Annotated in this window: 49 protein-coding genes (1 of these 49 cut by a window edge); 32 read left to right on the top strand and 17 right to left on the bottom strand. The window is 56.7% G+C overall.

The genetic code is table 11. The features are described 5' to 3' along the window. The first annotated feature begins 471 nt into the window (after positions 1-471). From AAFH99_RS12000 to AAFH99_RS11990, 3 genes are all read left to right on the top strand, one after another. Positions 472-1,272, top strand: coding sequence for an ATP-grasp domain-containing protein (locus tag AAFH99_RS12000; protein ID WP_406827855.1), 801 nt, complete (start codon positions 472-474; stop codon positions 1,270-1,272). A 97-nt stretch (positions 1,273-1,369) separates the two neighbouring features. Further along, entirely contained in the window at positions 1,370-1,615 is a 246-nt protein-coding gene (locus AAFH99_RS11995) for a DUF6482 family protein (protein ID WP_406827854.1), read from the top strand. A gap of 101 nt (positions 1,616-1,716) precedes the next feature. Further along, on the top strand, positions 1,717-3,459 hold the full coding sequence (locus tag AAFH99_RS11990; RefSeq protein ID WP_406827853.1) for a hypothetical protein: 1,743 nt from the start codon (positions 1,717-1,719) through the stop codon (positions 3,457-3,459). Between the two features lie 73 nt (positions 3,460-3,532). On the opposite strand, the gene AAFH99_RS11985 is transcribed toward AAFH99_RS11990, so the two are convergent. Continuing rightward, entirely contained in the window at positions 3,533-4,606 is a 1,074-nt protein-coding gene (locus AAFH99_RS11985; RefSeq protein ID WP_406827852.1) for an alpha/beta fold hydrolase, read from the bottom strand. A gap of 347 nt (positions 4,607-4,953) precedes the next feature. On the opposite strand from AAFH99_RS11985, the gene AAFH99_RS11980 reads away from it, so the two are divergent. Beyond that, on the top strand, positions 4,954-6,849 hold the full coding sequence (locus tag AAFH99_RS11980; RefSeq protein WP_406827851.1) for a hypothetical protein: 1,896 nt from the start codon (positions 4,954-4,956) through the stop codon (positions 6,847-6,849). Here the strand turns inward: AAFH99_RS11980 and AAFH99_RS11975 are convergent. From AAFH99_RS11975 to AAFH99_RS11960, 4 genes are all read right to left on the bottom strand, one after another. After that, complete coding sequence (locus AAFH99_RS11975) at positions 6,766-7,029, bottom strand: hypothetical protein (RefSeq protein WP_406827850.1); 264 nt, start codon at positions 7,027-7,029, stop codon at positions 6,766-6,768. The genes AAFH99_RS11980 and AAFH99_RS11975 overlap by 84 nt on opposite strands. 189 nt (positions 7,030-7,218) lie before the next feature. Beyond that, positions 7,219-8,937 carry a hypothetical protein gene (locus AAFH99_RS11970; protein WP_406827849.1) on the bottom strand — a complete coding sequence of 573 codons (1,719 nt, stop codon included), beginning with the start codon at positions 8,935-8,937 and terminating at the stop codon, positions 7,219-7,221. A 26-nt stretch (positions 8,938-8,963) separates the two neighbouring features. Beyond that, on the bottom strand, positions 8,964-10,697 hold the full coding sequence (locus AAFH99_RS11965) for a hypothetical protein (protein WP_406827848.1): 1,734 nt from the start codon (positions 10,695-10,697) through the stop codon (positions 8,964-8,966). A 75-nt stretch (positions 10,698-10,772) separates the two neighbouring features. Further along, positions 10,773-11,051 carry a hypothetical protein gene (locus tag AAFH99_RS11960; protein ID WP_043315932.1) on the bottom strand — a complete coding sequence of 93 codons (279 nt, stop codon included), beginning with the start codon at positions 11,049-11,051 and terminating at the stop codon, positions 10,773-10,775. Between the two features lie 269 nt (positions 11,052-11,320). Here AAFH99_RS11960 and AAFH99_RS11955 point away from each other — a divergent pair, with 269 nt between their 5' ends. The 4 genes from AAFH99_RS11955 to AAFH99_RS11940 all read left to right on the top strand — a co-directional run bounded on the left by AAFH99_RS11955 (position 11,321) and on the right by AAFH99_RS11940 (position 16,593). Next, entirely contained in the window at positions 11,321-12,031 is a 711-nt protein-coding gene (locus tag AAFH99_RS11955; protein ID WP_406827847.1) for a hypothetical protein, read from the top strand. A gap of 24 nt (positions 12,032-12,055) precedes the next feature. Then, positions 12,056-14,224, top strand: a complete 2,169-nt coding sequence (locus tag AAFH99_RS11950) for a TonB family protein (RefSeq protein ID WP_406827846.1) — start codon at positions 12,056-12,058, stop codon at positions 14,222-14,224. An 86-nt stretch (positions 14,225-14,310) separates the two neighbouring features. Next, positions 14,311-15,819 (top strand): Hsp70 family protein, encoded by a 1,509-nt coding sequence (locus tag AAFH99_RS11945; RefSeq protein ID WP_156035085.1) that lies wholly within the window; start codon positions 14,311-14,313, stop codon positions 15,817-15,819. Between the two features lie 18 nt (positions 15,820-15,837). Beyond that, on the top strand, positions 15,838-16,593 hold the full coding sequence (locus AAFH99_RS11940; RefSeq protein ID WP_406827845.1) for a PP2C family protein-serine/threonine phosphatase: 756 nt from the start codon (positions 15,838-15,840) through the stop codon (positions 16,591-16,593). A 52-nt stretch (positions 16,594-16,645) separates the two neighbouring features. Here the strand turns inward: AAFH99_RS11940 and AAFH99_RS11935 are convergent, their stop codons facing one another. Together AAFH99_RS11935 and AAFH99_RS11930 are read right to left on the bottom strand one after the other, a co-directional pair. Then, positions 16,646-18,499, bottom strand: coding sequence for a M14 family metallopeptidase (locus tag AAFH99_RS11935; RefSeq protein ID WP_406827844.1), 1,854 nt, complete (start codon positions 18,497-18,499; stop codon positions 16,646-16,648). 51 nt (positions 18,500-18,550) lie between these two features. Next, positions 18,551-19,276, bottom strand: a complete 726-nt coding sequence (locus AAFH99_RS11930; RefSeq protein ID WP_406827843.1) for a pseudouridine synthase — start codon at positions 19,274-19,276, stop codon at positions 18,551-18,553. A 374-nt stretch (positions 19,277-19,650) separates the two neighbouring features. On the opposite strand from AAFH99_RS11930, the gene AAFH99_RS11925 reads away from it, so the two are divergent. Next, positions 19,651-20,859 (top strand): RtcB family protein, encoded by a 1,209-nt coding sequence (locus AAFH99_RS11925; protein WP_406827842.1) that lies wholly within the window; start codon positions 19,651-19,653, stop codon positions 20,857-20,859. A 23-nt stretch (positions 20,860-20,882) separates the two neighbouring features. Then, on the top strand, positions 20,883-21,089 hold the full coding sequence (locus tag AAFH99_RS11920) for a hypothetical protein (protein WP_043315937.1): 207 nt from the start codon (positions 20,883-20,885) through the stop codon (positions 21,087-21,089). Positions 21,090-21,118: 29 nt separating this feature from the next. Here AAFH99_RS11920 and AAFH99_RS11915 read toward each other — a convergent pair whose 3' ends face one another. Then, positions 21,119-21,508 (bottom strand): YchJ family protein, encoded by a 390-nt coding sequence (locus tag AAFH99_RS11915; protein ID WP_043315939.1) that lies wholly within the window; start codon positions 21,506-21,508, stop codon positions 21,119-21,121. Between the two features lie 196 nt (positions 21,509-21,704). On the opposite strand from AAFH99_RS11915, the gene AAFH99_RS11910 reads away from it, so the two are divergent. Next, positions 21,705-22,034, top strand: a complete 330-nt coding sequence (locus tag AAFH99_RS11910; protein WP_043315941.1) for a hypothetical protein — start codon at positions 21,705-21,707, stop codon at positions 22,032-22,034. 22 nt (positions 22,035-22,056) lie between these two features. On the opposite strand, the gene AAFH99_RS11905 is transcribed toward AAFH99_RS11910, so the two are convergent. After that, positions 22,057-23,691 (bottom strand): PAS domain S-box protein, encoded by a 1,635-nt coding sequence (locus AAFH99_RS11905; RefSeq protein WP_406827841.1) that lies wholly within the window; start codon positions 23,689-23,691, stop codon positions 22,057-22,059. A gap of 265 nt (positions 23,692-23,956) precedes the next feature. Here AAFH99_RS11905 and AAFH99_RS11900 point away from each other — a divergent pair, with 265 nt between their 5' ends. Genes AAFH99_RS11900 through AAFH99_RS11890 form a run of 3 tightly spaced genes read left to right on the top strand, consistent with a single transcriptional unit; the run spans position 23,957 to position 27,026 of the window. Then, positions 23,957-25,339 (top strand): amidohydrolase family protein, encoded by a 1,383-nt coding sequence (locus AAFH99_RS11900; RefSeq protein ID WP_406827840.1) that lies wholly within the window; start codon positions 23,957-23,959, stop codon positions 25,337-25,339. Further along, a complete protein-coding gene (locus AAFH99_RS11895; RefSeq protein ID WP_406827839.1) occupies positions 25,339-26,634 on the top strand; it encodes an amidohydrolase family protein in 1,296 nt (431 codons plus the stop codon). The genes AAFH99_RS11900 and AAFH99_RS11895 overlap by 1 nt, the downstream gene beginning before the upstream one ends. Continuing rightward, a complete protein-coding gene (locus AAFH99_RS11890; protein ID WP_231491416.1) occupies positions 26,634-27,026 on the top strand; it encodes an MAPEG family protein in 393 nt (130 codons plus the stop codon). Before AAFH99_RS11895 ends, AAFH99_RS11890 begins: the two co-directional genes overlap by 1 nt. 97 nt (positions 27,027-27,123) lie before the next feature. Here the strand turns inward: AAFH99_RS11890 and AAFH99_RS11885 are convergent, their stop codons facing one another. Together AAFH99_RS11885 and AAFH99_RS11880 are read right to left on the bottom strand one after the other, a co-directional pair. Continuing rightward, positions 27,124-27,420, bottom strand: a complete 297-nt coding sequence (locus AAFH99_RS11885; protein ID WP_406827838.1) for a YebG family protein — start codon at positions 27,418-27,420, stop codon at positions 27,124-27,126. Positions 27,421-27,574: 154 nt separating this feature from the next. Continuing rightward, a complete protein-coding gene (locus AAFH99_RS11880) occupies positions 27,575-28,204 on the bottom strand; it encodes a DUF924 family protein (protein ID WP_406827837.1) in 630 nt (209 codons plus the stop codon). 244 nt (positions 28,205-28,448) lie between these two features. On the opposite strand from AAFH99_RS11880, the gene AAFH99_RS11875 reads away from it, so the two are divergent. The 3 genes from AAFH99_RS11875 (at position 28,449) to AAFH99_RS11865 (ending at position 30,340) form a co-directional block, all read left to right on the top strand. Next, positions 28,449-29,345 carry a DUF6249 domain-containing protein gene (locus AAFH99_RS11875; RefSeq protein WP_406827836.1) on the top strand — a complete coding sequence of 299 codons (897 nt, stop codon included), beginning with the start codon at positions 28,449-28,451 and terminating at the stop codon, positions 29,343-29,345. A gap of 13 nt (positions 29,346-29,358) precedes the next feature. Beyond that, on the top strand, positions 29,359-29,913 hold the full coding sequence (locus AAFH99_RS11870) for a sigma-70 family RNA polymerase sigma factor (RefSeq protein WP_043315951.1): 555 nt from the start codon (positions 29,359-29,361) through the stop codon (positions 29,911-29,913). 67 nt (positions 29,914-29,980) lie between these two features. Next, the gene (locus AAFH99_RS11865; protein ID WP_231491449.1) at positions 29,981-30,340 is read left to right on the top strand and encodes a hypothetical protein; all 360 of its coding nucleotides are present in this window, start codon (positions 29,981-29,983) and stop codon (positions 30,338-30,340) included. Positions 30,341-30,389: 49 nt separating this feature from the next. Here the strand turns inward: AAFH99_RS11865 and AAFH99_RS11860 are convergent, their stop codons facing one another. Then, positions 30,390-30,953, bottom strand: coding sequence for an LEA type 2 family protein (locus AAFH99_RS11860; protein ID WP_406827835.1), 564 nt, complete (start codon positions 30,951-30,953; stop codon positions 30,390-30,392). Positions 30,954-31,033: 80 nt separating this feature from the next. Between AAFH99_RS11860 and AAFH99_RS11855 the strand changes: the two genes are divergently transcribed. Both AAFH99_RS11855 and AAFH99_RS11850 read left to right on the top strand, forming a co-directional pair. Beyond that, positions 31,034-31,960, top strand: a complete 927-nt coding sequence (locus AAFH99_RS11855; RefSeq protein ID WP_043315958.1) for a 2OG-Fe(II) oxygenase — start codon at positions 31,034-31,036, stop codon at positions 31,958-31,960. Positions 31,961-31,972: 12 nt separating this feature from the next. Continuing rightward, positions 31,973-32,965 (top strand): mechanosensitive ion channel family protein, encoded by a 993-nt coding sequence (locus tag AAFH99_RS11850; protein WP_406827834.1) that lies wholly within the window; start codon positions 31,973-31,975, stop codon positions 32,963-32,965. Between the two features lies 1 nt (position 32,966). Here AAFH99_RS11850 and maiA read toward each other — a convergent pair whose 3' ends face one another. Continuing rightward, on the bottom strand, positions 32,967-33,614 hold the full coding sequence (gene maiA, locus AAFH99_RS11845) for a maleylacetoacetate isomerase (protein ID WP_043315960.1): 648 nt from the start codon (positions 33,612-33,614) through the stop codon (positions 32,967-32,969). Positions 33,615-33,942: 328 nt separating this feature from the next. On the opposite strand from maiA, the gene AAFH99_RS11840 reads away from it, so the two are divergent. From AAFH99_RS11840 to AAFH99_RS11820, 5 genes are all read left to right on the top strand, one after another. Continuing rightward, the gene (locus AAFH99_RS11840; RefSeq protein ID WP_051686858.1) at positions 33,943-34,476 is read left to right on the top strand and encodes a MarR family winged helix-turn-helix transcriptional regulator; all 534 of its coding nucleotides are present in this window, start codon (positions 33,943-33,945) and stop codon (positions 34,474-34,476) included. A gap of 95 nt (positions 34,477-34,571) precedes the next feature. Next, complete coding sequence (locus AAFH99_RS11835) at positions 34,572-35,768, top strand: aromatic amino acid transaminase (protein ID WP_406827833.1); 1,197 nt, start codon at positions 34,572-34,574, stop codon at positions 35,766-35,768. Positions 35,769-35,869: 101 nt separating this feature from the next. Next, the gene (locus tag AAFH99_RS11830) at positions 35,870-37,231 is read left to right on the top strand and encodes a class II 3-deoxy-7-phosphoheptulonate synthase (RefSeq protein ID WP_043317878.1); all 1,362 of its coding nucleotides are present in this window, start codon (positions 35,870-35,872) and stop codon (positions 37,229-37,231) included. Positions 37,232-37,263: 32 nt separating this feature from the next. Beyond that, positions 37,264-37,944, top strand: coding sequence for a glutathione S-transferase family protein (locus AAFH99_RS11825; RefSeq protein ID WP_406827832.1), 681 nt, complete (start codon positions 37,264-37,266; stop codon positions 37,942-37,944). A gap of 375 nt (positions 37,945-38,319) precedes the next feature. Next, positions 38,320-40,554: a M3 family metallopeptidase gene (locus tag AAFH99_RS11820; protein ID WP_406827831.1), complete on the top strand. Its 2,235-nt coding sequence runs from the start codon at positions 38,320-38,322 to the stop codon at positions 40,552-40,554. A 75-nt stretch (positions 40,555-40,629) separates the two neighbouring features. On the opposite strand, the gene AAFH99_RS11815 is transcribed toward AAFH99_RS11820, so the two are convergent. After that, entirely contained in the window at positions 40,630-41,112 is a 483-nt protein-coding gene (locus AAFH99_RS11815) for an Lrp/AsnC family transcriptional regulator (protein ID WP_010130896.1), read from the bottom strand. Positions 41,113-41,337: 225 nt separating this feature from the next. Between AAFH99_RS11815 and AAFH99_RS11810 the strand changes: the two genes are divergently transcribed. After that, positions 41,338-44,862 carry an indolepyruvate ferredoxin oxidoreductase family protein gene (locus AAFH99_RS11810; protein ID WP_406827830.1) on the top strand — a complete coding sequence of 1,175 codons (3,525 nt, stop codon included), beginning with the start codon at positions 41,338-41,340 and terminating at the stop codon, positions 44,860-44,862. 66 nt (positions 44,863-44,928) lie between these two features. Here the strand turns inward: AAFH99_RS11810 and AAFH99_RS11805 are convergent, their stop codons facing one another. After that, positions 44,929-45,624 (bottom strand): ChrR family anti-sigma-E factor, encoded by a 696-nt coding sequence (locus tag AAFH99_RS11805; protein ID WP_406827829.1) that lies wholly within the window; start codon positions 45,622-45,624, stop codon positions 44,929-44,931. Positions 45,625-45,642: 18 nt separating this feature from the next. Continuing rightward, positions 45,643-46,224: a sigma-70 family RNA polymerase sigma factor gene (locus tag AAFH99_RS11800; RefSeq protein WP_406827828.1), complete on the bottom strand. Its 582-nt coding sequence runs from the start codon at positions 46,222-46,224 to the stop codon at positions 45,643-45,645. A 240-nt stretch (positions 46,225-46,464) separates the two neighbouring features. Here AAFH99_RS11800 and AAFH99_RS11795 point away from each other — a divergent pair, with 240 nt between their 5' ends. The 7 genes from AAFH99_RS11795 (at position 46,465) to AAFH99_RS11765 (ending at position 53,746) form a co-directional block, all read left to right on the top strand. Beyond that, a complete protein-coding gene (locus tag AAFH99_RS11795) occupies positions 46,465-46,914 on the top strand; it encodes a nuclear transport factor 2 family protein (protein WP_406827827.1) in 450 nt (149 codons plus the stop codon). Then, entirely contained in the window at positions 46,907-47,695 is a 789-nt protein-coding gene (locus tag AAFH99_RS11790) for an SDR family oxidoreductase (protein WP_051686860.1), read from the top strand. Before AAFH99_RS11795 ends, AAFH99_RS11790 begins: the two co-directional genes overlap by 8 nt. Next, on the top strand, positions 47,695-48,975 hold the full coding sequence (locus AAFH99_RS11785) for an NAD(P)/FAD-dependent oxidoreductase (RefSeq protein WP_406827826.1): 1,281 nt from the start codon (positions 47,695-47,697) through the stop codon (positions 48,973-48,975). Before AAFH99_RS11790 ends, AAFH99_RS11785 begins: the two co-directional genes overlap by 1 nt. Continuing rightward, positions 48,975-49,712: a DUF1365 domain-containing protein gene (locus AAFH99_RS11780; RefSeq protein WP_043315975.1), complete on the top strand. Its 738-nt coding sequence runs from the start codon at positions 48,975-48,977 to the stop codon at positions 49,710-49,712. Before AAFH99_RS11785 ends, AAFH99_RS11780 begins: the two co-directional genes overlap by 1 nt. 53 nt (positions 49,713-49,765) lie before the next feature. Continuing rightward, positions 49,766-51,082, top strand: coding sequence for a class I SAM-dependent methyltransferase (locus tag AAFH99_RS11775; protein WP_406827825.1), 1,317 nt, complete (start codon positions 49,766-49,768; stop codon positions 51,080-51,082). Positions 51,083-51,319: 237 nt separating this feature from the next. Next, entirely contained in the window at positions 51,320-51,715 is a 396-nt protein-coding gene (locus AAFH99_RS11770) for a hypothetical protein (protein WP_043315976.1), read from the top strand. 180 nt (positions 51,716-51,895) lie between these two features. Next, a complete protein-coding gene (locus AAFH99_RS11765) occupies positions 51,896-53,746 on the top strand; it encodes a fibronectin type III domain-containing protein (RefSeq protein ID WP_406827824.1) in 1,851 nt (616 codons plus the stop codon). A 95-nt stretch (positions 53,747-53,841) separates the two neighbouring features. On the opposite strand, the gene putA is transcribed toward AAFH99_RS11765, so the two are convergent. After that, positions 53,842-55,761, bottom strand: partial view of a bifunctional proline dehydrogenase/L-glutamate gamma-semialdehyde dehydrogenase PutA gene (putA, locus tag AAFH99_RS11760; protein WP_406827823.1) — the 3' portion only. Its footprint extends 1,227 nt past the window's final position; 1,920 of the gene's 3,147 nt are visible here — the last part of the coding sequence; its start codon lies off the right edge, out of view; its stop codon occupies positions 53,842-53,844.

Here is a 55,761-nt window from a genome sequence, read left to right as displayed (position 1 = left end):
AATGCTGAACCCGGACAAGGCGGTAAATTGTTAAAGAGCTGATACCTTAAACGCGACAACTACGTTGACAGATACCGGCCAGCGGCCAAGGCTATTGCCGCCCAGGGTGTTCCAGAGTTTCAGAATCGGGCTTTTGGAGGGTACGTAGGTCATGGGCTATTTCGGGTCTTGCTGACTTAAAACGTGTAGCATTGTTGCACTGTTACCCGTCGCAACTTAAGTATCAATCTCTCCAGGGGGCTTGCCCATTTCGATTACTGGCGCGCTGCCGGTGTGACCCAAACCTGCAAAGTGGGTTTTATAACTTACTTTATAGGTTTGAAGGGCACCTCGGATCTCACTAGAGCCGCACCTTGTCTTTGGTTGATAGGTGGCTGGCGCGGGAATTCACCTACGGTCCCTTCGCATTCCCCACAACACCAAATCTCTGCCTACACTTGTTCTTCGATAAAAAGAATCACAGGATTGCAGATGGCCGTTTTCGTCGAAAAGGGCCTGGACGGTTGTTTCGATGTAGAGTCCAAGCTCATCATGGAATACTGCACTGCCAACCGGATACCTACCCAGGTGTTCGAGCCGTTCGACATTTGCAGTGGCAAGCTCTCCCTTAAGTACGCGCAGCTGGTCGTAGGCTGTGTTGGTGCGGTCAAGGATGCGTTGAAAACCCTTGGTGCGGCGCCGCCATCTCTTGATCCCTATCCCGCCTCCCTAAGACCCTATCTCCGCCGGGCCGTATGGCCAACTACCGCAGGAAATCTGCTCAACCGCGTTCAGCGTGGGGAAATGGCGTTTGCCAAATCGATGGCCTGGGGGCTGGTGCCGGGCAACGTCTATTCCCCGGATTGCGACAACAATGCACTGCACTATGCGCCGCCTGCGCTGGATGTGTACGCCTCCGAGGTGGTGGAGTGGCTGTGTGAATTCCGCCTGTATGTGGTGGACGGAGTCATTGTGGGGGGCGGCCAGTACGCCGGTCCACCGGGGCCTTCCATCGATATGCGCGTGGTGCACAGGGCGCTGAAAGCGTTTCAGGCCGACTCTGCCGCGCCGCGGGCCTTTGCCATGGATTGGGGGGTGATGGCGAGAGGGCATACCGCGCTGGTTCAGGTGAAAGATGCCTGGTCGCTCCGGGCCTTTGGTGATATCCGCGCCGCCAGTTACTACCGGGTATTGAAGGCGCGCTGGAATGAGCTGGTGGGGGCAGCGCGGGTGGAAGCGGGCGGCAAACGGGCCGCTGCGGCGGTGTTTGCCGGCCGTTCCGTATCGGTATGAAAGTGGCTTGGTGCCCGGTAAATTTCCGTTTGCGGCCAAGGCACCTTAAGCTGAAGGTGCGCTCCGTGTATTTTGGCTGAGCGCGGTAGGAGGCAATATGGACCTACAGATACTCTCGCTGGAAGGACAATTTTACATCGTAAAGACGGTAGATGAATCTGGTTCCCACCTTCTTACCGATCGCCACAACGCACCACAAAAGTTTCACTGCCTCGAAGAGATTCGGGACCACTTTGCCTGGAAAAGCCTGGACGATGTGTGGCTGGAGCAGCAGACGCCCTATGAAGAGATGTGCGGCCTGACCGATGATACCGCACCCCTTCAGATCAAGTTGAACTGGTAGCTCAGCAAATCCACTACCGGTGTCAGCCGCCGAAAATTGTGTCGTCTATCAACCCTGATGTAGTCTTTGAACCAAACCTAACGGACTCAAAGACACAGTAAATGCCTTCGTCAAATACCTCTGCTCGCCTTTCTCGCCGGCATGCCTGCCTCGGCGTTCTGATTCTCAATATCGTGACAGTCCTTGTGGCCGGGTGTAGTACGCCGGCGCGTCAGGTGGTTTCTGAGACATACCACAGTGAGAAGCCGCGTATCGATCAATGGGCGGCAGACTGGCACAAGGATTCTGACGCCGAGTTCCGTACGGACAGGTCGGTGCTGGTGGCCACCTATGCGACAACCGAGTTTACCAATGTGAAGCGCTTGCGCAGCACTGATGAACTGGTGTCCGCAAAAACACCGATGATTGTGGCATGGCTGGAAATGAAAAAGGGACCGCAGGCGATTCCGTTGTACCGGTATGTGGTAATCCCTCTGAAATATGTAAGCGCAGAGACACTTATCCAGCAGGGCGCCTATATCACTGAGCAGAAAGACCTTGGGCTGCCCGCACAAACGCCCGCAGATTCTTATAAGGGTGCCATGGTTACGGACTGGCAATACTGCTATGCCTGCTTCGCCCAGCGCGAGATCGAAGAACTTGAAATGCGAGACCTGAACTTTCTCACATCCAATGTAAAACGCCGGATGGAAGACCGCTCGTTGGGTGGCTTGTACTTTCTGAACACGCCGGCTGCGGCGCGCACGCGCTCTGCCGGTACGGCGAAGTTGACCGTGGAAGTAGGGGAGCGTGCCCGGGAGCAACAGCAGGCATTTACCGATTATTACCTGAAAAACAGGGCCGCCCTGGCGGATGCCCGTGAGGGAGATGCGCGCTATCGCCGCTTCTGGCGCGAAGAGGTCGAACCGCTCCTGTTCGATGCTTTTGCCGTGTCCCAGGGTTGTCCGAAAGATTTCCAGTCGTCCCGGCAACGCTATAAGCGATTGGCACCGATGTATGTGGAACAGCGTATCCGCCTGAATCGGGAATATGTGGAATGCCGGAGCGATGCACTGGCGCGGTACGACCTGAATACTTACCAGTCTCAATTTGCGCAGTTGCAGCAGCGTGAAAGCGCGCTGTGGGCCCAGTCCAGCGGTTCCCTTCGCCGCAAGATGATACCGCCGCAAGAGGTGGTGCCGCAGGCGGTGAAATGGATCGATGAGGCTGCGGAGGGAATCGAAAGTGCCTACCGCGACCTGGCGAATATTGAAAAGGCAGAAGCGCGGGCGGCGGCTTCGAAGCAGCGCGCGGAAGCCTTTAGTCAGGCTACCTGGCAGTCGACATTCAGTGCCATCAGCAACCGCAACGCGCAGGTGTTACAGCAGTCTCGCCAGGTCAGTGCCATGGTCGACCGTGCACAAACTGCGCCCCGTCCGGCGTTTGGTAAACCGAACGCGGAGCGAAAACCTGCGGAATCGGATTCGGAAGCGGGAAACAAAGTGCAGTATAGGCCCGACACGGCGAGCCCTGCACCCGTCGCCGCTGCCAAGGAAGCAGAGCCCATGGGTGCCGAAGCAAATAGTGAAAATGCCTATGTGGGTGCGGGGCGCGATTATCCGTTCAGCGGAAGTTCCAGCAGCTACTATCAGCGATCCATGGCGATCGACCTGGCGGAAACCAATTTGCGCAATCAGGCGGCCGAGTTCTGCGGGAGCAGCTACAAAGCGGAGATTCGCTGGAGCCCGGATGCAGAGTGTAAGCAGAGCGCCGCGGCCGAGAGTTTTCTCTGTACACGGGACGCCCTGGTGAACTGTTACGAAAACCGGTGCGAGCAGGAATTTTGCGGAACGCGATCGCCCTAGTATTCGATCGCTTCCTTTTATTGTTTAAAGTCCGGGCACACCGGGTTTTACCGCCCGGACTTTTAAACCGCGCTTACTGCTTGCCGGGGGCTTTCAGAAATTCGGTCAGTGCCGCCATATAGCGGTCAAAGTCTTCAAACTGCGGTACGTGACCGATGCCGTCCAGCTCCACCAATTGCGCATTGGGGATGGCTTCTGCGGTTACTTTACCGAGTCTGTCGTAACGGCCGAGATCGGCGCGGATGGACTCCGGCGCGCGATTGCGGCCAATGGCGGTGCGATCGCGGGTGCCGATAATCAGCAGGGTGGGGGCCTTCAGGTCGCCAAATTCGTACAGCACCGGCTGGGTGAACACCATATCGGAAGTGCGTGCATCAATTTCCGCAATCTTGTCTGCGTCCGGGCCGATGGTCCAGCCGGCCTGAATGGCCAGGAGCGGGTCGTAGGCCGCTTTCCATTTACCGTCAAAGTAGGCGGCGGTCATGTAGCTTTTTACCTTCTCCGGGGTCTGCTGTTTTTCCTGGGCAATGGCCTGCTCGACGGGCTGATAGGGGGTGAACCGCTTCCAGTCTTCCAGGCCGATGGGGTTGATCAGCACCAGCTTTTCGACGGTTTCCGGGTACATCAGGGCAAAGCGGGTAGCGAGCATCCCGCCCATGGAATGGCCGGCGACGGTGGCGCGGGAAACGTCGAGCTTGTCCAACAGTGCTTTGGTGCTGTCCGCCAGCGCCTGAAAGGTGAACTGGAAGCCCTCCGGCTTACTGGATTTGCCAAAGCCAATCTGATCCGGCGCGATAACCCGATAGCCCTGTCTGCTGAGGGCATCGATGGTGCTCTGCCAGTAGGCGCCGGAGAAATTCTTGCCGTGCAGTAACACAACGGTTTTGCCATTGGCGTCCGCTGCCGGCGGTACGTCCATATAGACCATTTCCAGTGGCTGCTGCTGGTCGCGGAACGCAAAGGTCTCGACCGGGTAGGGGTAGTCCATATCGCTCAAGCGGGCATCCTGGGGTTTTACCGCAGGGGCGCTTTCTGCGGCCAGGGAAGCCGGCGGCCAGATCAGGCCGAGCGTGGCCATGACTAGGGGTATAAGAAGTCGGGGCAACAGGGGCAGTCGGATCCACGGTTGGCGGGTGGCATTCAGCATAAGTCTTCGTACTCCTTGAGGTATTGCGAATGTTCGGCTGGGTGAGCCGTGGTTCTGTCTCTCTGCACGATCGCGCCGCTGTTAATTTGTTCTGTTTATAAAACGACCTGGACAGCAGCGCCGATGATCATAGCACTGATAGATGACTGACCGTATTTACCGCGATGGATTCCCGGTGGCTGTCGGGTCTACCACAGGGCATGGCTCCAAGGGGCTATTTCTGTGCGAGGAATCACAAATTTCATCGAGTTCTGTTTAAAATGGCTACTGGTCCTTCTCCATATATGATTCTTCGTGAATAAATCGTGCCGCTTCATCGACGGCCACAATAAGTTCGAGACGTAGCAATGGCCCGCACCCAGCAAATCGAAAACCACTTCCGCCAGACCGTATCCGATGCCCGCAATCTTGCCGCCACCCTGGAACAGGGCCAGGCGGAAATGCCGCTGGCCGAGCACTTCGGTAGCCTGATTCAATCTCTGGATCGTCGGCCGTTTTCCGTCACGCTGCTGTGCCTGGACAAGCCCAGTCGGGAGCGGGTGCTGAAGTGGCTGTACGGCCACCAGTTTGCGGTTTTCTCACTGCAGATTTCCGGGCAGATCGGCCTGTTGGAAGTGCAGCTGAAGGACAAGGGCTACGCGGTTGAAAACAGCAGTGGCTCGCGTCAGGAGTTCGATACCTGGGAGGAGCTGGTACAGGTGGTGGGCGATCCGTCCGGCATGACGGACAGCAGTGGCCAGGAACTTACACTGGTGACGGAGCGGGTAAACGACCTGAAGAACCTCAACCTGCTGTTGCCGGACAGCACAAAATTTGTGCAGGAGTCGCCCGCATTACTGACACGCATTCTGCGCGAGACCAATATTCTGATGGTGGCAGGGCATCCGCACTACGCTTTGTCGGAAATCGAGCGCGGTGTGATCAATGATCTGATGGCGGAGATGGAAGGCTTCTGGCCGTTGCTGCCCGTGGATGAGCTTGCGGAAGAGGTGAGTATTCCGGAGAACGGCTGGTGGCAGCAGGTGGCACGGCCCAAGATCAACCTGCCACCCAAGCTGATTACCACCCATGTTGAGGCCGAACTGCCCGGGTTCCTTACCAGCCCGGAAAATGCGCTGCGCCAGACCTTGCAACTGCTACTGCTCGGTCGCAAGGCGGAGACTGCGGTCGAGGCGGTCAACGAGCGGCTGTCTCAGGAGCTGCGTCAGCTGGAGAGCCGCAAAAAGCGCGAAGCGCGCAAAACCCAGACCAGCGCTGCATTGGGCAATGACATGGGTTTCGCCAGTCAGCTGCGCAACCACCTCGGGGATGGGGTGAGTGACATCAATAAATCCCTGCAGGAAAAGGCCCGTCGCAACGACACTGGCACCGGCAACGCCGGTCAGCAGTTGAAGCAGTTTATCGACTCCATGCACATCGACGATCTGGCGATGGAGAAGGGGTACAAATCGATCAAGCTATCTCTCAGCAACAAGTATCAGGAATCCCTTACCCGTTTTCTGCGCGACGCCTTGAAAAACGGGGTTAAACGCGATGCGGAAATGCTCAATAGCGAACTGGATTCCCTCAAGCGCTCCCTGTCCAATGAATTCAAAAGCAAGACCGGCGTGGAGCCGGTGCTGGAGTTCGATCCGCTCAATCGCGATGGCCTGATTGATGATCTCGCCAGCTCGGTGAATCTGGAGATGCGCTATCAGGGCGAGATGCCCAAGCGCGGCTTTTTCCAGCGTTTGGGGGAAGCGCGCCGCGCGGCCTTCGTCATTCTGATGAGTGTGTCGCTGTTGGCGATGATGGGTATCAATCTGCGGGATAACCCACTGATCGGCGTCATTATTTTCTTTGTGTTTGTCGGTGCTTTTGTTTTCACCTATTACGGCTGGAAGCGGGAGGATGAGGAGCGCCTTGAGAAAGAGTTAAGCCGCGTGCGCGAGGAAGTTCTCGGCAGCAGCCGCCGGCTATTGGGGGAACTGACCCGTGAGAAGCAATCGCGCATCGGCGATTCTCTCGAGCGCGTCAAAAAACAATGGCAACTGGTGCTGGACCGCACCTTGCAAGACTGGCAACAGCGCGAGCGCCAGACCAGCGAAAAGCAATCCCATCAGTCCCGTCAGCGCCTGGCGAATATCGATACGCTGATCAATCAGTGGCAACGGCAACAGCTACCCGCGCAGAAACTGCAGGGCAGCGTAAGCAAGATCGTCAGTGATTGTCGGGCCCAACTCGAAATGCTGGTGGACGCTTGATCCATTTAACAGCTGCCCCAGCGCCGTCTCGGTCAGTGGCACATCGGTGACCAGTGCAATGTAGGAATCCGTTGTGGGGGTGTCCGGTGCAATCAGCCCCGCCTCCCACACACCGCCGCTTTCCGGGATGGTGATGGCGTTTGCCCGGCGCATGGTCAGGTCCTGTCGCAATATATCCACCTCACCATTTTGATACACGCCCAGCAGATGCAGATAGCCGGGGTTCCCGGTTTTTATCTGCCAGCGGTATTCGGCGGCCGCAGGGACCTGGAGGGGCAGTCGTTGGCCGTTGACACGCTCCGGGTAGAGGGTGAGTTGGCGACGGTCAGGCTTATCAGGAATGGTTTTGCGGTTGCTGTTCTTGGCATATCAGATATTCGCCCAACCATTGGGTGTGCTGTTCGCTTTATCCAGTTTCTCGCGCTTGCGCTGTTCCGCTACCCGCGCCCAGTCTTCGGCCTCGTCGCGACTGGATTGGGCATCACTTTTTTCCGCGGTGCAGCTGGATGTCATCCGCTGGCACTGGCCCAGTCCATTGCTGGCATCGCCGTGATGCTGAGCGGTCTGTTCCGCGGAAACCTTGGCCGCGTCGGCGTGCTCCTGAGCTTTGTCGCGGTTGGCCTCGGCGGTGACCTGGGCGTTGAACGCATCCAGCTTTGCATCCAGTGCGCGATTCTTAGCATCCATGGCTTCTTTGAGCAGCTCGTTGAAGCGGCTGCGACTTTCCTGCGCGGCGTCCTCGGCGTAACTCAGCAGATCCTGGATGTCGGACTTGAGGCCGTCGGTGTCGTCCCGTGTCTGTTGGGTATCCTGGGACAGCCGCTGGATCTGCGCGAGTAATTTGTCGACTTCACTGGCGTGGACGTCTGCTATGGCGTGCGCCCGCTGCGCGGCATCGTCGAAACGCTCGGCAGACTGCATAGCGGTTTGCGCATTGGCGGACGCGGTCTGTGCGGAAGAGACTTCGCTCTGGGCGCGCCCCACCGCAGCGGTGGCTTGGGCGGTTGCAGACGCGGCTTCGTTCGCCGCGCTGCCCGCGTGCGAGGAAGCCGCGTTGGCCTTGGCGTTGGCGTCTTCCGCGGACTGGCTGTTGCTCTCGGCGGTTTCCGCCTGTTGCTGTGCCTGTTCGCTGGCCTGTTGTGCAAGGTTGGCCTGTTGTTCGGTTTCTGCACGCAGACGCGCGGCCTCGGTGGCGAGATCTTCTGTGCTCTGCTGTTGAATACGGGCAGCGTCGGCAGCACGCTCCGCGGAAGACTTTTGCGTGTCAGCGGATTCCGCCGAGGAATTTGCGGTGTTTGCGTTATCTTCCGCGGCACTGGTGGCATCACCGGCGTTCTCGGCCTGCTGCTGTGCGCGTCCGGCGGAATCGGTCGCGGTATCTGCACCGGTTTGCGCGCTGGCGGCAGCGGTCCCGGCATCGCCGGCTTGGTCCCCGGCGGTACCGGCGGCCTGGGACGCGCCGTTGGCCTGCGAGCGTGCAGCATCGGCAGCCTGGCCAGCGTTGCCGGCGTGGTCGCGCGCCTGCTCACTGGCGCTGCCGGCCGCGGATGCGGCGGACTGGGCTTCCTGCGCGGAGGCATTGGCACTGCTGCTTTGGGACTGCGCATCGCTTGCCGCACTACCGGCGGTCTGGGCACTGCCCTGAGCGCTGCTGGCGGCACTGGCGGAGTTGCCGGCCTGGGCCTGTGCGTTGCTGGCCGCGCTTTGCGCCGCACTACTGGATTGTTGCGCCTGGCTGGCAGCGGCATTGGCGGCCGTGGCAGCGCGGCTTGCCTCTTGCGATGCGTTTTCTGCCTGGCGGGAGGCACGGCCGGCATCTTGTGCTTCCCGCTCTGCGGTATCCGAGGCGCTTCCGGCTCTGGCCGCGTGTCGCTGTGCTTCGCTGGTTGCCTGCTGGGATTGCTGTGACTGTTGCTGGGCGGTGTTGGCGCTGCTCTGTGCCTGCTGCTGGGCAACACCTGCTTCGATTTCCGCGGCCTGTTTGTCGGCCTGTGCCTGCTGGGCAGCCTGGCGGGCCTGTTCGGCTTCCGCGCGAGCCCGCGCCAGTGCGGCTTCCAGTTCGCTGCGGTCTTTGGTTGTGGAATCCATGACAGTGTCCTAGTTCGTTGACCGCATTAAATGCTGTTGGCTGCCGAGCGCGCATCGGATGCCGCTTCGCGGGCATCGCCGGCGGCGTCGTTGGCAGTGCTCAGGGTGTCCCGCGCGGTGTCCACAAATCCCACGATCTGTTGCGCGCCGTTTTGCGCCTCGCCGGCATAGCGCTCGGCGGTGTCCATATGCTTTTGCGCGTCGATCATTGCGTCCATGGCTTTCTCATTGTGTTTCCACGCGTCGGTGGCCGCATTCTTTGCATCCAGTGCTTCGCCTTCGGTTTTATCCACCGCGGCGATGGCCTGCTGCTCCATATCCGACAGCAGGTTTGCCAGTTGTTCAGAGGTCGAGCGGGCGTCGTCGCGCAGGGACTCGGCTTCCTGTCGCGCCGCCTCTGCCTGTTGCAGTTGTTGTTCGGCGCGGGCCAGGTAGTCCTGTGCACGGCGCAGTGCCTCGTCGGTCTGTTCCGCACTGCTGTGCGCCTGATAGGCGGCACTGGCGGCGGCGGACGAAGCGGACGCCGCCTGGCTCGCCTCGGACTGGGCTTCGGATGCGGCAGCAGATGCCTGTGAGGCTTCCGACTGTGCCTGTGAGGCGGAAGACTGCGCCTGGCTTGCGGCACCAGCGGCCTGGCTGGCGTCGCTGTCGGCTTGTTGTGCCGCAGACTCCGCCTGTTCGGCGGCCGCGCTGGCGGTCTGCTGGGCCTCGTCGGCTTCTTCCGCTTCGCTATCGGCGGTTGTGCGGGCTTCTTTTGCACTCTCCGCCTCTTCGGCAATCGCCTGGGCCTGCTGCTGGGCCAGTTCCGCCGCTTTTTGCGCGGCCAGCTGCTGTTCTTCACTGCTCACTGCGGCGTCCGCCGCGCGGGTTTCGCTCTCCTGGGCCACGTCAGCGGCGCTCTGTGCCTGGTCGCGCAGGGTACTGGCGGTTTCCGATGCTTCCGCCGCGCGCTCGGCTTCCTGAGTTGATCGGTTGGCGGCGTTCGTGGCGCTGTCGGCCTGAGTCTGGGCATCGGTTGCGGCGGTTGTGGCCTGATCGGCACCGGTTCTCGCGGTGTCGGCGGACTGGCCAGCATCTCCGGCCTGGGTGTGTGCCTCGCCGGCCGCGGTGCCGGCGTCTGTGGCCTGCGCCTGCGCGTCCTGGGCGGAGCTATTCGCCGCGGCAGCCTGGTTTTGCGCGTCTGCGGCGGATTGCCCCGCCTGGGAGGCCTGGTTCTGGGCATCGGTCGCTGCGGCGTTTGCCTGGGAGGCCTGGGTCTGTGCATCGCTGGCGGAAGCCCCGGCGGCGCTGGCCTGTTGTTCTGCGCTGTTCGCTGCGGAGCCGGCGGTACTGGCCATCTGTGCCGCTTCACTTTGATTTGCGGCAGCATCGGAACTGGCAGAGCGGGCGGCCTGTGCTTCCGAGTCGGCACTGTCCGATGCCTGGCGGGCCTCGGCGGCTTCGCGCTGCGCTTCGGCGGCGGCCTGCGCGGCCTGGTTGGCCTGCTGTTGTGCATCGCTGGCGGAGGAGCTCGATTGCTGCGCACCGCTGGCGGCCTGGCTCATTGAGTCGGTCGCTGCCTGGGCCTGCTGCTGGGCCACATTCAACGCTTCCTGACTCTGTGTCGCCTGATCTTTGGCTAGGGAGGCTTCGCCTTCCGCCTTCTGTTTATCTAGTTCGGCGTCCTGCGCAGCCTGACGGGCTTTTTCCGCTTCGGCGCGTGCCTGGGCAAGCTGCTGTTCAAGTTCGTTGCGAGTGGAGCTGAATTCCTTGCTGGGCATATTTGAGGTTCCTGGCAGGTACAACCAATGTTGTTGTAGTTGTGTGATTTTTTTCACATTTTACGGTGGCGCCTTTCAGCGAGAAAGTTCTTTCTCAAGCTCCTGCTGGGCTTTGGCTACGCGGAATTCTTTCAGCAGGTTTGTGGCGAGTGCCTGGGCGAAGGTTTCTGGCCTGGATTGTCCCGAGTAGGTTTTGCAGCGCGACCAGTCATTCTCACTCAGGCGATCGATGACATAGGTGCAGGCTTCTTCCGCAAGGCCAGGCTGGCCGAAGCGCGAGTTGGCGAGGCGGTCGAGCTTGCCGATCCATGCTTCAGAGAGTATTAACGCTGGCCAGGAATTCGTACTGCGCATGAAATTGTTTTTGTCGTTTTTTATTTACTGCAAGTTCAGTCGCGGATATTGGTGTCGGGAAATCCACACTGGATGACAGCATCTGCATCGATTGGATGTGATTTTCTCGTACTCGTGTCTGATCGTCGCATTTTATGCTGCGCAATTCACGCATTAAATGGTACCCTTGTCGCATTATTGAACACGTTCAATAAAGAGCTGGGTGATTGTGTGTAATGCACCGATTTGGCCATCTGTAACAACAACGAAAACAGCACGCATCCCATCACATGAAACAGGTCGTATCGTGTCTTTTGGCACTGACTTTGTGTATTTCGGGCAATTTGGTCTGGGGCGACAGCGAATTCAATCGCTGGAAACAGAAGCAGCGCGGCGCCTTTGAGGGATTTGTTACCGCCCGTGACCGTGAATTTGCGAAGTATTTGCGCACCAGCTGGCGTGAATTCCAGGCGCATAAGGCGCTGGTTCGCGAGCAAACGCCAAAGCCGAAACGCCAGCCTCGTGTTCCGCAATTAGAAGCATCGCAGGGAGCGATGGAACCAGCTCCGGCGAATAGCCCTTTCGGGCCCGACTCTTTAGAGCCATTGCAGGCTCCCCAGCCAAAACCTGCCGCACCGAACAAAAATCCTGTCACTCAACCCGGTACTTTTTCCGAGCAGAAATCGCCGCAACAGGAAAATTTAATTCGCGTTGGTCTCTATGGTAGCGCGCTGCGATTTCCTCCGGCGCCCAACCTGCGAAACGTGCGCCTGATGCACGTTGTACAAAACGGATTCAAATATCAGACCAACGATGAGCAATTCGGCGGTGAGCGCTACCTGTTGCCCTCAGAATCTATTTACTACAACGCGATCGACTGCGAAGACCGATCTTTAGTTCGAAGGGTTAACGCCCACTATGCTGGCGGTGAATTGACGATGCTTCACAGGTTGCCCGCCGCTCGACGCGCACCTTGCAGGGCAGCGGTTGCAGAAACGTAATTTAAAATATTGGAAAACGACACAATGAATCAAAGCGCAGTTGCTGAACTTGTGGGGCTTGATGAAAGTGCCAGCGCAGATCAGATACGGGAGGCGATCGCACAGAAAATCGTGCAATTGCAGCAGGCTCAAGCCAAGGCGCCGACGGATGTTTTGCGCAATAAGTATCAGCGGCAACTGGATCAATTGCAGCTTGCTCGTGGGCAATTAACCGCTCAGGACAGCGAGAGCGGGCATGTGAATGCCGCTCTTTCGCAGACCAAAATGGCGGACCTGCCGCAGTCGGGCACGCAGTTTGATGCGGCGAACAATGTGCAAATTCGGCTTCAATCCGGTCAGCTTCTTGCCAACCGCTACGAGATTCGTGAGCAGATAGGCTCGGGTGGCATGGGCGCGGTGTATCGTGCGTACGATACGACCCGGCAGGATGAGATCGCGCTCAAAGTGTTATTACCCGGATTGGTTCGCAATGAGCGGGCCCGCGAGCGCTTTCTGGATGAAGCGCGCATCTCGTCCAAGCTGAGCCATCCGAATATCGTCAATGTATTCGACGTCCAGCAGGATGGGGATCTCTTTTTTCTGACAATGGAGCTGTTGGAGGGGCAGGACCTACGACAGCTGATGGAGGTGCGGAGTCTCACTCGTCAGCCGTTCACCGAGGAGGAAGCCCGCGGGTTGGCGGTCACACTCGCGCAGGCACTCGTTCACGCGCACCAGTTTACTGTTCACCGGGATATCAAGCCTGAGAATATCTGGGTCACCGAAGACGGTGACTACAAGATTATGGACTTCGGTATTGCCCGCATTCAATCTGCGAGCCAGCGCACCCAGACCGGTGCGGCCATGGGGACTGCCTATTACATGGCACCGGAGCAGTTGAAGGGCAGTAACGCCATTGACGGGCGCGCCGATCAATATGCGCTGGGGGTGTTGTTGTATGAACTGCTCGCTGGTGAAGTCCCTGCGGGCCGATTCCGGCCGCTACGCGATCTTCGTAAAGATTTGAGCAAGCGTTTTACCGACGATATTGAAAAGGCACTGGATACACTGCCCGAACGGCGCTTTGATGATATGGCCGCGTTTGCGCAGGCGTTGGAAAAAAGCAAAGGCCGGACCAGGTTGAATCTGCCCTGGAAAGCAATCGGTATCGCTGCCGGCCTACTGGTGGCGCTGTTGGGCGTCGGTGGTCTGGCTTCCAGTGGACATATCGGGTTAGACAGCCTGAAAAGCCTGCTGCCCATGAGCAAGGAAGAGATCGCCATACGCAAGGCCGGCCTCGCCCGTATTCAGGGGGAAATCAAGGTGCTGAAACAACGTCTGGATTCTTCCCGACGGGAACTCGACAGTGATCTGCGGGATGCAAAACGCAACGACAGCCCGGAGTTGAGAGCATTGGAAAATTGGCAGCAGGCTACAGAGCAGGGCATTTTCTCAGGCCACCGCCTGACGGAGCTGGAAGGAGGTTTGTCGATGGCTGAGACGTTGTTGCGCGATGAGGCCTTTGATCAGGCGCAACCGGTCTTTGAGAAAGTGCGTTCCGGTTTTTCTGCCTTATTGGAGGATTTCGATGCGGCAGCCGGGCTCCTTATGGCACAAGCGGCCTTCGATGAAGCCCGAAACGATTGGGAGCGTGTACAGGATGAGTACAGTTTGAGTGCACCTGCTCAGGTATCCGCAGCACTGGAGGCGAAGAATCAGGCAGTACTGGCCGAGCAACGGGGCGACTTTGCCGCCGCCCTGGCGGGCTGGAAATTGGGCGAGAAACAGTGGCGCGAGGCTCCAGAGGCCATGGGCGACGAGATCGCTCGTATTGATGCGGAAAGAAAGGCAGCCGTAGCGGCCGCCAAGCGCAAACGGGATGCGGAAGCGGCGGAGAAAAAGCGCCTCGAAGAGCTGGCACGTAAAGAAGAGCAGGAAAAAATGGATAAGCTGCAACCCCTTGTTCGAATCGCGCCTCGCTATCCGATACAGGCGGCGCGGGATGGCATTGAAGGGTTTGTGATTGTCGCGTTTGATATCAATGAGGTGGGTGCGGTGGAAAACGTCCAGGTCGTGGATTCGCGCCCCTTACGTGTGTTTGACCGTGAAGCAAAAAAAGCGGTATCCAAATGGAAATATAAGCCACTGATTGAAGATGGTGTTCCAGTGCGCACGCGCGGAGTGATGACACAATTGGACTTCACTTTGCAGTAATTAGCTGAATTTTTATACGAAAAACATGCGCTGTGAGTGTATGGAAATAGCCGCAAAGCGGAAAGACTTTTTGGAGAAATACATTGTTGCATTTGGGGATAGACCTCGGAACCACATTCACGGTAGCGGCCTTCGTCAACGACCGTGGCCAGCCGACCCTGTTTCCTGATTTTCATGATGCCAATGAATTCCGCACACCCAGTGTGGTACATCTTGGGGAGGAGGGGTGTCTGGTAGGCACGCCGGTGGAAGAAATTCTGGAAGATGAACCGGGGTTACCTCACGCGCGGTTTTTCAAACTGGATATGGAGGCGAATCGGCCAGTATTTACTGATAGCGATAAACGGGAGTGGTATCCACAGGCACTCTCGGCGCTTGTGTTGAAGAAAGTCCTCAAGGATGTCGATGCGTTTGCTCATGAAGATATCGGTGGTGTACTGATTGCCGTGCCTGCCAATTTCAACGATGCACAGCGTCGGGCGACCAAGCTCGCAGCGCAGATGGCAGGCATTTCCCAAGTAAAGTTGATTGAAGAGCCTGTGGCGGCGGCCACTTTTTACGGAGTGCATCAGGTCGGCGGAGAGCAGACCCTGTTCGTGTACGATCTGGGTGGTGGCACTTTTGATGCCACGGTATTGCAGTCTTCCGAGGACGGGCTTTACGCGCTGTCGACTCAGGGTAGCAATCGTCTTGGTGGAAAGCACATTGACGAGCGCATCGTACGGTTTATTGTCGAAGAGTTTGAACGTCAGCACGGGTTCAAACCGGACGATCCCGCGTCGCTGCAAACCCTACGCCGTTTTGCCAATGAGGCAAAACACACCCTGGCCAAACCGGGTAAAGGCCGTGTCAACAAAACACTGGTTCTCGGAGGTCGTACGCTGGAATTTATTCTTACCAAAGATCGCTTCAACCAGCTCATCGACGATTTTGTTGATGACACTCTGGCGGTGTGTAACAGGGCGTTACAGGCTTCGGGTATGGATTGGAGCTTTATCGATACCGTGCTTCTTACCGGCGGATCATCACTGCTACCTCTAGTGTTGGATAAGGTCGCGCGAGCGAGTGGCAAGGCACGCGACCAGCTGGTGTGCAAGCAACCCCATCAGGCGGTCGCCTACGGCACGGCCATTCTGGCCCAGCAGACCTTCGGCCATTCAAGCGGAAAAGCGCTACAGTCCATCTGCTCCTATGATCTGGGAATTCGGACGCTCGGGCGTGATGGCGAGCCGATGGTAAAAGTATTGATCGAACAGAACTCTGCGGTTCCCGCCAGTGCAGTCACCACCTTTTATACCAGCCGTGACGACCAGACCCGCATGATCATCGAGGCTGTGCAGAAACGCGGTGAGGGTGAGTCCGCGGAAGAAAAGAGTCTGGGGTACTTTGCGTTTGGCCCTATCGAAAATCCGCGCAAGAAATACCCGGTGGAAATTGAGATGTGCTATGACCTGGAGGGGATAGTGACCATCACCGCGCGGGATCCGGAAACCGGACGGGAAATTCGCCAGGTCATGGACGAAGAATCCGAAGCGTTGGATCGCGCGCTGTTTGAACAGCAGGGTTGGCTGCAAAAGCTGGATGTCAATAGTTAAAGCGTGGAAACCAGGTTGATGCAGGGGCGAATTGAGAGCATTGCCGTATCCCGGGTAGGGCACGTACGTGAGCACAATGAAGATGCGGTGTTCAATGACGATGAGCGCGGTTTGTGGCTCGTTGCGGATGGCATGGGTGGACACGCCGCGGGTGAAGTGGCGAGCCAGTTGGCGGTGGATACGGTGGTGCAGGACATGATCGCGGGGGATGACCTGCGCCAGGCGGTGCAGCGTGCCCACGTGGCAATTAAAGCCGCTGCTCGCGATAACCCCGATCAGTCGGGTATGGGTACCACGCTCGTTGCGGTACAGCGATGCCGGCGTGGATTCCGGCTGATTTGGAGTGGCGATAGCCGTGTTTACGCCTGGGATGAGAAGGGGCGACTGCGACAATTGACCCGGGATCATTCCTTCGTGGAAGATCTGATTGAGCGTGGGGTTCTGAGTGAAGAGGAGGCCCAGAATCACCCGAAAAAAAATCTGATCAATCAGGCCCTGGGCCTGGTGGAGCTACCGCATCTGAATCCGGGCGAATCCTACTATCGACCGGGCTCCAGGGGTGGGCTAATGCTTTGTTCAGACGGTGTGAGCGATATGCTCAGCCCCGGTGAGCTGAGCGATATATTGACGTCGGGTGGCGATCTACAAGAAACCGCAGCAGCGCTCACGCGTGCGATCGAAGGCACCAGTGCAACAGATAATTTCAGTTTTGTTCTGTTAGCACACCCCGCACCTGGCTTGAAAGGTCTGTTTCAGCAATGGCTAGGGCGCTAGCTCCAGCCTGCGAATTATTAATTTAGGTGCTTTTTTCATGGTGCAGACCCTTTCAGTATTTCAGTAAAACCGGGTACTTCAGATATTCTTGGTCGTAGTAAGGGCTGCGCTGATAGAAAAAAGCAAGCCTGGCGGAGGGACTCTCGGCGAAGGTTTTGTCCTGTAGCCGCTTCTCAAAGGCGCTTCTCAGATCGGCATCCTGCGCCAGCATTTTTTCTGCCAAGGGGATGAGTGCGTAGGGTTCCGCGTACTCGGTACGCTGGAAAATCTGGTTGAAGAATCCCCATTGGAAAAAGGAGTCAGGGCCGCGAGGGTCCAGGAGCGCAGTGGCAAGCTTTCCCAATGGCTGGTTGGTGGATACCTCAAGGTAATCATCAACCGGCCGTTGAATGCGTTCTCGCGAGAACTTTGCATCGACACGGAAGTGGCCTTCAAACGGCGCCTTGCCAAACTCGTGGGCTTCAACAGTGAACTGGGTAAGCGGGAGTGGTCCGCCCTTAGCATCGGACATTTCGATGCCGTGCGCTTTCAGGCGCTCGACGACGAGCTTTTCATGGCGGGGGATGTAAAAGGCTTCCGGTACGCGCACCTCTACGGCTTTAACGTCGTCTCTGAATACCGGTAACCCCCGATAATCTCTGGCTTTGCCGAGCCAGACCACATTTTCTTTGCCGCTGATGGGGTTCTGTTTTTTCTCGTAGGCCATGCCTTTGAAGGGCTTTTCAGCATAGACGCTGAGGTCTGGTGTCTTGTTGGCGCTCCAGGCAAGCACCTGGGTCTGCGGGCGCTGCTGCTGATCTTCCGTGATGGCAGCGCGCAGTGCATTGCTGTGCTCCGCGAGTGAGGCTAGGCTCGCCTTGATCAGTTCATAGGTGCCCAGCACACGCTGGCGATACGGCTTCAGTGAGTGGTTTTCCACCAGAACCGTGGGCGTGTGGCGCAGATCGCCGAGTCCGTTAGAGTAGCGGGGACTGGCGGTCCAGTGGCTGATGCCATCGGAGAATTCGTTGCTGTTGACGCCGAATACCAGCGGGCCGGGAATATGTCCGGCTTTTGCCAAGGCCGTGTCCACGTCTTGCTGGAAGGTCTGCTCAAGCCAGCGCGCGATCTTTGGTGAATCACTGGCGAAGGAGCCGTTGTAGCCGTAGGTGATGTCGTACTGGTAGTCCTCACCATCGGTGACGTGGATGTCCAGGTAGAGTTCTGGCTTGTACTGGTTGATCACGTCCATCACCGCGCGCAGTTCTGGTGTGTCCAGTTTGGCGTAGTCGCGGTTCAGGTTGAGGTTGTTGCGGTTGGTGCGCCAGCCCGCGTTGTGTGGCCCGCGCTGGTTCATCCGGGTGTGCGGGCCGGCGCGCTCGTGTCCGTCGACATTCAGAATCGGGATGATCAGCAGGTTGACCTTGCTGATGAGCGCCTTCAATTCCTTGTCACCGCCGATATAGTCGCGCAGCAGCATAAAGCTCGCGTCTTTGCCGTCAATCTCGCCGGAGTGGATACCCGCCTGGGCCAGCAGGGTAGGCTTGCCGTTGGCTATCGCGTCGCTGCCACCTTCCGTCACGGTAATCAGCTGGATTTTGCGGCCGCTGTTGGCGGCACCGATATCGCTTACCTGAATATCGTCACTGGCCGCAGCCAACCGATTGGCAAAGACTCGGGTTGCTTCGTAATCGGGCGTGGTTTTGAAGTCGCTGGCTTCCGCCGGGGTCACCCAGTCGCCTGTCTGCTGGACGAGTTTTTCCGATGTACCCTTCCAGGGAAGCAGTTTTGGGAGTGGGGCGGTCAGCTCATTGGATGCCATAGCAGAAGCGCTGCTGGCCAGGGCCAACCCCGCAATAAACCGGCACAGGTGTGAGCATGCGCGGCGGCGGAAGGCGGGCGTGCGATGAATGGACATCAGGGACATTCGGGGGGCTCCACGGTGTAGGTAGGATCTATCTTTATTAACGGGCCGCCCTCAGGGCAGCTGCCAGCCAAATCGCTCAATCAATGTCATAAGACAGCCTCTGGGTGGTGCCACAATCTCGAGGCGTTCACCGGATTCAGGGTGCTGTATGGACAGCCGATAGGCATGCAGCAAGAGTCTTGCACATTGCAGCTCTTCTGCGAAGAAGCGGTTGTGGGTGGATTTTCCGTATTTCGGGCAGCCGATCAGCGGGTGCGATAGGTGCTTGAAGTGACGACGAATCTGGTGGCGGCGGCCGGTCTTCAGTTCCACTTCCACCAGGGAATAACGGCTGCTGGGGTAGCGGTCGACGGAGTAGGGGAGTTCCACAGTGCCGAGACGCCGGAAATGGGTAATCGCATCCTGGCGGGGTAGATCGCTTTTTGGCCGTTTGCGCTGGTGCTTGAAGTCCGCCACCGGCGGCAGTGGGTGGTCGATGACACCACTTTCCGGGCAATAGCCGCGACAGATGGCGAGGTACTGTTTCATCGAGGAGTCACTGTCCAGCTGCCCCTGCAGTTTGGCGGCTGCCTCTCCGCTTTTGCCAAACACGATCACACCGGACGTTGGTTTGTCCAGCCGGTGCACCGGGTATAGGTGCATACCGACCAGATCCCGCAGGTACTGTAGCAGGATGCGGTCTTCATGCTTGTCGATATCCGAGCGGTGCACCAACCAGCCCTCCGGTTTGTAGGCGGCGATGAGATGGTCGTCTTCGAAGAGTAACTCTGGTGTCATTTGCGAGGCGCTGCTCGGCTGGAAACGGAATGGAAGTATAAAGTGTGTCTTAGCGGGAAACACGCAGAGAACCGAACAGGATCGAGAAAATTTCCGGAAAAGTATTGACACTGGGGCTGAAGCCAATATGCTTGCGCGCAATCTTTATTGCTTGATTTAAGCACATACCAACAGGAGACATGAAATGCAGTTGCGGAGTAAACCCAGTAGTTCAAATTGAACGGCCTTTCATGTGCTCGCGCTTGAAAGGTGATATCGCCTTTCAAGCCAGACCTCTCTGAAGCCCTGGCAGTTGCCGGGGCTTTTTTATTTTTACGTCCGGCGAGTTCTGAAAGGCATCTGAATACATACGTGGAGAAATCCAGGGACAAGTTATGCCTGTAAAAATGGTACTCAATGGCAATGCACCTGCCGGCACCGTGCCGGTAAAAATTTATACGCAAGACGTAGAAAATGCCGCATTGCAACAACTTAAAAATATTGCCCAGTTGCCCATCATTCATTCCCATGTGGCAGCTATGCCGGATGTGCATATGGGCATTGGTGCAACAGTTGGATCGGTGATCCCTACTGTGGGCGCGATTATTCCCGCCGCAGTTGGTGTGGACATTGGCTGCGGGATGAATGCGGTGTGCACCTCATTGCATGCCAATCAGCTGCCCGACAACCTGAAGTCACTGCGGGATGCCATCGAGCGACGCGTGCCGGTCGGCTTTGGTCGCCACAAGCGGATCAGTGCCCGCGAGGCAGCGGCGAAGAACCTGGCCAGCGGTGCCGAACAGCTATTTGTCAAACATCCACAGCTGTTAAAGCGGTTGCGAAACCCGCAAGAAACCTGGGTAACCCAGCTGGGCACTCTGGGGAGCGGAAATCACTTTATCGAGATCTGTCTCGATCAGAACAACCGTGTGTGGGTAATGCTGCACTCCGGTAGTCGTGGAATTGGCAATGCCATCGGCCAGCACTTTATCCAGCTGGCGAAGAAGGACATGGAAGGGCATATGCACAATCTGCCCGACCGTGATCTGGCTTACTTCCAAGAGGGCAACGGTCACTTTGACGATTACATCGCCGCGGTGCACTGGGCTCAGGAGTACGCCCGGGTAAATCGGCAGGAGATGATGAAGCTGGTGGTCGGCGTGCTGCAACAGCAGTTACCGCCGTTTACGCTGGAGCGCGAGGCGATAAATTGCCACCACAACTATGTGGTACGCGAGCAGCATTTCGGGCGCGATGTTTTTGTGACTCGCAAGGGTGCGATCAGCGCGCAGAAAGATCAGCTGGGAATTATCCCCGGTTCCATGGGCGCACACTCTTACATTGTGCGTGGGCTTGGAAATACAGAATCTTTCTGCTCCTGCGCCCATGGGGCGGGTCGCCGTATGAGCCGTACCGCTGCACGCAAGCGCTTCACCCGCGATGATCTGGAGGCCCAGACTCGCGGTGTGCAGTGTCGAAAAGACAAGGGGGTGATCGATGAGATCCCCGCAGCCTATAAAGACATTGATCAGGTGATGGAAAATCAGCGTGATCTGGTGGATGTGGTGCATACCCTGAAGCAGGTGATCTGTATCAAGGGGTAGCAGTTTTTACTCTGGAGAAACGAATGAAGAAAAAAACATCGGGGAAAAGCACCCCGAAATCAATGAAGGTCATGCGCAGCCCCCGCAATCGGGTTGCGCAGAATCCACTGCTTGGTAAGGGTGGGCCGCATGTGCGCGCCAAATCCGCCGAGCGTTTCAGTCAAAAACAGAAGGCACGTAAAGAGGCGCGGGAGTGGCAGGGCTCTCGCGGCCAGCGCGCCTGCGCATAGCCGTACCTGGCTTTCCCCGCGTTCTGCTTTCACATGTGTGACGATGGCCACTGCTCCAGCGGCCCGACATACACCCAGCGTTTTTTATACAGCTTGAACAGCGATATCTCGTGCAGCACCCGCTCGGATTCCTCTGCTGCGAACCATGCTTTGAATTCTACGATCGATTTCTTTAGACCCTTTTTGCTCTGAAGAACTTCGAGGCGCAGCCAGAGGGTGCGGAGGTCGTCGCTGTTGAGATCTGGACAGGTATCCGGGTGCCAGCTTTTGATCAGGTAGGGAAGGTTTCCGGTGGCGTAGGCACTGTAGCGGCTGCGCATTAGCAGCTCTGCGTTATTCGGGTAGGCCTTGCCAGACAGGTAGAGCCCGCAGCATTGATCCATGGGTTTGCCGGTACCGCAGGGGCAGGAGGTAGACATCAGGGCCTCAGAGGGTGTTCACGTGGCGGCGTATCATAGCAGCTGGGGGGTAGACTGGCAGGTCGATACCCCGGTGTCTTTGTGAAGAGATTTGCGCCAGAGCTGCTAAGCTCAATGGAGAGGTTCACGTTCCGGTGGGGCTCCCCGGTGTCGCCCTGGTGGTGCGTCGCCGGAATACAGTTTGCGAGGGTTCCTTATGAATCGCTGCGATCAGTGGGTATTCGGCTGGTTGATACTGGCGTGTCTGGCAACCAGTCCGGCTTCGGCTCAGAGTGACTCGGAGGGCGGCGAAATGACCGGGCAACCGGGGGGAGGGCAGAGCCCGTACCTGAGCTTTTGTCAGGAACGTTTCTATGACGAGGATGACGGGATCATTTACTGCAATTGGTCGGTCAACTTCCACTATGCCTGTCTCGCCCCATACCCCTCGCGAATTCCCCGTCAGGCGGGATCACTGATATCGAAGCCTGAAGTGGTTGGCGAGTGTGATAATGGTGAGCCGATCATCAAGATATTGCACTATTGACCGGGCCGGTATTTAGCATGGTTTATTTCCCCTCTGGTGGCTGGCCTCCTAGTGGCGCGAACAGCAGAGAGATTTTCTGCTCCAGCTGGTCGTAGGTAAACGGCTTCTTTATACAGTCGAGAATGCCATCGGCAAGAATTTCCTGCACTTTGGATTCGACACTGTAACCGGTTGATAGCATGGCCTTGATGGCAGGGTTGATTCGCTTCAATTGCGCAAACAATTGCTGCCCATCCATTTGCGGCATAATCATGTCGAGGAGCACCAGATCGATTTCCTGATAATGCTTCTCGTAGTGTTCAATCGCCTCTATGGCTGTGGCAAAGGTGTCGACGCGATGGCCGTGCATCTCGAATAGTGCTTTGGAATAACTGCGAACGATCGCTTCGTCGTCCACCAGCATCATGCGAATTGCCCGAGTGCAGTGCATGGCTTTCGGGTAGCGCTGCTGTTTGCCACCGTTGCTAATGACTGGCAGGTACAAGTCAAAATTACTGCCTTTGCCCACCTCGGAACGGCACTGAATCGCACCTTTATGCAGGTGCGTTGTGCCATATACTGCTGCCAGCCCGAGCCCTGCGCCGCGGCCACATGCCTTGGTGGTAAAGAAGGGCTCGAATATCCGTTGTCGGATCTCTTCCGTCATGCCGGTGCCACTGTCACAGACATTGATGCGCAAGTATTCACCTGGCTCCAGCTGGAAATCGGATATGGCGAGAGGCTCGGTAACTTCAACGTTACTGGTGCTGAATACCAGATGGCCGCCGGTTGGCATGGCATCTTTGGCATTGATGCCAAGATTCAGCAGAGCGCTTTTCAACTGGGAGGGGTCGCCCTTGACGTTTGGCAATTCGGCCCGCAAATTCTGGCGCACTACAATGCGACGGTCGATAGTGCGTTCGAGCATTGCGCAGACGTCGCGCACGATGTCGTGTGTATTGCAGTCGTGTAGCTGATAGGAGCCCTTGCGGGCGAAAGTAAGAAGCTGTTTGGTCAGTTCCGCGGCGTGGTGGGCGGTCGTCAGAATCTGCGTTGCATATTCTGATATTTTCGCATCATAGGTTGTCTGCTTGATAACCTCGGCGAAACCGGCAATACCGTGCACCATATTATTGAAATCGTGAGCGATACCGCCGGCCAGTTCGCCGATCGCCTGCATCTTTTGCGCCTGCCGCAGTTCTTCCTCCAGCAGTCGCTGCTTGGTGATGTCGGTACCGATACTCAGTACGCCGATTGCTTCACCGTCGTCATTCGTCAGTAATTTGTTGGTCCAGGCCACCCATACCCGGGTTCCATTTTTGGTGACATTTTCATTGACGTTATAGCGGTGTTCTTCGGGGTGGTTGCAGATATGGTCCATCAGTGGGCGCAGGTCGCGGCCGGTACTCTCGTTTTCGGGCACAATAGTGCCCACCACATGCCTGCCGATTATTTCCGCTTCCCTATACCCGAAAAAACGCTGCGCGTACTCGTTGAAAAAAGTAACGACTCCGTTGCGGTCCCAGCGGAGAATGATCGAATTGGCATGTTCGACCAGTTCGCGGTAGCGCTCCTCACTTTTCCGTAAGGCTTCGTAAACCTCCTGTGAATCATGTTCTGCTGGCGGCGGTTCTGCGTTCGCGGGGCCGCTGCTCGCCGTGTTTACTCTGGTTTCCATTTGTCCTTCCAGGAACCTGGGAACGTTTCTCGATTGCAACACGGCTTATTGAAATTGTCTAGTAAACGGACAGCGATTGCCGTGGCGAAATCGGAAGTTGCTGCTGGCGTCACATTGGTGTTGAATCCGGTAGTCCCGTAAAAAATTCGACAATAGTTTCCTAATAACAAATCAGGGGGTAGGAAAGGGCATGCGCTTATCTTGGAAAGTAGTAAAAAGTCCGCAAAGGCGATGGCATCGCCCGCTGGTGATGTGGGGGGCGCTTATGGCCAGTGTTGTGCTTACTGCCTGTGGTGGCGAGGACAAAGAGACACATTCAGACGGTCCGGATTTTGCTCGCCTGGGGGATTTCCCCAGCACTTATCAGCCGGACGAGGCCACGCCGGTGCTGATTCGCGGGGCGACGGTTTTGACCGGCACCGGCGAAAAACTGCTCAATACCGATCTGCTCCTGAAGGAAGGCAAGATCGCAGCGATTGGCGATAACCTTAAAGCGCCAAAGAAGGGCCTGGTGGTAGAAGGTGCAGGTAAGTGGGTGACGCCCGGTATTATCGACGTTCACTCCCATCTGGGGGACTACCCGGCTCCCTCCATTGAATCCTCTCAGGATGGAAACGAAATGACGTCCCCGAATACCGCCCAGGTATGGGCGGAACATTCGGTGTGGACACAGGACGCTCAATTTGCTCTGGCTTTGGCGGGCGGGGTGACGACCCTGCAAATTTTACCGGGCTCCGCCAACCTGTTCGGGGGCCGCGGTATCACTCTGAAAAACGTACCCGGTCGTAGTGTCCAGGATATGAAATTTCCCGGCGCGCCATACGGTCTGAAAATGGCTTGTGGTGAGAACCCCAAGCGGGTGTACGGAGGGAAAGGTAGTCTGCCATCCACGCGTATGGGTAACGTGGCGGGTTACCGGCAAGCCTGGATCGATGCCGCTGCATACAAGGAGAAGTGGGAAAATTATCACATTAATGGTGGAGACGCGCCGGACCGGGATCTGCAAATGGAGACACTCGCCGGTGTACTGAATGGTGACATCCTGGTGCACAACCACTGCTACCGGGGTGAAGAGATGGCCATCATGATGGATATTGCGCGGGAGTTTGATTTCCAGATATCGACATTCCACCACGCAGTTGAAGCCTATAAGGTGGCTGATCTGCTTGCGAAGAATAATGTGTGTGCGGCGATGTGGGCAGACTGGTGGGGTTTCAAGCACGAAGCCTTCGATATGACCGAGGCCAACATCGCCATCGTTGATCAGGCCAAGGCGTGCGCCATGATCCATTCCGATTCTGCAGTGGGTATTCAGCACCTCAATGAAGAGACCGCAAAGGCCATGGTAGCCGGCCAGCGCGCCGGCTTCGAGATCCAGCCCCGCCATGCGGTCACCTGGATGACACGTAACCCCGCCCGGGCATTGGGCATCGATGATGTCACTGGAACCCTGGAGAAGGGCAAAATGGCGGATGTGGTGGTTTGGTCCAGCAACCCGTTCAGTGTCTACGCCAAGGCCGAGCAAGTATTTATCGACGGGGTACTGATGTACGACCGCAATAATCCTGCGCGACAGCCGCACAGTGATTTTGAGTTGGGTATTCTGGACGCTGACGGTGAGCGTCTGCCGGAAGGAGGGGAGCGCTAATGGGAATTTCAAACTCGCTGCGGGCTGGCGTACAAGCTTCCCTGTTCTGCCTGCTAGGATTTGCCCTGGGTGCCCAAGGTCAAACGATTCTGATCAAGGATGCCAGAATCCTCACCCTTGGCGATCAGGGTACGTTGGAAAATGGTGACTTGCTTGTGCGTGATGGCAAGATCGTGCAGATCGCAGAAGAGCTTGGTGATGTTGCGGCGGAATTGATTATCGACGGTCGTGGCAAGGTGGTGACTCCGGGGTTGATTGCCCCCAGTAGTGAACTGGGGCTGACCGAAATCGGTGCGGCTGCGTCTACCAATGACGGTGCAGTGGTCGAACAATCTATTGGTGCCGCCTTTGATCCAGTGGTGGCATTCAACGCCCGGTCCACGCTGATCCCCTTCAACCGGGCCGGTGGCCTGACCCGCGCAATCGTATTGCCCGCCAGTGAAGAAAAGATCTTTGCAGGGCAGGGGTTCGCCATCAAGCTCACGGGAGAGTTCGACAGTGTCACAGACCGACAGCTGGTGCAGAAGGTGTACTTTGGCGAGTATGGCGCGCAGTTGGCAGGGGGCAGCCGAGCCATGGCGTTCACCCAGTTGGAGAGTGCGCTGCAACAGGCAAAGGAATACTCGGATAACCGGGATCAGATTCGCCGGGGACAATGGCGAGAACTGGACTTTACGCTGGACGACCTGGAGGCTCTGCAGCCGGTACTGCGCGGTGAGCAGCGCCTCTTGGTCGGCGCGGACCGCGCCAGTGATATCTTGCAGCTTCTGACATTGGCGGATACCTACCAGATTCGACCAATCATTATCGGTGCTGCTGAAGGCTGGATGGTAGCCGATCAGTTGGCGAAAGCGCGGGTACCGGTGGTTGTCGATGTGCTGGGCAACACTCCAGATGCGTTTGAGAAACTTGGGGCGCGGATGGACAACGCCGCGCTGCTGCACAAGGCCGGTGTTACCGTGGCTATCAGTGGCCCCGGATACGCAGGGTCACACAATAGCTATCTGTCGCGTCAGGCTGCGGGCAACGCGGTCGCCTATGGGCTGCCCTTCGAGGAGGGAGTGCGTTCGGTGACCGCCAACGTAGCTGAAATCTTTGGTATCGATGGCGGTGTTCTGGCACCGGGCGGTGCCGCGGAGCTGGTTGTGTGGAGTGGTGATCCGCTGGAGGTCACCAGCTTCGCTGAACTGGTGCTGATCGATGGCAAACCTCAGTCTCTCGTCAATCGCTCCACACGATTGCGGGATCGTTACTTACACCCCAAGGCGGGTACCGGACATGGATATAAAAACTGATGATTAGTGTACAAATTACTGCGCTCTATGGCGGCCTATGTGCATTGTTGGTAATTGCGCTGGCATTTAACGTGGTACGTTTCCGTCGCGGCAAAAAGATTGGAATCGGCACCGGAGGTGATAAAGAGGGCGCAGTACTGGTGCGCGCGCATGCGAATGCGATTGAGTACATTCCACTTGCCTTGATTCTGTTACTGGTGGCGGAGATCAATGGGGTTTCGGCGGTGTGGCTGCACTGTCTGGGTGGGGCTTTGGTGTTTGCACGAATTCTGCACGCGATTGGTCTGGTGGGCGGCAAAGGGGGGTATCACCCCGGTCGGTTTGGCGGTACCGCACTGACCTGGCTGGTGATCATTATCCTGGCGGTCATCAATATCCTTACCGCGGTCTGATATAGACCGGTGTCCTGACCGGCTTGCGGGGAAAAAAAGCCCGGCAAGCCGGGCATAGTACAGGGATGGAAACCAGAATATTGGTATCCAGGGGGGATTACTGATTTGCCGCCAGCGGTGTGACGTTTTCATCGCTGGACTGCTCGTCCTGCTCTTCCGCGGCGAGCAGCTCTTCCGGCTTGCCTTTACAGGCTTTCGCCAGAACTTCGCGGCGCTTGGCCAGCATCAGGCCGATTTCTTCACTCGCTTCTTCGGACACGCCCTCAACGTTGCGCTCGATCAGTGCGGTGATGTTGGCGGCAAGTTCCAGCATCTTGTCGTGTTCTTCGGCATCTTTTTTGTTATCGAACATGGCTCCGTCTCTATCGCATTTCCAAACGGCTACTACCGCCATACTGGGCCTCCTGAGGTCTTGGTATTGTGGTTATGTGTCGTTGATGTGGATGGATATACAGTATCTGTATGAATATTCAGTGTCAACTGCAATACACCACATTCCGCGCCAGTGTACGCGCTGAGGGCCGGTTAGGGCTAGTTGAGGAGGAGGGCTAGAAGCCGCCGCCGTTGTCGAGCCATGCCTGTTCCGCAGCAGTGGACTCTCTGCCAAGGGCCTGATTGCGATGGGGGTATCGGCCGAACTGCTGGATGACCTTGTGGTGGGCTACGGCAAACCGGCAGTAGCTGGCCGCCGCTTTGGCTTCCTCGGAGGTAACCCCTGTGCCGTTTGCTGCAAATTCCCGTCGTAACTGGTCGAAATAGGCCACCGACTGCTCTTGAACCTCGGGGTGTTCCGAGTGTTCGAGCGGCATTCCGACGAATGCCCGTTGATGAAGGCCCAGTTGCGTGTGGGTATTGTCCCGGATCATGGCCTGGCTGATTTCCAGCGCCAGCGGGTCCCCGGTAAAGGCGGCCGCCGATCCACGGAAAATATTGCGGCTGAACTGGTCGCACAACAGGATCAACCCCACCTGACCATCCAGGGTGTCCCGCCAGTAATCCAGTTCTCCGTTGAAGGCCTGCCCGACGATGTCGCTGAAGCGGCTGTGAATCTCCTCATCAAACGGGTCACTACGCTGGAACCACCGCCCCCGCAGGGGCTCGGGTGGCGTGAAACTGAGGTCCGAGCTGCCAAACCAGAACTCGAGAATGGCCGCTGGCGACACTGATTCGGGGGTCATTGTGTGCTCCTTCAATTATTTTCTGCCGCTTGCATCCAAACAGCCGGGTGTTGTCGTCCATCTGGGGAAGGGTAAAAGCAGGTTCCGGGAATCCCAAAACCTGATACCGGTTGACTAAAAAAGGTACAATCCTGCGCCATTGATGGTCTTTCGAGGTAGTTCGTCTATCTGTCACCATCGCGGAAGAGATTGGCCAGGGCAACTCCCTGCTTTACCTCAGATCAGTTAGAGCGAGATAACACCAATGAGAGCGATTGAAAACAGACAACGCGGCCCGCTGAATCTCTGGGCACTGGCCCTGGTAGCCGCTGTGGGTATGGGTGCGTCGAGCAGCCTGCTGGCCCAGGAAAAGGAGGCGGTAGCACCCAAGCCTCCAGCCCCTCCAGCCCCGGTGGTCGAACCGAAGCCGGTAGAGAAGGAGGTGACCAAACAAGTGCGCATACTGCGCCAGGACGACGGTACTCTGCGCATCCATACACGGGATGAAAATGGCGAAAACGCCGATGTGGAGATTGATCTCGGCGAAGCCTTCGGCGGCAAGGTGACTCAACGCATTTACGAGAAGCTCGAAGAGAAAGGCATTCTGGATGAGAAAGGCCTGGTGGTGGAGCAGGCGCTGGATTCCGTACCCCGCAACATCAGTATCGGTATCAAGGCCGACATGGAGCGTGCCGAGCGCATCCGCGAGCGGGCGGAACGGGCTCGGGAGCATGCGGAGCGGATGCACGAGCATGCCTATGAGGTTCGTGAAGAAAAGGTCAGAGAGCAGCGCTCGGGAGGGCCGGATATGGACTGGTTGATCGGTATCGTGGCGATTATCGCAGTGTTCGGTACTCCGATTCTGATTGTATGGATGGTGACCCGCAACAACTACCGTAAGAAGCAGCTGTTGATGGAGAACATCAACCGCATGGTGTCTGAAGGCCGTGATATTCCGCCGGAGCTGCTGGATGCGATGGATCGCGAGGGTACCAATACCACGAAAGACAGGGGGATTACCCTGATCGCCATCGGCGCCGCTGTATTTATCTGGTTGTCCATCTCCGCCGGTGTGGATGTGGGTAGCCTCGGCCTGATCCCGCTGTTTATCGGGATCGCCCGCTATGTCAATTGGAAGCACGACCAGAAACAAGCGGGTTAAGGGCAACCAATAAATGAACCTCGATGATGGGGATCTGATCAGGCGCGTCGTCGAAGACGGGGACCAGCGGGCTTATGCCCAGCTGGTTCGTCGCTATCAGTCACAGCTGCGTTTCTCGCTCCGTCAGCTGTGCGATGGCGACCAGGGTCTTGCAGACGACATGGCGCAAGAGGCTTTTATCAAGGCCTATAAGGCGCTGCCCGCGTTTCGTGGGGATGCTCGGTTCAGCACCTGGCTGTACCGCATTGCCTACAATCTGGTCATGAGTCACAAGCGCAAGAACGCTCCGGTGGTGGATCAGGAAGCCGTGGACAGCGCCCAATCCCAGGAAAGCGTCGAAGAAGCGCAACAGCTGGGGATGGCCAGAGACTTGAATTCGGCTATGGGGGAATTAAGTGACGCCCAAAGGCAGGCGGTGCATCTGTGTATGCAGCGTGGCTTTTCACATGAGGAGGCGGCAAGCATTATGAAGTTGCCGTTGGGCACGGTAAAATCCCACGTCAACCGCGCTCGGACCAAGCTGCAGTCGCTGCTTCAGGCCTGGCGCGAGGAGGTAGTCAGTGGCTGATTTCGACAGACAGTCAAAAGATTCGCAAAGCATTAATCCCCAGCAGGTGTGGGGTGGATCGGACGGTATGGTAGTCAAAAACGGTGTTGTGCACGCCGGTCCTATGGGCGATGGCGAGCCAGATTTCGACACCTGGTTGTCGCAGCAGCTCCAGTTCAGCGAGCCGCATCTGGACGACGACGGTTTCTGCGAGCGGGTAATGGCGGACCTACCGCCGGTACCGGCCAAGCGCGCTGAACGTCGAGCCACCCGCTATCAGTATGCGGCGGTGGTGTTGGCCTCGGCGATTGTCTGCTGGCAATTCCCGCTGCGGGAAGTGTTGGTGGCCGCGGCAGAACAGAGTATCAGCCTGTATAGCCTGGTGGGCCTCGGTATGCTGGGGTCGCTGGTGGCGATGACTGGCGGCATCATGGCTGCCCGCCGCTGATTGGCGGGCCCCCTCCGGGAATTAAATCTCTCTTGAACCCCCACCCAAATCAGTTCTGATACTGGCCCAGGCGCAGCTCGCCGCTTTTGGAGACCCGTATCGCCGGCAAAATCGACTGCTGCAATCCCAGCTTTGCCTCCAGCTCATAGGGCACGGTATCCCCCTGTAGCCGAACCAGCTCGGTCATGGCCATGATTGACCCCATCAGGTTGGCGGACGCATCGACCACTATGGCGTCCTGACCATAGGCCGGGATCACCGGCAGATTATTCGAGGTGCCGGTAATCACCTTGTGCCCCGCCAGCTTCAGCGTGTAGTACAGCCCGGATAGGGCGAGGGCGCTGTCATTGGGGTTGAATACACGCAGGTGAATACGAAAACGCAGGTCACCACTGTGGTTATTCGGTAGCGGTTCCACCGCTGTTACCTGGACATCCGGCTTTTCAAAATTCGGCGATAACGAGGCGCATCCCTGAATCAACAGGAATGGTACGAGTAACAGCGCCATCATCGCCCTGAGAAGGCCTGCATTAGCGTGAGAACAACGATTCTGTGCCCGGTCGCTTTTCGTGCCCATAGAGGTGTTCAATATGTACTCCTTGAGATTTCCCATAACTCGACTACCGCAAGCCTAACCATCTCGCGGGCCCAGGGCTATACTCATGTGGTCGTTTGCACGGGTAAGGATCGCAAATGGAATTTGCAGAGCTTCAACCTGAATTACAGCAGTGGATCCGCGATGCGGTGAAAAGTGGGCACCACCTCTCCGTCATGGTGGATGCTTTACTGAAAGCGGGATACCAGCCGGGCATCTCGCAGGCGGTAGAGCAGTGCATTCTCGACCACGGGATAGGCCGTCGCGATACCGGTACAGCGCCCGCCCGTCCCGCACACACGCAAAGTCCTGAGACGTCCGCGCCGTGGATTGTGGCTCAAACCAGCGAGCGCAACGGGCGTTTCCACCGCTTCGCCGCTGATGGTAACCAGATTGACCTGGGCGACCGGCTGGTGGATGTCCGCTTCGCCATGAAACGCCCTAACATAGTTCTGTTCGCTAACCTGCTGTCTGACAGCGAGTGCGATGCGCTGGTGGCGATGTCGAAACCCAATCTGAAGCCGTCCCGGGTGGTGAACTCTGAGCGCGGGTCTTTCGATTTACGCGATACCCGTACCAGTTCCGGGACACATTTCGCCCGTGGTGAAACACCGGTGATCACGGCAATCGAGGCGCGCATCTCGCGCCTACTGGACGTCCCCGAGGAGCGCGGCGAACCGCTGCAGATACTGAATTATCAGGTCGGCGGGGAGTATCGCCCTCATTACGACTTTTTCAATCCGGAAAAACCGGGCAACCATGGGGTGCTGTGTTCAGGGGGGCAGCGGGTGGGAACCCTGATTATGTACCTGAATGATGTGTCTTCCGGTGGTGCAACGGTTTTCCCCCGGGTGGGCCTTGATATTCTTCCGCAGAAAGGCGCTGCGCTGTTCTTTTCCTACACCAGTGATTCCGGAGAACTGGATTATCAGACACTCCACGGCGGAAGCCCGGTACTGGCCGGGGAAAAGTGGATCGCGACCAAGTGGCTGCGTACCCAGGACTATGCGCCCGGCGTATCCTGACAGGGCAGGGCGATGCTGCGAGATTTCCCCCACCTGACCCACGTGCAAAACTCGCCGGTGGATACGGACAAAGCCAAAGAATTGGCGGAAACCCTGGAACTTGCGAAAGTCGCTCCCTCCTCGTTTAGTGACGTCATTGATACCGTATCCGAGTCGCTGCTGAATATCTGGCAGGGGTTTCTCGGGCATATTCCGTTCTTCGCGGCCAGTGTCATGATGTTGCTGCTGACCTGGCTGGTTGCGACTCTGACTGGAAAATTTGCCCGGCGCTTCGCAAAAAAAACCACCCAACGCCCATCGTTGCAGGACCTGTTGGTTCGGCTGGTCCGTATCTTTATCTGGGTTATCGGCCTGTTGTTCACGGCAATGGTGCTTTTCCCCGGATTGACGCCCGCGAAAGCGCTGGGTGGGCTGGGATTGTTATCGGTGGCAGTAGGGTTGGCATTCAAGGATATATTCGAGAATTTTTTCGCCGGCATCCTGATCCTGTGGCGCTTCCCGTTTGAGGCGGGGGATGTCATCCAGTGTGAGAACGTGTCCGGTCGGGTTGAAGCGGTTGAGGTGCGCAATACCACCATTCGCCGTACTACGGGAGAGCTGGTGATAGTCCCAAATCTGTTCCTGTTCAAAAATCCCTGCGAAATTCTCACAGACCGAAGTAAGCGGCGCTTCAGTATCAAAGTGGGTGTGGCCTATGGGGTAGACCTGGATGCTGCGGTGGGGGTGATCGAGGAAGCGGTGCGTGCCTGTGACCTGGTGCGGGACGACGATCCGGTCCAGGTATTTCCCCATGAATTCGCAGACAGTGGTATTGAGATCGAGATCAGCTGGTGGGCGGGCTCCACACCACTGGAGGAGCGCAAATCCCGCGGCCAGGTGGTGGCCGCGGTAAAACGTGCGCTGGATGCTGCAGGTATGGAAATTCCCTTCCCCTATCGGACCCTGACGTTCAAAGAACCGCTCTCTCTGGGTGGCCCTGCTGCGCAGGCGTCGGCGCAGGAGTGAATCAGAGCGTGCTGTCCGGCTGGTTTTCCGGACGCGCCTTATCGAACGCCGGCAGCGCGGCGCAGGCGGCGCCGATGTGTGCAATGGTCGGGTAATCGCTTACCGCGACGCCAAATCGTTCTGCGCTGTAGATTTGCGGCACCAGGCAGCATTCAAACAGACCGGGCCTTTCACCGCCCACAAACGCGGTGCTCTGCGCGCTGAGCTGTGGGGCCAGCTGGGTCTCCAGTGCATCAAACCCCAGACCGATCCAGTGTCGTATCCACGCTACTTTCTGCTCGTCTGAGGCTCCGAGTTCCGCTTGCAGATATTTCAGCACGCGCAGGTTCTGAACCGGCTGAATGTCGCAGGCGACGTTGTAGGCGAGGGCACGAATACGTGCGCGAGCCAGCGCGCCATCGGGTAGCAGGGCGGGTTGCGGATACTGTTCGTCGAGCCATTCCAGGATGGCCAGGGACTGGGTGAGCACCTGGCCGTCGTCAATCAATGCGGGCACCAGGCCCTGGGGGTTCAGGGACTTGTGCGGCGCTTCCTTCTGTTCACCTTTCAGTAGATTTACCGGGTGGTATTGGTACTCGAGACCTTTCAGGTTCAGGGCAATGCGCACCCGATAGCTGGCGGAAGAGCGGAAGTATCCGTGAAGCTCCATATTCTGAATATCCTCAAAGATGGGAAAGTCTTGTGTCAGAGGGCAGGGGGGGCAGATTGCGAGCCTCCAGTGCCCGAGCAAACAGTTTGCGTAAACTTACAGCAAGGCTGACAAAAATGGCGTGAGACGCCGTATAATGCGCGGCCAATTTCGTTTGATGCTGTACAGGCGCATCAGGCTGGCGGGAAATCCACCGGTCGTGCGGCGCTCCCCGTCAGGGGCAGCACCCTGCCAGAAAAATTCCTGCGGCAGTGGTTACAATTGAAACCAATCTTAGTTACATTTGATATTTGGTACAACCGGATTCCTAGCAGGTACAAAGACCGCAATGACAAACGACACCACCAATAGCGAAACGCACAGCGAAACTGGGGCATTTAGTGACCCCATCGACGCTGTGCGTCCGGACGACCTGCGGTTGGAGAAGTTCCTGCCGTATCGTTTGTCGGTTCTGTCGAACCGGGTGAGTAACGCCATTGCGGATGCCTATAGCGCGCGCTTTGATCTCACCATTCCCGCCTGGCGGGTGATGGCCATTCTCGGCCGCTTTCCCAATCTCTCCGCCGCCGATCTGGTGGAGCAGACAGCAATGGACAAGGTGGCCATCAGCCGGGCCGTGTCCATTTTGATCAAGAATGATTACATCACCCGTAGTGAAGACCTCGCGGATCGCCGCCGCCAGGTGCTCAACCTGTCCGAACTGGGGCGCGACGTGTACGAGCGGATCGTACCGCTGGCGCAGCAATACGAGAACGACCTGATGGGGTCGCTCTCTGCGGATGAGCGTAATCAGCTCGATAGCATCATCGAAAAGCTGATGGCACGTGCGCAGGACTGGGCGAACCGCGGCCTGATCGACTGATCGGCTCTTCTTCTGCCATTCTTACTTTCAACCAACCGGTTTCATTTGCCGGTGTGCGGTTGCGCGCACGCCGGCCGGAATTTTCAGGAGTGACCATGTTTGACCACCTGAGCAGCCTGCCTGCGGACCCGATTCTCGGCCTGTTGGCCACCTACCGTGCCGACGATAACCCACGCAAAATCGATCTGGGGGTGGGTGTCTACAAAGACGAGGCCGGCCACACGCCGGTTTTGCAAGCGGTAAAAGAGGCGGAAACCCGGCTGTTGCGCAGTGAAGAAACCAAAGCCTATGTTGGTCCCGCTGGCACTCCCGGCTTCAATAGCGCCATGCAAGAGCTGGTGCTCGGTGCAGGGCATCCAGCACTGATTGGAAACCGGGTGCGCTCCGCGCAGACGCCTGGTGGCTGTGGTGCCTTGCGCGTATTGGCCGAGTTCGCCAATCGCGCCAAGGAGAATGCCACCATCTGGGTGAGCGACCCGACCTGGGCAAATCATGTCCCGTTACTGGGTAATGCCGGTCTGCAGATCAAGAGTTACCCGTACTACGATCGCGCGACCAGTAGCCTCAAGTTTGACGAAATGGTGGAAACCCTGCAGAAGGTCGGCGAGGGCGACCTGGTTCTTTTCCACGCATGCTGTCATAACCCCTGTGGTGCTGACCTGAGTCGTGACCAATGGCATGTGCTGGCGGAAATGGCACAAAAGCAGGGGTTCACGCCATTTATCGACATGGCGTATCAGGGGTTTGGTGACAGTCTGGAAGCCGACGCCTATGGGTTGCGGCTAATGGCCGAGTCGGTACCGGAAATGCTGGTGGCCGCCTCCTGTTCGAAAAATTTCGGCCTTTACCGCGAGCGTGTTGGGATGGCCATGGCCATTTACCGGGACGCCGACGCTGCGGATCGTGGCCAAAGCCAGATGCTGAATGTGGTGCGCGGCAACTACTCCATGCCGCCAAACCACGGTGGTGCCATCGTCGAATCCATCCTGACGGATGCCGGCCTGCGCGCAAACTGGGAGGCTGAGTTGACGGAAATGCGTGAGCGTATCAACAGCCTGCGCTCCGGACTGGTGGACAGCCTGGAGAAAGCAGGCGCTGTCGGGGACTTTCACTTTATCCAGCAACAGAAAGGTATGTTCTCGTTTCTGGGGATTACTCCGGAGCAGGTGCAAAAGCTGCAACAGAAATATTCTATTTATATGGTAGATTCCAGTCGTATCAGTATTGCGGGCCTGAGCCAGAGCAATATGGCGTATTTCTGTGAGTCCGTTGCTGAAGTGTTAGAGTCTTGATCGACAGATCGATCGATTGATTTAAGAGATAGCCGAAAATGGAAATTGAGGTAGAAGCCACCGTGTCCGAACACCGCGAGCCGAAGTACCAGAGTGAGTCACTGGTAAAACCCTGGGATCCCGCCAGTTGGCGCAAGCGTACTGCACATCAGCAGCCGAAGTATCAGTCTGAACGTGATGTGCAGGCGGTGGAGGCGCAGTTAGCCGGGTATCCGCCGCTGGTATTTGCGGAAGAGGCGCGGGAGCTTCGCCGTCAATTGGCCGATGTGGCTGAGGGCAAGGCATTTTTACTGCAGGGCGGCGATTGCGCTGAATCTTTCGCAGACTTCAATGCCAATCGCATTCGCGATACCTTCAAGGTGTTACTGCAAATGGCGGTGGTGTTGACCTTCGCCGGCAATCTACCCGTGGTCAAAGTGGCTCGTATGGCTGGCCAGTACGCGAAGCCGCGTTCCGCCGACACAGAAACTGTTGGTGGAATTGAGTTGCCCAGTTACCGGGGCGATATCATCAATGGTATCGACTTCACAGAGCAGGCGAGGGTACCGGATCCCCAGCGCATGTTGACTGCCTACAATCAGTCCGCTGCTACCCTCAATCTGCTGCGCGCTTTCGCCCAGGGTGGCCTTGCAGACCTGCATCAGGTGCATGCCTGGAACCTGAGTTACCTGGAAAACAATCCGCAGCGGGATCGCTATTTACAGCTGGCCGAGCGCCTTCAGGATGCTCTGGAATTCATGGCGGTGTGCGGCGTGAACTCCAATAATACGCCCGCAATTCGTGAAACCACCCTGTACACCTCTCACGAAGCGCTGCTACTCAATTACGAGCAGGCGTTGACCCGTACTGACAGCCTCACAGGCAAATGGTACGACTGTTCCGCGCACATGCTGTGGATCGGTGAGCGTACCCGTCAGCTGGATGCCGCGCATGTTGAGTTTCTCGCTGGCGTATGGAATCCGATTGGCGTCAAAGTGGGGCCGAATATGGCGACCGACGAATTGATTCGTCTGACCGATCGCCTGAACCCGAATAATGAACCCGGCAGGCTGACACTGATTACTCGAATGGGCGCCGACACGCTGGGCGAGAAATTACCGGCACTGGTGCGTGCCGTAGAAAAAGAGGGGCGCTCCGTTGTGTGGAGTACAGACCCCATGCACGGCAATACGGAAAAAGCCTCGAGTGGATTCAAGACTCGTAATTTCGACAATATCCTGAAAGAAATTCGCGATTTCTTTGCGGTGCATCGCGCCGAAGGGACGCATCCCGGCGGTATCCACCTGGAAATGACCGGTCAGCATGTCACCGAGTGCACCGGTGGCGCTTGGGAAATTTCGGATGCCGATCTGGCCAGCTGTTATCGCACCCAGTGCGACCCGCGCTTGAATGCCGATCAGGTGCTTGAGCTGGCGTTCTGTATATCCGAGATGTTGCGGGATGGACGCAACGGAAAGCGCTGAGTTCGTCAGGACGTGAGTCAAAAGAAGAGGGAATGATGCAGCTATATATTGCCAATAAAAACTATTCCTCCTGGTCCCTGCGCCCCTGGCTGCTGGCGACCCAGCTGGGCATTCCCTTTGAAGAAATCCTGGTGCCTTTTGACGAGGGTGGGAGCTGGGATAAATTTCGCGTATTTTCCCCCACAGGCCAGGTGCCGTGCCTGGTAGATGGGGATATCACCGTATGGGATTCATTGGCGATTACGGAGTATCTGTTTGAAGCCAATTCCGCGGTGTGGCCGGCGGACAAGGCTGCCAGGTCCTGGGCCCGGTGTGCAGCCGCGGAAATGCATGCGGGATTCTTTGTCCTGCGCAACCAGTGCAGTATGAACTGCGGTGTGACCGTTTCCCTGCATCAGATAGATAATGCTCTGAAGAGGGATCTGACCCGCCTTGAAGAACTGTGGCGGCAGGGACTGGAACGCTTTGGCGGTCCATTTCTGGCTGGTGACCAGTTTACTGCGGTAGATGCATTCTTTGCCCCGGTGGTTTTTCGTCTGTTCGGCTATCAATTGACCCTGGGCGAGGGCGCCATGGCATATGCGGACCACATGCGCGAACTTCCGGCGATGCAGGCATGGTTGCGAGATGCCATTCGTGAACCCTGGCGTGAAGCCGACCATGAAGACGAGCTGCGGGCAGTCGGTAGCATCATTGAAGATCGCAGGCTCTAATCGAACCGGGGCATGCCGGCTCCCGTAAACCTTCCTTTATTGATCATTTTTTACCTCAGTCGTACCTGGCGGAACCGTTCGGGTTGATTCCCTGGGGCCGATCGGCAGTACCGAACCTCAGGCACAGTGTCGTTACACGGTAAAAGAATGCACGTAATAAGTCGTTATCATATGATTTAACCTGTGCCGTACAGTGAGACCTTCTGCCAAGTTAATCAATGGTGGGGGATTATTCTGTTGGACGTTCGGTTCGCCGACTGGAATCGGTAGCATACCGTGCCATCGTAGATACATCGGTTGCTGCGGGGTACACTCGGTCACACTGAAATCTAATAACAAATTACATATCACAAGATAGATACGAGGATCGAGTCGATGCGCCAGACGTTAATCGCCATTTCCATTGCCGCCGCCCTGGCTGCGGTGGCTGGATGTAGTAAAGAGTCCGAGAACGCAGTTGCCGCGAAACCATCTGATCAGATGAGTGCGTCTGCCGAGGTGGTGGCGGATGTGGTCAGCAGTAACCCGTTACTGGCGGAGTGGACCGGTCCCTATGGTGGCGTGCCGGCCTTCGACAAGATGAGGGTTGAGGACCTGAAGCCGGCACTGGAATACGGAATGGCACAGAACCTCGCGGAAATTGAAAAGATTGCGAACAATCCCGAGCCACCAACTTTTGCCAATACCATCGAGGAGATGGAGCGTAGCGGCAAGGCTCTGAGTCGCGTGTTCACTTACTGGGGTATCTGGAGCGGAAATATGTCCACTCCGGAGTTCCGTGCCGTGCAGGCAGAAATGGCCCCCAAGCTTTCCGCCTTTAACTCCAAAATTATCCAGAATGACAAGCTATTCCAACGGGTAAAAGCCGTGTTCGACGCCCGGGATACCAGTGATCTCACTGCGGAACAGAAGCGTGTTGTGGAGCTGGTGTACGATGAGTTCGCAACCAATGGCGCGACTCTTTCCGGTGCAGACAAGCAGCGTTATGCCGAAATCAATACTCGTCTCGCAGAGTTGCACACCAGATTTGCCAACAATGTGCTGGCTGATGAAGAAGGCTACGATATTTTCCTGACCGAAGATCAGCTTGCGGGTCTGCCTGAGTCATTTGTCAAAGCGGCGGCCTCGATGGCGGAGGAGAAAGGCCAGAAGGGTAAGTATGCGATCAAGAATACCCGTTCTTCCATGGATCCGTTCCTGACATATTCTGAGGATCGCGCGCTGCGTGAAAAGGTCTGGACCAATTATTACAGCCGCGGAGATAACGGCGGTGAGCACGATAACAACGCGATCATCGCGGAAATTCTACAGCTGCGTGATGAGCGCGTGGCGCTGCTAGGGTTCGATAATTATGCGGAATGGCGTTTGCAGAATCGTATGGCCAAAAATCCGCAGAATGCCATCGATCTGATGGAGGCCGTGTGGCCGGCGGCGGTTGCGCGCGTACATGAAGAAGTCGCGGATATGCAGGCTGTTGCGGATGCGGAAAAGGCAGGTATCAAGATTGAGCCGTGGGACTACCGTTTTTATGCGGAGAAAGTGCGCAAGGCGAAGTACGACCTGAATTCGGACGAGGTCAAACAATACCTGCAACTGGATAAGCTGCGCGAAGGCATGTTCTACGTTGCCGGTGAACTGTTCAATTTTGCTTTCACTCCGGTGAAAGAGGGCGGCGTGCCGGTGTTCCATGAAGACGTGAAGGTCTGGGAGGTTACCGACAAGACTACCGGTGAGCATGTCGGGCTCTGGTACCTGGATCCATTTGCGCGCACTGGTAAGCGGTCTGGTGCCTGGGCGAGCATGTACCGGGATCACACCACTTTTGATGGAAAGGAAACGGTGTTGGCCTCCAACAATTCCAATTTCATCAAGGGCGCTCCGGGTGAGCCGGTACTGGTAGGCTGGGACGATGCGGAAACCTTTTTCCACGAGTTCGGCCACGCGTTGCACTTCCTGGCTTCCAATGTGAGCTATCCGACGCTGAACGGCGGTGTGCGAGATTACACTGAATTTCAGTCGCAGCTCCTTGAGCGCTGGTTAAGTACTGACCCCATCATCGACAATTATCTGGTGCACTATAAAACCGGTGAACCGATTCCTGCAGAACTCGTTGCCAAGATCAAGCAGGCTGCGAATTTCAACCAGGGTTTTGCTACCACTGAATACCTCGCATCCGCGCTGGTGGATATGAAGTTGCATACGACCGATCCGAAAGGTATTGATCCGGATTCATTCGAGCGGGAAACGCTGGAAAAGCTTGGCATGCCGTCGGAGCTGGTGATGCGTCACCGCACTCCGCACTTCGGACATATCTTTTCCGGTGAAGGTTATTCCGCTGGGTACTACGGTTATATGTGGGCTGACGTTCTCACTTCGGATGCATCCGAGGCTTTCGCTGAAGCTGAAGGCGGCTTTTATGATAAAGAAGTTGCCGGCAAGCTGGTGAAATATCTGTTTGCACCGCGCAACGCCATCGACCCCGCCGAAGCCTATCGCCTTTTCCGAGGCCGCGATGCCGGAATTGAGCCTCTGATGCGTGATCGTGGTTTCCCGGTTACAGGTGCCAAATCGGAAAACACGAGTGGTGGGACCGCCGCAGCTGGAAATTAATTCTGCGCTTGGTGGGAAATAAAAAGGCCGCGATGTACTGGCATCGCGGCCTTTTTGTTATCTCTTCGATGTCGATTATTTCTCGAGTAACTGGTCCAGGGGTAGTTCGGTGCGATAGCGCACTTGCTTCAGGGAGAAGCTGCTCTTGATATGGTCGATACCCGGTAGTTCCGTCAATTTCTTGTCCAGAAACTCCTGGTAAGCATGCAGGTTTGGCACTACTACGCGCAGCAGGTAATCGAAGTCGCCGGTCATCAGGTAGCACTCCATCACTTCCGGCCACTGTCCGATGGTCGACTCAAAATGCTGTAGCTCTTTTTTGACCTGATGATTCAGGGTTACCTGGATAAACACGCTTACCGGCAGGCCAACTTTATCCGGCTCCAGCAGCGTAACGGCTCGCTTGATAAACCCCTGTTCATGGAGGTTTTTTACCCGACGGGAGCAGGGCGAAGGGGAAAGGCACACTTTTTCTGCCAGCTCAATGTTGGGAATCGTGGCGTCTTCCTGAAGGATCTCCAGAATGTGCTTATCAATGGCATCCAATAAATAGGCCATAGTGGTACCTGACAGTCTCGGTTGGTCTCAAGGACCCAATTATTGCAGAAATTCAATCGTAAGTGGTGATTTATGGCTGCCTGAGCGCGCAAATGTGGTGATTTTGGTATGACCTGCCCGCATTGCCGGTGATAGTTTACGGCAAACAATAAACGGCGCGGTCTGTTCCACAACAACCGGCGTTGCGGTCTATGTAGCCGACAGTACTAGCGAAGGTACCCCACGATGGCGATGGTTGAAAGCGATCAGGAACTGGGCTTTGATAGCGAATACTCGCTCAAAGCGGCGTTTACCCGTGATAGCGGGCGGGTGTTTCTTACGGGAATCGATGCGCTCGTGCGTCTCCCCCTGATGCAGAAGCGCGTGGATGAACAGGCGGGGCTGAACACGGCGGGATTTATTTCCGGTTACCGCGGCTCGCCACTGGGCGGGTACGATCAATCCCTCTGGCGTCACAAACAACTGCTGGCAGACCGGGATATTCATTTCGAACCGGGTATCAACGAGGATCTTGGCGCTACTAATATCTGGGGCACTCAGCTTCTCGATCACTATCGCCAGCAAGCGACCCGTGATGGCGTCTTCTCGATCTGGTATGGCAAAGGTCACGGCGTCGATCGCAGCGCAGATGTATTCCGGCAGGCCAACATCCAGGGCACCTCCAGACACGGCGGGGTGCTGGCATTGTGTGGTGATGACCATACCGCTGAATCTTCCATGTTTTCCCACAATACCGATCAGATCTTTGAATCGGTCATGATGCCTTTGCTGTTTCCAACCACGATTGACGAGTACCTGACCCTAGGGCTTGCGGGTATCGCGCTGTCTCGTTTCTCCGGCCTTTGGGTTGGATTCAAGACAATCACGGAAACTGTGGAAGCGGGGGCTTCTATTCAGGTGCCGGAACTACCGCAATTTGTTGTGCCAGCGGATTTCCCGGTGCCCGCTCACGGTCTCAATTACGACCCACACCTAAACTGGCCTGCAGAGCGGATGGAGTACGAGCGGCGCATGCTCGAAGAGCGACTGCCCGCAGCGCGGGCATTTGCCTACACGAATGGCCTCGACAGGAACATCGTAAGCGCGCCGCAAAAGCGCTTTGGTATCGTGACGGTGGGCAAGGCCCACGGAGATCTACTGGAAGCGCTGAGGCTGCTCAATCTCACTGAGCAGGATCTTCTGGATGCGAACATATCCATTCGCAAGATTGCCATGAGCTGGCCGCTCGAACCCCGTGGCATGAGTGAATTCGCCGAGGGGATGGAGCGGATTCTGGTAGTCGAAGAAAAGCGCCCTCTGGTGGAAGACCAGGTCAAGAATTTCCTGTATAGCTGGGAGGACACCCGCCGCCCGAAAGTCGTCGGCAAGAAAGACCTGGACGGCAATGACCTGCTACCGGCGATCTGGGGCTTTGGCCCGGATCAAGTGGCCAGGGCGATTACCCGCTGGCTGGCGGATACCGCGCTCGCAGAAAAGCTGGTGCCGTTGGCGGAAAAACTCGGCACCACTGTTCCGGGGAAAACTACTGGGCTTCTGGCGCGTGAACCGATTTTCTGTGCGGGCTGCCCGCACAACTCTTCGACCAAGCTGCCCGAAGGTAGTATCGGCAGTGCCGGTATTGGGTGCCATATCATGGCACTGGGTAAAGGTCTGCGTACGGACACATACTCCCATATGGGTGGGGAAGGCGCGCACTGGGTGGGCCTGCATCGGTTCTCCACGGATAAGCACATTTTCCAGAACATGGGGGATGGTACCTACAACCATTCCGGGCTGCTTGCCATCCGCCAGGCGGTGGCGAGTCGTATCAATATTACCTACAAAATTCTGCTTAACGACGCGGTGGCCATGACCGGTGGGCAGCCGACCGATGCAGAAGTCACCGTGCCCACACTATCGCGACAGTTGATCGCAGAGGGGGTCGGGCGGGTGTGCCTGGTGAGTGAAAATCCCGATCATTGGCGTCATCACCGCGGGCAGCTGCCGGGTTCACTGGAAATATTTCATCGGGATGCCCTGGACGATGTACAGCGGCAGCTGCGGGATACTGCCGGGGTAACTGCGATTATTTACGAGCAGGTGTGTGCGGCGGAAAAACGCCGCCGGCGAAAAAAAGGTCAGATGGAAGACCCATCCCGCCGTTTGCTGATCAACCACCGCGTGTGTGAAGGCTGCGGAGATTGCAGCGTACAGTCCAGTTGTATTGCCGTTGAGCCGCTGGAAACGCCATTTGGCCGCAAGCGCCAGGTCAACCAGTCGAGCTGTAACAAAGACATGCGCTGTGCTGACGGATTCTGCCCAAGCTTTGTCAGTGTGGAAGGTGGTGAGCTGAAAAAGCCCGAAGTCCGCACACTCGCAGAAGCCATCGATGCGGCCAGCCAGTCTCTGACACCGGCACCGGAACCAAGCCTGAATCAACCCGTCAACATCCTGGTGGCGGGTATCGGTGGCAGCGGTGTTCTCACTGTCGCCGCATTATTGGGTATGGCGGCACACCTCGAAGACAAGGGTAGTACAACCTTGTATTTCACCGGGCTATCTCAGAAAAATGGCGCTGTGGTGGCCCATGTGAAAGTCGCGGAAGCCCCGGAAGATATTACTACCGCACGTATTCGTGATGGCGCCGCAGATTTATTACTTGGCTGTGACATGGTAACCGCAGCCGGTCAGCGCAGTAAGTTCGCGCACGGCAAGGTCAGAGCGCTGGTGAATACCGCAGAAGTTCCGGTAGCCGCTTTTGTGCGCAACAACGACCTGGCGTTCCCTGCTGATGCCACGGTGGAAAGTATCCGCTCGGTCGCAGGTGAATATTTCGCGTTCGACGCCAATCGCTACGCGGAGTCCCTGTTCGGAGATACGGTGGCAGCAAATCTGATGATGTTGGGTTACGCCTGCCAGAAAGGGTTGCTACCGGTGAGTCGCGGTGCGCTCGAACGAGCGGTGACTCTCAACGGAGTGGCAGTGGAAAATAACCTGCGCGCATTCCGTGCAGGTCGACTATTGGCGGAAACTCCCCAAGCGATCGAGCAGATCCTGGCACCTGCGCAGGTTGTGAAAATGATAGATCCCCCAGAGACAGTCGATCAGCTGATCGCACGCCTCACCGAGGAGCTGCGGGACTATCAGAATACCGCGTACGCGCGCGTTTTCGAGCGCACTGTAGAAAGGTTAAGGCGTGCAGAATCCCGCATCGCCGATACCCGGTTTGCGGTAACCCGTGCTGGTGCACTGAGTCTGTTTAAGGCGATGGCCTACAAAGATGAATATGAAGTGGCGCGCCTTTACTGTAGTGATAGTTTTCGAGAACAGTTGCAGGAAACGTTCAGCGGTGATTACACGCTTAAATTTCTGATGGCACCACCACTTCTGGCGCGACCGGACGCGAGTGGGAAAATCCGTAAAATTTCGCTGGGTCCCTGGATGACCCGTGTGTTGCCTTGGCTAGCGAAAGGTCGGGTACTTCGTGGTACGCCGCTTGATATATTTGGCTACACTGCGGAGCGCCGCGGCGAGCGCCGCTGGGCGCGAGAGGTTCGCGAGACGGTATTGCAGGTCGCAGATGCGATGTCTGTTGCGAATCTCGCGCAGGCGGAAGAACTGCTTTCGTTACCCCAGAGGGTGCGCGGCTACGGACATGTGCGCGCGCAGAAACTGGATGAGATTCAGGTGCGCTGGCGTGAGCTGCGATCCCGGTTCAGTAACTCAAGTACGGGTGCTGTGGTTGGTAGCATGCTGGGAGATCAGCGTTAAATCGGGATACTGAGAATGGATGGTAGGAAAGCCCGGGAAGCCGGGCTTTTTCAGTTGGAGAGAGTATCACTGGGGTTTAATGGATAAAAACGGGTTGATAATTTTCCCCCAAATGCCTGTCAGCGCCACTGGTGCCTCGACCACCGAGAGGCACAGACACTCCTGATCCTGTGTGGCGGTAGGGCGGTGGACTTCACCCGGCTCTCGTACCAGGAAGTCGCCGGGCGTGTAAACGCCATCGGCATCGGAGAAACTGCCATAAAGCACCATGGTGATTTCACGGCCACGGTGATCGTGCTCGGCCACCTTACTTCCGGGCGCAATTCGATGAAACGACACCTCACGTTCATTTTGCCCAGTTTTCAAGCGGGCTTCCTTTAGCCCCCTGGACAGTCGGCGCCATTGAAGTACGGGGTTATCGGCCAGTAACTTTCGCACCACTGGTGGAACCGAAGCAAAGATCGGGTCGCGCAAGGGGAGGGCACTGCTGCCTGAACCCGCACACTGCTCTTCATCTTTATCCGGTTGTCGATCAATCCGTTGCATCAGTTTGCCGAATGCATCGGGCTCACTGCTTTCCAATGAAGCACTGGGTGTTGCCGTAGCAAGTAGGCTACCCCCCACGCTATTGAGTAATTTCAGCTGGGCCGCGCATTTCGGACACAGTTGGATGTGCGCCGCAACCACCAGGCTGTGTGCCCAGTTGAGGCTACCGCTGGCGTATTCCAGCAATAAATTGTTGTCGGGATGGTGGTGAATCATGCTCCCTACCTGACCTCGTTACCTGGAAATGCTACTTTGGAGTTTTTTAAGGGCAAGGCGAACTCTGGATTTCACAGTGCCCAAAGGTAGCCCCAGTTCTTCGGATATTTCACTGTGGGATTTGCCCTCTACATAGGCTTTTTCGATCACGTGACTCTGCTCTGGGGGCAGCCCCTGGAGCCCGGCGGCAATGGCGTGCTGGTTGCGCGCCTGCTGCAGGTACACCAGGGGTTGTTCGTCCTGGCTATCATCCCAGATGTCTTCTACGTTCAGGCTCTCATCGGTTGCAGGCTGGCGGTTGCTCTTGCGCAAGGCGTCAATACGACAGTTCCTCATAATGGTAAAAACCCAGGTGCTTGCCGCTGCCTTATCAGGCCGAAAAGTGGGGGCCTTGGTCCATACTCGGAACATGACTTCCTGAACCAGTTCATCTGCTGCCTCGGGCGCTGAGCTCTGGCCGCCTCGACTGAACTGAAAGCCGCGGATCAGGGGCGCGAAGTGGCTGAACAGGCGCTCAAATGCGCGCCGATCCCGGTCGCGCCCGACGCGCACCAGAAGGCCGCTCCATTCATCGTCTCTAGTGTGGTCTGGTACCTGCACGCTGCTGATTCCGCCCTTATTGGGATGTGTTGCGGCCATGATAGCTAAGCCGGCCTCCGTTTTCTGCCTGACGGTTACTTCATCACTCTTTGTACGCCTGCAGTCTCTAGCTGGATCACAGAATTTGAGTGGCGATTGATCATCTGGCGAGAGGGGAAGATCTGTTGCCCCGCGAATCCAAATCGATGACGCGGGCGTAGAGTAACCACGACATTCACTGGCAAAGGAAAGCGCGACACTATGTCTCAAGCCCTCACACGTCTTAAAGCCTTGTACGCGGATTTTTTGGCCGCAGATGCGCGCTCGATTGCGGATCTGTACGCGGCCGATATCGTATTTCGCGATCCGGTGCACGAGATTGTCGGTCTGGAGGCGATGCAGGCGTACTTTACTGGTGTTTCGACCAATCTCCGTGAGTGCCGGTTTGAGTTTGACCGTGTAGTCGAGGGTGGTACCTGGCACAGCCTCTGGTGGACCATGCATTACCGTCATTCAAAATTGAAAAATGGGGCTCCATTGCAGCTGCGAGGCGCTTCAATAATCTGCATAGATCCGGAAATCGACCGGGTAAGCTTCCATGAGGATGTCTACGACCTCGGTGCCATGATCTATGAGCAGGTGCCACTTCTGGGGGCTGTTATTCGACAAATCAAACAGCGTCTGGGAACGAGCGGAGGCGCCTGTGGCTGATTCCGTGCAATGGACCGACAAACTGAGTATCTGGATCACAGGTGCGGGTTCTGGCATCGGTGCTGCGTTAGCGCGACAGCTCATCGCCGAGGGGCACTTCGTTATCATCAGTGGGCGAACCCGTGCGCCTCTGCTGACCATTCAACAGTCGGCGCCCAAGCGGGTGAGGGTGCTTGACTGTGATGTGGGAGATGACCGCTCCATGGCCGCTTCCGGAGAATTGCTCGGGGAGGTAACCGATCAGCTGGATTTGGTAATCGCGTGTGCGGGCACCTGTGAATACGACGATGGTTTGACCCTGGATAGTGCCAGCTATCGCCGTGTATTTGACACCAATTTTTTCGGTGTGGTGAATACCCTCAGGGTCGCACTACCGTTATTGGCCAGCAGTCGTGCTCCGGTTTTTGTGGCTGTGGGGAGCCTGTCCTCGTTAGTTGGGTTTCCACGAGCCGAAGCCTACGGTGCTTCGAAAGCGGCGGTCGACTATTTCCTGCAGTCGGTACGCGCCGACACTTCGCTGGTCCCCCTGCGTACGGTTTTAGTGCGCCCGGGCTTTATTGATACGCCGCTGACGCGAGCGAACGATTTCGAAATGCCATTCCTGATGAATCCAGAGCAGGCTGCGCGGCGTATTCTTCGAGGTCTGGAAAAGAAAAAATCCATCATCGACTTTCCCAGGCGGTTAAGTTGGCCTTTGCGCCTATTGCGATGTTGCTCACCTGTCTGGTTCAGGCTAATCGCGCCTCGCTTAACAAGAATTCGTCATTTAAGGAGAGGCTGATGCGTATCGCAATCATCGGTAGTGGAATTTCTGGCTTGACATCTGCCTATCTCTTGCACGAAAAGCACGAGATTGAACTATTCGAGGCGGATTCACGCCTCGGTGGCCACACAGCGACGGTTGACGTCACAGAAGGGGACCGAACCATTGCGGTAGACACGGGCTTTATCGTATTCAACGATTGGACTTACCCGAACTTCATCAAGCTTATGCAGCGGCTGGGTGTGGAAAGTCAGCCCACTGATATGGGGTTCAGCGTTTCTGCGCCGGCCTCCGCTTGCGGTCGTCAGCGTGAAATTGAGTACGCAGGTAATAATCTCAACGCCATGTTTGCCCAGCGCAGAAATCTACTGGACGGTGGCCACTGGCGGATGTTGCGGGATATAGTCCGTTTCAATCGCGATGCAGTAGCGGATTGGAAAAATGGCGCCCTGGGCGAAACGACCACCTTGGGAAGTTATCTCCAGGTCAACGGTTACTCTTCCGAGTTTGCGTCGCGATATCTTGTGCCGATGGGGTCCGCAATCTGGTCAGCCAGCATGTCCCGAATGCTGGATTTTTCCGTCGATTTCTTCGTGCGCTTTTTCTACAACCATGGATTGTTTAACCTGTTTAATCGACCGCAGTGGCGGGTGATCAAAGGTGGGTCTCGCAGCTATATCACGCCCATGGTGAAGGGGTTTTCGGAGCGCATCCATCTCAGTAGCCCGGTGCAAAGGGTCATGCGCATGGGGCAGCATGTGGAAGTTGAGTGCCGGGCGCCCTCTGGTGAAACTCGTTCTGGGTGTTTCGACCAGGTGATATTCGCCTGTCACTCAGATCAGGCACTCAGCCTATTGGGCGATGCGGATGCGTTGGAGAGCGATATTCTGGGGCACATCCCCTATGAGCAAAACTCTGTGGTTCTACATACTGACCATACCCTGTTACCGAAGCGGAAGTCGGCGTGGGCCAGCTGGAACTATCGTTTGCAGGAAGAGGATTCAGTACTGCCTGCCTTGACGTACAACATGAATATTCTTCAGCGCCTGAGGACGGAAAAAACCTATTGTGTCACTTTGAACGCTGATGATCTGATTGCCCCGACAAAGGTGATCGGAAAATTTGAATATGCACATCCGCAATTTTCCGTACAGGGAAATAGCGCGCAATCCCGCTGGGCGGAGATCAATGGGGTGAATCGCACCTGGTTTTGCGGAGCCTACTGGGCCAACGGTTTTCACGAGGACGGTGTGGTGAGTGCTATACGTGTTGCAAGTGCGCTGGGAGTCGAATTCTGATGCGAAGTGGCATCTACTCCGGGTGGATTCAACATCGACGATTTTCGCCGAGAAGCCACAGCTTCCGTTATCGGGGATTTATGGTTTATGCCTTTCTCGACGAAATTCCCGAGATTCTCGCACAATCCTGGGCTTGGTCTGCATCCTCATGTTCGCCTGCGCGTTTCTGTCGTGAAGATTTTTATGGTGATCCGTCCGTCTCCCTCGACCAGGCAGTGCGGGATAGGGTGGAATCCGCATTGGGGAAACGGCCTGCGGGCCCTATCGCATTTCTCGCCAACTGGCGCTATTTTGGTTACAACATGAATCCCATCAGCATTTACTACTGTTTTGACTCCTCGGGAGAGCAGGTCGAAACACTGTTGGTGGATGTCCACAACACGCCGTGGCAAGAGCGTCATGGCTATGTTTTGCCTGTTAATCGCGGCCGAGTACAGCGTGCTATCTTCGATAAAGCGCTGCATGTATCTCCTTTTATGCCTTTTGAACAGACGTATCACTGGCGCAGTACCACGCCGGGGAACCGCCTGACGGTGAGTATCTGTCTTGAACAGGCGGGTGAACGTGTGTTTGATGCCTGTATGTCGTTGCAACGGGAGGAAATAAATTCCAAGGTTCTCGCGCGCAAGTTGATCCGTTACCCACTGTTTACCGTAAAAGTAATCGCTGCCATCTACTGGGAAGCGTTCAGACTCTTGCTCAAGCGGGTGCCATTATATTCTCACCCACAGCGTTGAGGCCGCATTGTAATTTGGACCCGGCTCTTTATTCGGGAGAGGTTTTTCTTGTCATGAATTCTGTGCAGAAAGAAATGTTACACACCGCCAGTCCCTCAGTGCCTGCTGAGGGGAAGAATGTTCCGGGTGGAAACGTTGAGCTCCAGTGGATTGAGTGCTTGGCTAGAAAACTTGTGCTGGCCAAGCTGGCCAGGATTGACAAGGGAACCCTGTTCGTACACGAACAATTTGGCGAAAAGTATGTGGCGCAATTTGGTCAGTCTCCTGGATTTTCTGAAATCGAGGCGCATATTCATGTGCGCCACCCGTCCACTTATACCCAGGTGCTTTTGAGCGGTACGATCGGGTCTGGCGAGGCGTATATGGAGTCCGCCTGGCATTCGCCTGACCTGGTTCAGGTAATTCGTCTGATGGTTGCGAACATCAAACTGCTGCAGGACCTGGATTCCCGCTGGAGTTTTCTGCACAAGCTAGTTATTAAAGCCCTGCATCGACTGAATGCCAATTCACTGCGAGGCTCTAAAAAAAATATTGCTGCCCATTACGATCTGGGTAACGAATTTTTTGGGCTGTTTCTCGACCCCACCATGCTTTACTCGAGCGCGGTTTTCCCGTCTGAGTGGGCGAGCCTTCTGGAAGCTTCTGAGTTTAAAATGGCCAGGATCTGCCGAAAGCTGCAGTTAAAGCCATCGGATCACCTACTGGAAATCGGTACTGGGTGGGGCGGTATGGCGGTGTACGCGGCCAAACACTTTGGTTGCAGAGTGACCACGACCACCATATCCCGAGAGCAATATGCTCATGCCAAGGAGTGGGTCGAACGCGAAGGTCTGTCAGACCGCATCACACTTTTACTGAAGGATTACAGGGAGCTGAATGGTCAGTACGACAAGATTGTTTCAATTGAGATGATTGAGGCGGTTGGCCATCAGTACTATGGAACATTCTTCAACCGGTGTAGCGCTTTGCTGAAGGATGATGGTCTGATGGTCATGCAGGCAATCACGATTCAGGATCAACGTTTCGAGTCGTACAAAAACAGTGTGGATTTCATTCAGCGCTATATCTTTCCAGGTGGTTGCCTGCCCTCCAACCAGGTAGTCGCGAATAATATCGCTGAGCACACAGATATGCAGATAGTGGGACTGGACGATATCACCTTCGATTATGCGAAAACACTTGCTTCATGGCGGGACAAATTTTTCCAGCATATCGATGAAATCCGGGCTCAGGGGTTCGATCAGCGCTTCATCAATATGTGGGAATTCTACCTTTGCTATTGCGAGGGCGGATTTCTGGAGCGTGCCATCAGTACGGCACAGTTCACTTTCGCCAAACCGCGCTGCCGAAAGCTTCCCGAACTGCACTGACCGCAGTAGCCGCCAAGTGCGCGGATTGTCACATATCGATCGGTTAGAGCCCTGCTCAGGGACCGTTCATATACCCGTCACCCCGATACTGCCTCTGTAGAAAGCCTGTCTATTCTGCCCGTGACCCGTCGGGCAGCTCTAAGCCCCGAGCTATTAATAGCAACTTGTCATGGCGCGCCCTTCCACGCTGGTCTAAACCTAAGAGGACACAGGCGACAAATGTGAAGAGGGGCGCCAATGAGTTTCCGATTTATGGTTGCTGCGGGCCTTAGCGCAGTTGCCCTGTTTGGCTGTGCCAGTCAGCAGGAACAGGTGTACGGAGCAGGCAATATCGTGATCGATACGCAAGGGGTCAATATGCGGCAATATCAGCTGGACCTCGCAGATTGTAAAACCATGTCAATGGCGGCAAGAAATGATGCCGGCCGCCGTGGGTTTACCCGCGCTGCTGGCGGCGCACTTCTTGGCGGCGCTTTGGGCGCGATTATTGGAGATACCAGTAGCGCAGCCGCCGGTGCTGCTGCCGCAGGTGCCCTGGTTGGCGGTGTCAGCGGGGTAGGTAGTGCGCATGCGGAGCAGAATGCGATTGCGCGCAATTGCTTGCGCGGACGTGGATATCGAGTACTGAACTAGATTCGGCAAACCACAGGATGTTGCGCCGGGCTTTTGCCCGGCTTTTTTGTGTCGATTGGGTTGTGTCACTCGGCCCGGCCCTCATTTCCCTGTCATCAAACTGACATGAAAAATTCATATCCCTGACCCCACCTTCGGCAATATGTCGTTAGAATCTGCGCATTATTTTTAGGGGGTTCTATGCGTTTAATTTCTAACCTGATTATGGGGCTGATGCTGGTCTGCAGTGGTGCGGTGTTCGCTGCGGATGCGCCGGAAAGCGTACATGTAAAGCTTGAAGAGCGTGTGTCGGTCATTATTGACCGGATGTCTGATGAGTTGACACCGGCGGAGCGTATTGCGCTTACGCCGGAATCCGTTGTCGAGTTTCTCTCGGCGGATGAGCGCCAGTATCTGGGTACCGCTTTCTCGCATTTCCGGTTAGACCGCGATGCGGTTATTTATGTCGCATTTGATTCTTCCTACGGAGAGACACCGTTCTGGCTGGTGGATCAAGGGTTCACGCGTCGTGGGGAGCTGGACTTCATCGTCGATGAGGAAGATCCCTATCATGTCTGGTCCAAGGCCGTCCCTGCGGGCGAGGTGCGCCTTGGCGTACCGAGCCTGTCTGGTGAGCTCAAACCCTATCTGGTTTTTGCGGCGCCGGCGAGTGGGCGGGAGGCGGTTGCGATCACGCCCCTCACACCCGGAGCGGACGTCCAGACTGCCCGGATTGGCGGCCTGCCTTTTATCGACGATAACGACTACTTCAATACCCTGCCGAAAGCGCTGGTGGGGTTACCAGTTCTGCGCAGCTTCGAGAGTTGGGAGCTGGTGTCGCGCTTCGTGGGGTATTTTCGGGAAACCCGCTACCCGTCGTCTGCCCGCCCGGACCACCTCCAGTTGACCTGGCAGGGGGACCCCGCAACCACCGCGACCGTTCAGTGGCGCACGGATGACAGCGTGGAGCAGGGGCTTCTTTGGGTGGCACCGAAAGCAGATTTCTTTTCTCGCGGTGTAAAAAGTGCGACGCGGAAGAAATCCCAATCCTCTGTATTGCGTACTCGCCAGGTGGTCAATGACCCGGCGGTGCGTTTGCACCGGGTGGCGTTACAGGGTCTGAAGCCTGCGACCGATTATCTCTATGCGGTAAGTACCGATAACGGGAAGCGCTGGACCGAGCCTCGCGAGTTTCGGACTGCTGCCGCCACACCGAGTGAGCCCTTTTCTTTTGTCTACCTGGGTGACCCGCAGAATGGCCTGGACCGCTGGGGGCAGTTGATCCGTCAGGCGGACTTTGACTTCCCTCATGCACGCTTCTACATGATTGCTGGTGATTTGATCGACCACGGACAGGAGCAGGATAACTGGGACCAGTTCTTTCACGAAGGTAGCTCCGTGTTTGACCGCTCTATGGTGGTGCCGGCATTGGGCAACCATGACAGTCACGGCGGGCACCCCACGTTGTACCTGAAGCAGTTTGCGTTGCCAGACAATGGTAGCAGCAAGCTGGACCCTGGCCGCACGTATCATGTGACCTATCAGGACCTTCTGGTTGTGGTTATGGATTCCAACTACCACCTGGTGGAGCCTGAGTTACAGGTAGACTGGCTGGATCGTGTGCTGGGGGAGAGCGATGCCCGCTGGAAGGTTGTGATTTATCACCATCCGTTTTACGCGTCCCGTGAAGGTCGTGATAACAAATCTATTCGCGACACCTGGGGCCCTATTTTTGACAAGCACAACGTCGATATCGCGTTCCAGGGACACGACCATGCATATATGCGTACCGTGCCTATGCGGGGTAATGAGCCGGTGGCTCAGGGCGAGCAGGGCACCATATATCTGGTTGCGGTTTCCGGTACCAAAATGTACGAGCAGGAATTGCCAGAGTTTGCAGCCTTCGGTGCGGTGAATACCCGGACTTACCAGATTATCGATGTTGATCCGTTAAGTGGCTCACTCAAGTATCGTGCGATTGATGGCGAGGGTACCGTAATCGACCAATTCTCTCTGCGGAAGCCCGCGGGCGCCGCGCAGGTGAAGCGCTAAAGGCACTTGGCAGCCGCGGCCATTTACGGGCCGCGTACAAGACACAAAAAAGCCCGGAGATTCCGGGCTTTTTTGTGTCTATGTATTTGTGCTGTTTACTGCCCCAGAGTGAATAGCTGGGTATTCCCCCCGGTTGCGACCGTGTTGACGGTCTTGGTTTTTTCGTTGGCAAAACGGAACAGGTAATGCGGGCCGCCTGCCTTGGGGCCGGTGCCGGACAGGCCCATTCCACCAAAGGGGTTCACCCCGACTACCGCGCCCACCATGTCCCGGTTAACGTAGCAGTTGCCGGCATCAATACGCTTGAAGATCGCGCCGGCGCGTCCTTCGATGCGGGAGTGCAGGCCAAAGGTCAGGCCGTATCCGGTGGCATTGATCCGGTGGATTACGTCTTCCAGCTCTTCGGCCTTGAACCGCACCACGTGCAGGAAGGGGCCAAACACCTCGCGCTTGAGCAGATTGAAGTTTTCAATCTCTACTACCTGTGGGCCAAAGAATGTGCCAGTGGACGGTTGTTTGGCCGGGTCAAAGGCAAATAGCGGCTTGGCCTCTTTCTCCATGCGCTCGCGGTGTTTTTCCAGAAGCCCCAATGCCTTTTCGTCGATCACCGGGCCGATATCTGTTTCCAGTTTGGAAGGATCGCCGAGACTCAATTCTTCACAGGCACCCTTGAGCATATTCAGCAGGTTGTCTGCAATTACGTCCTGGACACACAGAATCCGCAACGCGGAACAGCGCTGGCCCGCGCTGAGAAAGGCGGATTGAATCACATCGTCAACCACCTGCTCGGGAAGGGCGGTGGAGTCGACGATCATGACATTCTGGCCGCCGGTTTCCGCGATCAGCGGTACGATCGGACCTTCTTTCGCCGCAAGCTGCATGTTGATGTGCTTGGCGGTCTCGGTGGATCCGGTAAAGGCGACGCCGGCGACCTGAGGGTTGTCCAGGAGTGGTTTACCCACCGCGGCCCCGGTGCCGGTGATCAAATGCAACACTTTCGTGGGCACTCCGGCTTCGTGCATCAGCTGCACTGCGCGCGCGGCAATCAGGGGAGTCTGCTCTGCCGGTTTTGCCAGCACGCTATTGCCGGCGGCGAGGGCGGCCACGACCTGGCCGGTGAAAATGGCCAGCGGGAAATTCCACGGGCTGATACAGACAAAGACACCGCGGCCACACAGACTCAATTCGTTACTTTCCCCGGTGGGTCCGGGCAGCACGGTGGGAGTGCTGAAATGCTGTCGAGCGCCGTTGGCGTAGTAGCGACAGAAATCCACGGCTTCGCGAACCTCTGAAATACCGTCGTTCAGTGTGCGGCCTGCTTCGCGGCAGATCATCGCCACCAGTTCGTCCATATGTTGCTCGTACAAATCGGCAACCTTGTCGAGGATCTTCGCGCGGGCGTTGCCGCCCAGGCGATTCCACGCGCGCTGGTTCTCAGAGGCGGATACAAACGCCTGCTCAATCTGAGCCTCACCGGCATTGGCGGTGTGCCCCACCACCTCGCCAGTGGCCGGATTGACAACCGGCAGATCGGCCGCTGCAGCGACGCCGTCCACGATCGGGCCGCCACTCCAGGATTTATTCCGACTTGCTTCTACGGCCTGCAGTAGGGGTTCAACCGCCTGCGGGTCGGTGAGTTCAATACCTGCGGAGTTCTTGCGTGGTAGCGCTTCGTGACCGAGGTAAATATCCGCGGGGACAGGGATTTCGGGGTGCCGGTAAGGGTTGCAGGCTTCGCTCTGTTTCAGGGTGTCCTGCACCAGCTCCGCCACAGGTGTTTTCTCATCCATAAAGCGATTAACGAAAGAGCTGTTTGCTCCGTTTTCCAGCAGGCGGCGGACCAGGTAGGGCAGCAGGTCCTTGTGTGCTCCTACCGGTGCATACACTCTTACCGGTACACGTTTGCCGTGAACCGCTTCGATCTGGTCATAGAGCAGGTGACCCATACCGTGCAGGCGTTGGAATTCGTAGTCATTGCCGTCGCCCGCGAGCTCCAGAATCAGACCTACTGTGTA

The sequence above is a fragment of the Microbulbifer sp. ARAS458-1 genome, from assembly GCF_045348205.1.
In the GTDB taxonomy this organism is placed as follows: domain Bacteria; phylum Pseudomonadota; class Gammaproteobacteria; order Pseudomonadales; family Cellvibrionaceae; genus Microbulbifer.
Note: the sequence above shows the minus strand (reverse complement) of the source record. Positions and strands in the feature narration are given on the sequence as shown.

What these genes read in the sequence shown, in the direction of transcription:
- AAFH99_RS12000 (WP_406827855.1), top strand. Translation starts at nt 472, where the DNA reads ATGGCCGTTTTCGTCGAAAAGGGCCTGGACGGTTGTTTCGATGTAGAG.
- AAFH99_RS11995 (WP_406827854.1), top strand. Translation starts at nt 1,370, where the DNA reads ATGGACCTACAGATACTCTCGCTGGAAGGACAATTTTACATCGTAAAG.
- AAFH99_RS11990 (WP_406827853.1), top strand. Translation starts at nt 1,717, where the DNA reads ATGCCTTCGTCAAATACCTCTGCTCGCCTTTCTCGCCGGCATGCCTGC.
- AAFH99_RS11985 (WP_406827852.1), bottom strand. Translation starts at nt 4,606, where the DNA reads ATGCTGAATGCCACCCGCCAACCGTGGATCCGACTGCCCCTGTTGCCC.
- AAFH99_RS11980 (WP_406827851.1), top strand. Translation starts at nt 4,954, where the DNA reads ATGGCCCGCACCCAGCAAATCGAAAACCACTTCCGCCAGACCGTATCC.
- AAFH99_RS11970 (WP_406827849.1), bottom strand. Translation starts at nt 8,937, where the DNA reads ATGGATTCCACAACCAAAGACCGCAGCGAACTGGAAGCCGCACTGGCG.
- AAFH99_RS11965 (WP_406827848.1), bottom strand. Translation starts at nt 10,697, where the DNA reads ATGCCCAGCAAGGAATTCAGCTCCACTCGCAACGAACTTGAACAGCAG.
- AAFH99_RS11960 (WP_043315932.1), bottom strand. Translation starts at nt 11,051, where the DNA reads ATGCGCAGTACGAATTCCTGGCCAGCGTTAATACTCTCTGAAGCATGG.
- AAFH99_RS11955 (WP_406827847.1), top strand. Translation starts at nt 11,321, where the DNA reads ATGAAACAGGTCGTATCGTGTCTTTTGGCACTGACTTTGTGTATTTCG.
- AAFH99_RS11950 (WP_406827846.1), top strand. Translation starts at nt 12,056, where the DNA reads ATGAATCAAAGCGCAGTTGCTGAACTTGTGGGGCTTGATGAAAGTGCC.
- AAFH99_RS11940 (WP_406827845.1), top strand. Translation starts at nt 15,838, where the DNA reads ATGCAGGGGCGAATTGAGAGCATTGCCGTATCCCGGGTAGGGCACGTA.
- AAFH99_RS11935 (WP_406827844.1), bottom strand. Translation starts at nt 18,499, where the DNA reads ATGTCCCTGATGTCCATTCATCGCACGCCCGCCTTCCGCCGCCGCGCA.
- AAFH99_RS11930 (WP_406827843.1), bottom strand. Translation starts at nt 19,276, where the DNA reads ATGACACCAGAGTTACTCTTCGAAGACGACCATCTCATCGCCGCCTAC.
- AAFH99_RS11925 (WP_406827842.1), top strand. Translation starts at nt 19,651, where the DNA reads ATGCCTGTAAAAATGGTACTCAATGGCAATGCACCTGCCGGCACCGTG.
- AAFH99_RS11920 (WP_043315937.1), top strand. Translation starts at nt 20,883, where the DNA reads ATGAAGAAAAAAACATCGGGGAAAAGCACCCCGAAATCAATGAAGGTC.
- AAFH99_RS11915 (WP_043315939.1), bottom strand. Translation starts at nt 21,508, where the DNA reads ATGTCTACCTCCTGCCCCTGCGGTACCGGCAAACCCATGGATCAATGC.
- AAFH99_RS11910 (WP_043315941.1), top strand. Translation starts at nt 21,705, where the DNA reads ATGAATCGCTGCGATCAGTGGGTATTCGGCTGGTTGATACTGGCGTGT.
- AAFH99_RS11905 (WP_406827841.1), bottom strand. Translation starts at nt 23,691, where the DNA reads ATGGAAACCAGAGTAAACACGGCGAGCAGCGGCCCCGCGAACGCAGAA.
- AAFH99_RS11900 (WP_406827840.1), top strand. Translation starts at nt 23,957, where the DNA reads ATGGCCAGTGTTGTGCTTACTGCCTGTGGTGGCGAGGACAAAGAGACA.
- AAFH99_RS11895 (WP_406827839.1), top strand. Translation starts at nt 25,339, where the DNA reads ATGGGAATTTCAAACTCGCTGCGGGCTGGCGTACAAGCTTCCCTGTTC.
- AAFH99_RS11890 (WP_231491416.1), top strand. Translation starts at nt 26,634, where the DNA reads ATGATTAGTGTACAAATTACTGCGCTCTATGGCGGCCTATGTGCATTG.
- AAFH99_RS11885 (WP_406827838.1), bottom strand. Translation starts at nt 27,420, where the DNA reads ATGGCGGTAGTAGCCGTTTGGAAATGCGATAGAGACGGAGCCATGTTC.
- AAFH99_RS11880 (WP_406827837.1), bottom strand. Translation starts at nt 28,204, where the DNA reads ATGACCCCCGAATCAGTGTCGCCAGCGGCCATTCTCGAGTTCTGGTTT.
- AAFH99_RS11875 (WP_406827836.1), top strand. Translation starts at nt 28,449, where the DNA reads ATGAGAGCGATTGAAAACAGACAACGCGGCCCGCTGAATCTCTGGGCA.
- AAFH99_RS11870 (WP_043315951.1), top strand. Translation starts at nt 29,359, where the DNA reads ATGAACCTCGATGATGGGGATCTGATCAGGCGCGTCGTCGAAGACGGG.
- AAFH99_RS11865 (WP_231491449.1), top strand. Translation starts at nt 29,981, where the DNA reads ATGGTAGTCAAAAACGGTGTTGTGCACGCCGGTCCTATGGGCGATGGC.
- AAFH99_RS11860 (WP_406827835.1), bottom strand. Translation starts at nt 30,953, where the DNA reads ATGGGAAATCTCAAGGAGTACATATTGAACACCTCTATGGGCACGAAA.
- AAFH99_RS11855 (WP_043315958.1), top strand. Translation starts at nt 31,034, where the DNA reads ATGGAATTTGCAGAGCTTCAACCTGAATTACAGCAGTGGATCCGCGAT.
- AAFH99_RS11850 (WP_406827834.1), top strand. Translation starts at nt 31,973, where the DNA reads ATGCTGCGAGATTTCCCCCACCTGACCCACGTGCAAAACTCGCCGGTG.
- maiA (WP_043315960.1), bottom strand. Translation starts at nt 33,614, where the DNA reads ATGGAGCTTCACGGATACTTCCGCTCTTCCGCCAGCTATCGGGTGCGC.
- AAFH99_RS11840 (WP_051686858.1), top strand. Translation starts at nt 33,943, where the DNA reads ATGACAAACGACACCACCAATAGCGAAACGCACAGCGAAACTGGGGCA.
- AAFH99_RS11835 (WP_406827833.1), top strand. Translation starts at nt 34,572, where the DNA reads ATGTTTGACCACCTGAGCAGCCTGCCTGCGGACCCGATTCTCGGCCTG.
- AAFH99_RS11825 (WP_406827832.1), top strand. Translation starts at nt 37,264, where the DNA reads ATGATGCAGCTATATATTGCCAATAAAAACTATTCCTCCTGGTCCCTG.
- AAFH99_RS11820 (WP_406827831.1), top strand. Translation starts at nt 38,320, where the DNA reads ATGCGCCAGACGTTAATCGCCATTTCCATTGCCGCCGCCCTGGCTGCG.
- AAFH99_RS11815 (WP_010130896.1), bottom strand. Translation starts at nt 41,112, where the DNA reads ATGGCCTATTTATTGGATGCCATTGATAAGCACATTCTGGAGATCCTT.
- AAFH99_RS11810 (WP_406827830.1), top strand. Translation starts at nt 41,338, where the DNA reads ATGGCGATGGTTGAAAGCGATCAGGAACTGGGCTTTGATAGCGAATAC.
- AAFH99_RS11805 (WP_406827829.1), bottom strand. Translation starts at nt 45,624, where the DNA reads ATGATTCACCACCATCCCGACAACAATTTATTGCTGGAATACGCCAGC.
- AAFH99_RS11795 (WP_406827827.1), top strand. Translation starts at nt 46,465, where the DNA reads ATGTCTCAAGCCCTCACACGTCTTAAAGCCTTGTACGCGGATTTTTTG.
- AAFH99_RS11785 (WP_406827826.1), top strand. Translation starts at nt 47,695, where the DNA reads ATGCGTATCGCAATCATCGGTAGTGGAATTTCTGGCTTGACATCTGCC.
- AAFH99_RS11780 (WP_043315975.1), top strand. Translation starts at nt 48,975, where the DNA reads ATGCGAAGTGGCATCTACTCCGGGTGGATTCAACATCGACGATTTTCG.
- AAFH99_RS11775 (WP_406827825.1), top strand. Translation starts at nt 49,766, where the DNA reads ATGAATTCTGTGCAGAAAGAAATGTTACACACCGCCAGTCCCTCAGTG.
- AAFH99_RS11770 (WP_043315976.1), top strand. Translation starts at nt 51,320, where the DNA reads ATGAGTTTCCGATTTATGGTTGCTGCGGGCCTTAGCGCAGTTGCCCTG.
- AAFH99_RS11765 (WP_406827824.1), top strand. Translation starts at nt 51,896, where the DNA reads ATGCGTTTAATTTCTAACCTGATTATGGGGCTGATGCTGGTCTGCAGT.